This window comes from Nocardiopsis sp. MG754419 (assembly GCF_018207095.1).
GTDB lineage: Bacteria > Actinomycetota > Actinomycetes > Streptosporangiales > Streptosporangiaceae > Nocardiopsis.
The window spans coordinates 1-57671 of record NZ_QOCZ01000008.1 but is presented as its reverse complement, the minus strand read 5'-3'; the positions used below and the strand labels follow the sequence as shown (position 1 = coordinate 57671).

The window sequence follows — 57671 nt, the reverse complement described above, 5'->3', positions numbered from 1 at the left end:
ACCGCCGGCGAGCGCAGCACCGGGAACCCGGCGTACGAGGTGGGTCCGCGGCCGGGCGCGAGCACCACGGCCCGGTGGCCTTCGGCGGCCAGGTGCTCGGTCACCCGGCACACGGAGTTGGTCACCCCGTTGATCTGGGGCAGGAACGACTCGGTCACGACGGCCACCCGAAGGGGACGATCGGGGTCGGTGGTCGGGGGGTGGTGGATGAGCGGAGTGGTGGGGGACATGCGCACGGGCTCCCAACGCCGGATTCTCGCTGCTCCCGACGCTAGGCTCGGAGAATGAACCGGGGCCGCTGCCCGGACGAACCGTCCCCGAAGGGTGGGCGTGTGTTCGACGAGCGGGCGGTGACGAGGCGGGTACCGTCGTCTGGCCGCACCATGACCCCGGGATGGCTATGATCGCCGACAGTTTTCGGCACACATGTGAAGGAGTCGAACAGTGACCCTTGTGGAATGGGCGGGGCTGGTGTTCGAGGAGCTCGACCTGTCCGGGAGCGAACCGCTCCAGAAGGCCGACGTCGACCGCATCCTCGATCTGGCACGTGATGCCGCTCACTCCGTCGCACGGCCGGCGGCGCCGCTCACCACCTACCTGTTGGGTGTGGCGGTCGGTAGGGGGGCGGATCCGGTGGAGGCCGCGGCCGTGCTCAGCAGGCTCTCGCTGGCCCACGCCGAAGGTGAGGGTGACACGGCGGGCTGAGGCCCGCTCCGGGCACACCGGAGACGCTCTCGGCACGACGCAACGTTCATGACGAATGCACGTGATTCGTTCGTTACGCGTCAGTGCCATTCTTTGCCGATATCGCAGTGAGCCCATCTGTGCCAACGCGATTCCGAGGGCATCAGTTCCCCCGTTCCGTCACCGGTTCCCTCGACCCCACACCTTCACCGAAAGGGAGTCCCCCGTGGACCAACTCCTTGACATGGCCGGTGTGCTCAGCGACATCATCTGGGGGCCGTTGGTCCTCATCCCGTTGTTGCTGCTCACCGGTGTCTTCCTGACCATCCGGCTGAACCTGCTCCAGTTCACGAAACTCGGACACGCGCTCTGGCTCGCCTTCGTGCGCCGCAAGGAGTCGGACGACCAGGCCGAGGGCGACATCTCGCACTACCAGGCGCTCAGCACCGCCCTCGCCGCCACCGTCGGCGTCGGCAACATCGCCGGTGTCGGTCTCGCCATCGGCATCGGCGGCCCCGGCGCGCTGTTCTGGATGTGGGTCACCGCCCTGTTCGGCATGGCCACCAAGTACAGCGAGGCTCTCCTCGGTGTGAAGTACCGGATCAAGGACGAGAAGGGCGAGCAGGCCGGCGGCCCGATGTACTACCTGCGCAACGGCCTTCCCGGCGGCCTGGGCGTGTTCCTCGGCGGCGCCTTCGCGGTGTTCGGCGCCATCGCCGCCTTCGGTATCGGTAACGGCACGCAGGCCGAGGCCGTCACCAGCGCCGTCAACGACGTCACCGGCATCGACCGCTGGATCATCGGCGCGGTCCTGATGGTCCTGGTCGCCATCGTCATCCTCGGCGGTATCAAGAGCATCGGCCGCTTCGCCTCGGCGATCGTGCCGTTCATGATCATCGGGTTCATCTTCATGAACCTGCTGGTCCTGATGATCAACTGGGAGCAGCTGCTCCCCGCCTTCCAGCTGGTCTTCAGCGACGCCTTCACCGGCACCTCCGCCGCCGGCGGTTTCGCGGGCGCCACGCTCATGATGGTCATCCGCACCGGTGTGGCCCGCGGCATCTTCTCCAACGAGTCCGGCCTGGGCACCGGTGCCATCGCCGCTGCTGCGGCCAAGACCACCCAGCCGGTCCGTCAGGCCATGGTGTCGATGACCCAGACCTTCATCGACACCATCATCATGGTCACCCTGACCGCGATGATGATCATCACCTCCGGCCTGTGGAACGCCGACGAGGCCGCCGGGTACGACCCGGACCAGAAGGGCGTCCTGCTCACCTCGGGTTCCATGGAACAGTCGCTGTCCCAGATCAGCCCGGCTCTCGGCTCCTTCGGTGTCATCTTCATCGCCGGCGCCGTGGCGATCTTCGCCTACACGACCATCCTCGGCTGGTCCTACTACGGCGAACGCTGCATGGTGTACCTGGCCAAGGGCAAGCGTTTCCTGGTCCTGCCCTACCGTCTGGTGTTCATCGCCGTCGTGTTCGTCGGCGCGACCGCCAGCATCGACGCGGTCTGGCTGTTCAGCGACATCGCCAACGGTCTGATGGCCCTGCCGAACCTGGTGGGTCTGCTCCTGCTGTCCCCGGTCATCGTCGCCGAGACCCGCAAGTTCTTCGGCTACCCGAACTGGAAGGACCCGGACGCCGTCATGGAGGACGTCCGGAAGTGACGGGGGAGGGCGCCTGAGGGGCCCGACCTCGCGCGAGGCACAGAGGAAGGGGGCCCGGTCCGCACGGACCGGCCCCCTTTTTCGTGTTCATGAGGGCCGTGCCGCCCACCCTCGGTGGCGGCCCCGTCCCGATGAGCCGGCCCGGAGGGCGCGGGGCCTCGGCGGCGGTGGTCCCGGGAGCGCTGGTGCGCAGGCGGGGTAGGGCCGGCGGGGATCTCCCAGCCCTACCTCTACCGCCTCTACCCGAACAAGGAGGCGCTGTTCGCGGCGGCGGTCGACCACGTCTCGGACGTGATGGCGCGGACGTTGTCGCGCTTCGCGTGGGACTCCGAACGGGCGGAGAGGACACCGGAGGAGACGCTCCAGGTGGCGCGCGAGGCTCTCGCCGTGTTGGTCGCCCATCGCACGATCCTCGGGTTCCTCGCGCACGCCAACCGCGCGGCGGGCGAGCCGCTCGTCCGTGAGGCGATCCGTCGCTGCTACGCCACGCAGGTGGACATCGTCCAGGCGATGGTCGACGGTGACGCGGAGGCGGCCCGCGGCTGGTTCGGGGCGAGCATGATCGACAACATGGCTGCCATGTTGGACCTGGACGAGGTCGACGAACCCTGGGCGCACGTCCTCGGCGGGCGTTTTTCCTGAGCCATCGTACCGGCCGCCCCATGGTGAGCCCTGGCCGGACGGCCGGTGGCCGGCCCGGGGTTCCTACTCCGGGGCCGAGGGGTTCTTGGCGCCGTAACGCAACCCGTCGAGGAGCAGCGCCACCATCCTGTAGACCCGCGGGCCGTCGTCCTCGACCGGTGAGGGCACGCAGAGTTTGGACACCGCGCCCAACAGATCCAGCGGGTCCACGTCCTCCCGCGCTACCCCGGCCGCCACACCGTCATCGAGCAGACGTCCGAGCGCCGGTCCGAGATTCTCGTGGAAGTAACCCGGCAGGGAGTTGTACGCGGGGTCGCCCGAGTGGAGCGCGGCGGCGAGTCCGTGCTTGGTCGCCACGAACCGTGTGTAGCGCTCCAACCAGAGACGCAGAGCCTCGTCGGGTGCGTGCGTGGCGGCGAGGCGCTCCGCGTCGGCCGCGCACGCGTCGATCTCACGGCGGAACACCGCCGCGATCAGGTCGGAGCGGAGCGGGAAGTGCCGGTAGAGCGTCGCCGTCCCCACCCCCGCCCGTGCGGCGATCGCGCGCACGCTCACATCGACCCCCTGTCGGGCGAACTCCTCCTTCGCCGCGGAGAGCAGCGCGTCGATGTTGCGTTGCGCGTCAGCGCGGGGCATACGGATCTCCTTGCTAAGTGGGACACTGTCCCGTATATTCCGAGAACGGGACAGTGTCCCGCTTGGCCGAAGTCTACGACACCGCTCGGTGTCGAGAGGAGACCCGATGAAGTACCGTCCGCTCGGTCGCACCGGTATTCAGGTCAGTCCGTACGCGCTGGGCGCCATGATGTTCGGCGCGATCGGCAACCCGGATCACACCGACGCGATCCGCATCGTCCACAAGGCGCTCGACGCCGGTATCAACCTCATCGACACGGCCGACGTGTACTCTCACGGCGAGTCCGAGGAGATCGTGGGCCAGGCCCTGAAGGGCCGGCGCGACCACGTCGTGCTGGCCACCAAGGTGCACGGGTCCATGGGCGACGACCGCAATCAGCGTGGTCTGTCGCGCAGATGGATCGTCACGGAGGTCGAGAATTCCCTCCGTCGGTTGCGGACCGACCACATCGACCTCTACCAGATCCACCGTCCCGACCCGAGCGTCGACATCGAGGAGACCCTCTCCGCTCTGACCGATCTGGTCCGCGCGGGGAAGGTCCGCGCCATCGGCTCCTCGACGATGCCGGCCTCCGACATGGTCGAGGCCCAGTGGGTGTCCGAACGCCGTGGCCTGGAGCGGTTCCGGGCCGAACAACCGAACTACTCGATCCTCGACCGGGGGATCGAGGCCGAGGTCCTCCCGGTCGCCCTGCGCTACGGGATGGGCGTCCTGGTCTGGAGTCCGCTGGCGCAGGGCCTGCTCACCGGTCGGGGCCGCAAGGGCCGGCCGAGCGACCTGCGGCGCACGAACGTCTTCCGGCACATGACCGACGAGCGCCGACTCGACACGGTCGAACGGCTCGTCCCCGTCGCCGAGCAGGCCGGGATCCCGCTCACACACCTGGCCATGGCCTTCGCCATCGCCCACCCGGGGGTCACGTCGGCGATCGCGGGTCCTCGCACGATGGAACAGCTCGACGATCTCCTGGCCGGAGCGACGGTCCGACTCTCCGATGACGTGCTGGAGCGGATCGACGCCCTCGTCCCACCGGGGACCGGTGTCGGGCGGATGGACATGGCCTACACGCCGCCCGCGATCGAGCACACGCATCTGCGCAGGCGTCCGCCGGACGAGCGGTCGGCCGCGTGAAGGACCGGCGGGCCGACCGTGTCACCGAGGAAGGCGGCGCCCTCGTCGTGCCGGTGGCCCGGTCGGGGGTCGGAGGTGGGTGCGTGGGGCCCGGTGTGACGCAGACGGGTCCCGGGCTCTTCGGGGTGGCCTCTTCGCGTCCACCGGTGTGAGCCGGATGCCGCCGGCCCGTCGTCGCGGCGCCCCCGCGGGACAGGCCCTGCGTGACGTGGACGCGGGGCGCACACGGGCTCCGGCGGGGTCCGGGGGCGTTCGCCCCGGTGAGGTCGCTGCGCGCCTTCGCGGTCCGTGCCCGGACCGAGGTCCCCTGACCGTCGGACGGTCTCGTCCTACCACCAGAGGTGGAAGTGGTGCACCGGGCCCTGACCGCCGCCGGCGTCGATCTCGTCGGCCCGGTGCAGGGCCTCGGTCAGCCAGGTCTTGGCGTCGGACACGGCGATCGCCACGCCCGGGCTCTGCGGGAGGAGGGCGGCGATCGCGGAGGACAGCGTGCAGCCGGTGCCGTGGGTGTTGCGGGTCGCCACGCGCGGGGCGCGCAGTTCCAGCGGCTCCGACACCCCGTCCACCAGCAGGTCGACACTCTCGTCGCCCGGCAGGTGACCGCCCTTGATGAGGACCCGACGCGGCCCCAGCGCGAGGAGCCGTTCCGCCTGGGCCCGCATGGTGTCCAGGTCGGTGGCCTCCTTCTCGTCGAGCAGGTCGGCCGCCTCCGGCAGGTTCGGCGTGATGAGGTCGGCACGGGGCAGCAGCTCCGTGCGCAACGCCTCCATCGCCGCGCGCTCCAGCAGCCGGTCCCCGCTCTTGGCGACCATCACCGGATCCACGACCACGTTCGGCAGGGCGTGTCGGTCGATCGCCGCCGCCACCGCCTCGGTCACCTCGGCGGTGCCTAGCATGCCCACCTTGACCGCGTGCACGGTCGCGTCCTCGAACAGCGTGTCCATCTGGGCGGTGACGAACGACGCGGGGACACCGTGTACTCCGGTGACCCCGCGCGTGGACTGGGCGGTCAACGCCGTCACCACGCTCATCCCGAAGACCCCGTGGGCGGAGAACGACTTCAGGTCGGCCTGGATGCCGGCGCCCCCGCTGGGGTCGCTGCCGGCGATGGACACGACGTTGTACACGCTCATGGGCGTTCCTTCGCTAGTACTAACTAGGGCAGGTTCGACGGGTGTGCTCTCAGCCGGTGGAATCACCGGCACCCCGCGCCGTCGGGGCCGGGGCGCTGTGACGCGCCCACGGGCCCCGACCCGATATGTGGTTGTTCGGTCCGACTCTACGGGTCAGACGGACACGTTCTGGTGGCCGGCCTCGTGTTCGATCCGGGCCCGCTTGCGGTGCTCCCAGACGAGCGCGGCGGCGACCACGACGAAGCCCAGCACGAGGAAGGACACCGTCGCCGGCACGTCGGTGGGCGGCTGGATGTCGCGCGACTCGTCCTGCCAGGGCCACAGGGCCCGGAGCGAACCCGCCATGACACCGGTGAGCACGACCAGGGTGATCTGGCGCTTGTGGTCGAGCAGGTACTGGAGGATCTTCACGAACAGGGCCAGACCGGTGATCGCGCCCGCCGCGAAGGTGAGGATGTAGCCCATGTCGACGGTGCGGACCGCCTGCAGGGTCGGCTCGTAGAGGCCGACGGTCAGCAGGATGAACGAACCCGACATCCCGGGCAGGACCAGGGCGCAGATCGCCACCGCCGCGGCGAAGAACACCACCACCGGGTGGGCGGGCAGGTTGGCCGCGGGCAGGCTGGTGAGGAAGAACGCCGCCGCGGCGACGCCGAGGGCGATCAGGTAGTGGTGCGGCCTCCACGGCAGACCGGCCCCGCTGAAGGGGATCCACACGCTGGCCAGCACCAGACCGAAGAACAGCGCGTAGGCGTACTGCTCGTAGTCGTGCAGCAGGGGCTCGATGGTGAGCAGCGCGATGAGCAGGAACACCACCATGCCGGCCAGGGCCGGCAGGAGGACGTGCCAGTCCGCCTCACCGTACTTTTCCTTGGCCCGGCTCATGCCCTGACCACGCAGACCGTCGGTCACGGTCAGCTTGATCCCGCTGACCACGTGGCCGGCGCCACCGATCAGCTTCTCGTAGAGACCGACGATGAGCGCGACCGTGCCGCCGCTGATGCCCGGCAGGGCCTCGGACGTGCCCACGGCTCCGCCGCGCACGAAGTTGAAGATGTAGGAGCCTGCTGACTTGGCCATGTTGTCGGGCGCAACCCCGGAAGGGTTCCGGGAAGGGGGCGCCGTCCTCCGTCCTGATGGTGCCGCCGGTCCCGTTCCCACGGTAAACCGGCCGGTCAAAGGGGTGCATGGTCGGCGCGGTCCGTCGTGAGTCCACGGGAGGGGTGAGATCCCCTGTCACGCGCCGAGATTCGTCGTCCCGGCCACACGTTGGGGGAGGGGGACCGTGTGCCTCGGGCCGGGCGAGGACATTCTAGCGTCGACGGGGAGGTCGGGGGAGCTTGAGAGCGCCCGAAAGGCCGGTTTCGGCTGAAGGAGTTCGTATCGGCTTAGAGACCGAAAAACGGGTGTCCGCGAGGTGCGCCGTGGATCACCGCAACGGGGCGTTGCGGGCGCCGTCGCCGGCCACCGAGGCGGCCCACCGGTAGTCCTGCTTGCCCACCGCCGTGCGCCGCACCCGGTCCACGAAGTGCACCGTCCGCGGCACCTTGAACCCCGCCAACCGCACCCGACAGTGGCTGCGCAGCGCCCTCTCGTCCGGGGAGTTGCCGGGGGCGAGCGACACCAACGCCGTGACCCGCTGACCGAGCGCCTCGTCCGGCGCGGGCACCACGATCACGTCGTCCACCGACGGGTGCGCCTTGAGCACGGCCTCCACCTCTTCGGGGTACACCTTCTCCCCGGCGGTGTTGATCACCACGCTGCCCCGGCCCAACAGGACGATCGAACCGTCCTCGCCCCGGGTGCCGTAGTCGCCGGACAGCGCCCAGCGCCGCCCCTCGGCGTCCGTGGGGAAGGTGCGGGCGGTGGCGAGGGGATCGTTGTAGTAGCCCAACGGGATCCGCCCGGTGCGGGCGATCCGGCCGACCTCGGGCGAACCCGGTGCCAGCGGTCGCAGGGCGTCGTCGAGCACCGCGATGCTGCCGCCCATCGTGAAGCTGCGCCGCTCGGTGGTGTCGGCCACCGTGGCCGCCTCGTCCGGGGCGGTCGCCGAACCGCACACACCCGTCTCCGAACCCCCGTAGGAGTCGGCCAGGGCCACGTCCGCGCGCCAGGCGCGCCACAGGTTGCGCACCCCCGGGGTCAACGGGGTGCCGCCGGAGCGGACCGAGGTCAGGTCGGGGCAGAGGCCGGGTTCGGTGAGCAGGTGCCGTGCCAACGGGCGCGCCATGGCGTCGCCCACCAGTTGGAGCGAGTGCACACCCTCGCGGTGCGCCAGCTCCAGCACGCGGTCGGGGCGGAAGCTGCGGTCGGTCGACAGCACCACGCGTTTGCCGCACAGCAGCATGCTCAACGCGTTCCACTGCCCGGCGGCGTGCATGAGCGGGCCGAGGACCATCATGCGCTGCGGGAAGCAGAGCGCGGCGCGTTCGGCCACGTCGTGCGGGGTGCGGGCGCGGGGTGTGCCGGGGGAGCGGCGCTCGATCGCGGCGCGGAAGATGTCGGCCTGGCGCCAGAGCACACCCTTGGGATAGCCCGTGGTGCCGCCGGTGTAGAGCAGGTAGTGGTCGTCACCGCCGGTCTCGGGCAGAGCGCTCGCGGGCGTGCCGCCCTCCTCGCTCTGCGCGGCCAGGGCGGTCTCGTAGTCCGTCCCGTCGGCGACGCGCTCGGTACCGTCCTCCAACAGCAGCACGTGCCGCAGTCGGGGCAGGTCGGGCAGTACGGCCGTGACCGTCGCGGCCAGCGAGTCCTCCGCGATGAGCGCCACCGCGTGGGCGTCGGACAGGACGTGCCGCAGCTCGCCCGCCACGTACCGGTAGTTGACGTTGACCGGTACCGCGCCGGCGCGCATCACGCCGAGGAACGACTCCACCCACTCGGCCCGGTTGAACGACAGGATCGCCACGTTCTCGCCGGGCCGCACCCCACTTCCGACCAGGTGCCGCGCCAACCGGGTGGAACGCTCGTGCAACGCGCGGTAGGTCAGCCGTCGGGGACCGGCGACGAGGGCGAGCCGGTCGGGCACCGCCTCGCTCACCGTCGCCACGAGGTGGGCGAGGGAGAAGGGGCTGTCCGGGGATGCGTATGGCACGGCTGTTCCTCCCTGACGTCGTGTGACGGCCGTCCCCGGCGAAGGCGCTCGCGGCGGCTGTGACTGTAGGGCGACCGTACCCGCCGGCGACCTGGCTCATCGGCGTGAGCGCTGTGGACCGCGTCACCTGCACGGGCGTGCCCCGTCACCCCCTCGTGACCTGCTGCGGAACACTCCCGCTCAGGCGGTGTGCCGCCGTTCCGCGCGCGGGGGTTTCGGGCCGGGGCGCCCGAAGGTGATGTCCGCCACCTCTTGTGTGCTCACAGGATCATCTGCTCAACTTTTGGGGATCCCGCCGCGGGGGCTCTACCCGGCCCCCCGGTGGGTATCTACTGTCTGACATCGGTCAATGGTGATCGGAGCGGTGAGATGACCACCCAGAACCTGGGACAGCAGGACTCCGTCGGAAACCCCGACGGACAGGCACTCTCCAGCGCGGACCACATCGAACTCGCACGGGCGAGATCCGCGCACAACTACGCACCCCTGCCCGTCGTGATCTCCGAGGGCCGTGGCGCTTGGGTGACCGATGTGGAGGGCAAGCGCTACCTCGACTGTCTGGCCGGGTACTCGGCCATGAACTTCGGCCACCACAACCCCGAGTTGCTGGCCACCGCGCACGCCCAACTCGACCGGGTGACGCTGACCAGCAGGGCCTTCCACAACGATCAATTCGGGCCGTGGGTCGCCGACCTCGCCGACATGGTCGGCAAACAGAAGGTCCTGCCGATGAACACCGGTGCCGAGGCGGTGGAGACCGGCATCAAGGTGGCCCGCAAATGGGGCTACGAGGTCAAGGGCGTACCCGAGAACCAGGCCACCATCGTCGTGGCGGGCGCCAACTTCCACGGGCGCACCACCACCATCATCTCCTTCTCCTCCGACCCCGAGGCGCGCACGGGTTTCGGTCCCTACACGCCGGGCTTCCGCTCCGTGCCCTACGGGGACGCCGCCGCCATCGAGGAGGCCATCGACCACACCACCGTCGCGGTGCTCATCGAACCGGTGCAGGGCGAGGCCGGGGTGATCGTGCCGCCCGCCGACTACCTGCCGCGGGTGCGCGAACTCTGCGACGACCACCACGTGCTGTTCATCGCCGACGAGGTACAGGCCGGGCTGGGACGCACCGGCACGATCCGGGCCTGTGAGCACACCGGAGTGGTCCCCGACGCCTACCTGTTCGGCAAGGCGCTGGGCGGCGGCGTCCTTCCGGTGTCGGCCATGGTGGCCGACGAGGACGTCCTCGGCGTCATCCAGCCCGGACAACACGGCAGCACCTTCGGGGGCAACCCGTTCGCCGGCGCCGTGGGGCGGACGGTCGTGCGGATGCTCACGGAGGGGCCCTACCTGGAGAACGCCCGCAAACTCGGGGAGGTGCTCCGGCGCCGACTCGACGCGTTGGTCGGCGAGGGCGTGGTGTCGGCCCGCAGCATCGGTTTGTGGGCGGGCGTGGACGTCGACCCGGCACTGGCCTCGGGCAAGGAGCTGTGCAGGCGGCTGGCCGAACACGGCGTCCTGGTCAAGGACACGCACGGTTCGACCGTGCGGATGTCACCGCCGTTGGTGATCAGCGAGGACGACCTCAACTGGGGTCTGGACCGCTTCGCCGAGGTCCTCGCCGAACTCCGGGACGAGAAGAACTAGGCGCCGCTCGATCGACCCCCGGGGGGGGGGCCGCGGCGTCGCCGACACGCCGTTCCCCCGCGTCCGCACGCGCGGCGCGGGGGGGCGGTGCCCCGGGCCCTCGCCCGTCGGGGGTCCACGGCGCCGACGGCCCGGTCCGGTCTCAGGACCCGGCCTCGGCGGCCTCCTCCTCGCCCCGCGCCTCGTCGGGTTCGTCACCCGCCTCGTCGTGGGCCTCCTCGTGCACCGGGTCCAGCGGCCCACCGAGTTCGCGGGTGAGCTGCTCCGCCGAGACCGCCTCCAGGCGGTCCCGGGACTGGTACAGGACCCGTTCGGGTCCCTCCACGATCTGTAGGCGCACCCGCTCGGCGATCGACCGTTGCCCCTCGGCGGTGGGGTGGAAGCTCGCGCGGTCCACCCGGAGCCCCTCGCCCAGCTCACCGAGCACGATCCCGTTCAGCCAGGCGTTCTCCTCGCTGACCTCGTGGCCGCTCAGTGCGCTGAAAACGTTCACGTACTCGACGCTGCCGACCTGGCGCGACCCGTAGACCTCGCCGTCCACGCTGAAGGCGGTGTCCCGGATCCGTTCGTTGAACCGCTGCGCCACCGTGTTCAGCCACAGCTGGTCACCCGTGGAGAGTGTGTAGTACATGCCGGGCGGCTCCTCCGGGAAGAGCCGTGGGTAGCCCAGGACCAGGACGCGGGCGTCCGGCGCGCGGTCGCGGATCTCGGTGAGCACCTCGGTGAGGGTGTCCTCGAACTCGTCCATCTTCTCGGTGACCTCGTCCTCCTGATCGGTGCAGGCGCTCCGCTCCAGGAGGGGCATGCGCACGATGCAGGTGCGCAGGACCGGGATGAACCCGAGGTCGTTGCCGCCGATGCCGACCGTCACCAACGAGGTGTTCTCGGTGACGCGTTCGAGCTGCGACTCGGGGGTGCCGATCTGGTCGAGCATCTGCGCGCCCCGGTGGCTGCTGCACGCGTAGAAGGCCAGAGCGCCCTCGAAGTCGAACTCCTGCTCGATCAGCTTGGGATAGGCGTTCTCCGAGCGCCAGCACTCGCCGGGTTCGGCGGTCTCGGGGTCGTAGTCACCCGCGCCGTCCCCCGAGGAGTAGGAGTCGCCCAGGGACACGTAGTTCCCCCACAGCGCCGCCTCCTCGGGTTCCACGCGCACGCGCCAGTCGATCTCCTCGTCCTCGGTGATCGGTGGCAGCGGATCGCCGGGACAGACCCCGCCTGTGGCGTCGCACCAGAGGTCGAGGAGCCCGTTGCGGGTGGTGGGCACGGCCACCAGGACGACCATGAGCAGGGCCAGGGTCGCGGCGGCGACCAGTGTGATCCTCGTGCGACGGCGACGCCTGGGGGCCGCGGCGTTCTCGACGTCGAAGGCGGTCGCGCCCGCGCCCGGGACCTCGGGGAGGTCGTTGTCCTCCGGAACACCGTCGTCGGCGGGACGGGGGCTCTCCTCGGGCACGTCCGGCCCACCGTCTCGTGATGACACCGCGGCTTGCCTCCGGGTACTCGGGCGTCAGGTCCAGCAGTCAGACTACCCGGGACGATTCGCGTGGATCACCCGCACGGCACGCCGTAGGTCGGCCTCGTCCAGGCCCGCGTGGGCGGTGAGTCGGAGCCGGGGGCGACCGTCCGGCACCGACGAGGGGAGCGGGCACCCCACCCGGACCCCCTGGTCGAGACAGCCGGCGCGCCAGGCCGTCGCCTCCGCGGGCGAGTCGGCCCGCACCGACACCACAGCGGCGTCGGGAACGCTCGCGTCCAGACCATGGGAGCGCAGTCCCTCGGACAGCTCCGCGGCACGGGAGCGCGCCGCCGCGGACCGCTCGGGTTCGGCCTCCAGGACCCGGAGCGCCGCCAGTGCCGCTCCGGTGGCCGCGGGTGCCAGGGTGGTGGCGAACACGAACGTGCGAGCCGTCTCCGCCAGGTGCCGGATGACCCGGCGCGATCCGAGCACCGCCCCGCCCTGGGACCCGAGCGCCTTGGACAGGGACACCGCCGTCACGACGTCGTCGGCGCCCCGCAGCGTCGAACCGCCCACGGCTCCGCGACCGCCGGGGCCGACCACGCCCAGCCCGTGCGCGTCGTCCACCAGCGACACCGCGCCGTGGGCGCGGGCCACCGCGGCGATCCGGGACGGCTCGACGAGGTCACCGTCGACGGAGAACACCGTGTCGCTGAGTATCGCCCGCCGGCCCCGACCGGAGCCCAGGAGCGCGGCGGCCGCGTCGAGGTCGCCGTGCGGATACACCTCGACCCGGGTGCCGGAGGCCTGCGCCAGGCGGGCGGCGTCGACGAGCGAGGCGTGGTTGTTCCGGTCGCACACCACCACCGGCGGTTCCCCGTCCTCGGCCGTGGGGGCGATCAGCGCGGTGACCATCGCCAGGCCGGCGGCGTAGCCGGAGGAGAACACGAGGGCGTCCTCGGCCCCGTGGAAGCGGGCCAGGGCACGTTCGAGCTCCGCGTGCAGTGCGGTGGCGCCGGTGCCCGGGCGCGCGCCGCCGGCGCCCCATGTCCGGGCGGCGTCGGTGGCGGCGGCCACGACGGCCGGGTGCCGGGCCAGCCCCAGGTAGTCGTTGCCCGTGAGGTCCAGCAGCAGGTCCGAGCGCGGGCACGGCGGGGTGCGGCGCGCCAGTCCCGCGCGGGCTCGGTGCGCGGCGGCCGCGTCCAGCCAGGCCAGGGGGTGCGAGCCGGGCAGGGGGCGGCCGGCGCCGGTCGTTCCGGAGGCGCGCAGCGTCCATGGGCGACGCGGGGCGCATGTGCCGGGGTCGAGGCGTTCCAAGCGGGCTCCTGGATCATCGAGCGCGGATCGTGCCGCGGGCCGTGTCGGATGCGGGCGCGGGTCACGGGTCGACGGGGCGGACACCGGATCAGGGGTGGGCCGTCCCAGCGGCGGCCAAGCCCACTGGGGCGACCCGGCCCGTGCCAGGGGGAGCACCTCCGACTCTGCCGTCCCGGGGGTCCCCCGGTCACCCGTGGAAGGCCACAAAGAATCGGCGCCGATTCCTGGCTCCCTCGTCCCCGGTGCGCACGGGTCGACCCGCGGGACGTGCGACCACGGCCCACCAGGAGTCCCCGTCGACCCCCTCACCAAAGACGAGGTCGGAATCTTTGTCGGCTTCCACGGCTGACGACCCGTCGGTACGCCGGTACGTTTCCACTGCCAGCCACCGAACCGCCAAGGGGACCCCTTGAACCTGCTCATCACCGGTATCACCACCCAGTCCTCCATCGCGTACGCGATCGCGGAGGAGGCCCTGCTCCAGGGCCACGACGTCATCCTGACCAACCCGCCCGGCCGCGCCTTCTCCATCTGCGAGCGCATCGCCAAGCGGTTGCCCAAGGAGCCCGTCGCGGTGCTGCCGATGGACGTCACCGACCCCGAGCAGGTCGCCGCGACCGTCGAGGCCGTCGGTGAGCACTGGGACCACGTGGACGGGCTGCTGCACGCCATCGCCTACGCCCCCGAGTCCGCTCTGGGCGGCAACTTCCTCAACACGGACTGGGAGGACGTGGCCAAGGCGATCCACATCTCCGGCTACTCGCTGGCGGCGTTGACCGTGGGCCTGCGGGACCTGCTCGCCAAGGCCCCCGCCGGCGCCGGTGTCGTGTCGCTGACCTTCGACGCCAGCGTCGCCTGGCCGGTCTACGACTGGATGGGCTCCGCCAAGGCCGTCCTGGAGAACTCGGCCCGCTACCTCGCCCGTGACCTGGGCCCGGAGGGCATCCGCGTGAACACGATCTCCGCGGGCCCGATCAAGTCCCTCGCGGGCGGTTCCATCCCGGGCTTCTCACAGATCGCGGACTCCTGGGGGGACAACGCCCCGCTGGGTTGGGACACCAAGGACACCTCCGTGGTCGCCGGTCCGGCCCTGTTCCTCATGTCGCCGGCCGCCCGCGCCATCACCGGCACGGTCATGCACGTCGACGGTGGTTACCACGCCATGGGGGCGCCACTGGCCCCCTCCCAGGAGTCCTGACCCGGGGAACGCGGTGTCCCCGGTCCACCGGGGACACGCCCTTCCTCCGGCCCGCGCCCCCGCCGTTCGCGGCGGCGTGTGCGAGCGTGCCATGCCACGGAGGGGCCGGTGAACGGTCCGGGAACGCTCGACTAGGCCGCGTGCGTGCCGCGCCCCACCGGCACCGGTGAGGCCAGGGTGAACGCCCGCGGCCCGGGGCCGTGCTCGCGCAGGAACGCCAGACGCGTGGTCGCCTCGTGTTCAGTGACCTCGCCCCCGACGGTGCTCCACCACAGAGCGCGTTCGACGGTGGGGAAGTCCCCGGTGGACCGACGGTAGGCGAGCAGGTCCGCGTGGGCCTCCTCCACGAAGGCGCGCAGAGCGGTGGGGCCGCGCCAGAGGTGGACCAGGTGCAGGCGGTCCCCCTCATGGTGGAAGTGGACCTCTCCGAGGTGACCCGAGTGGTCCTCGGCCCGGCTCCGGAGCGCGCGGGCGAGTGCGGTCAGCCGGGCGCGGTCGCCCCGGATCACGAGGGCCTCCGCCAGCGCCGGCCGCCGGTCCGACGTGTGCGGGACGCCGTGCTGGGCTGAGTGGTGGCGCTGGTGAGAGCGGCCGGCGTGTCGGCTGCGAAGCAGGGTGCGCATGAGTGGACTCCTTTGATTGGACCCCGTGTCAGGGTCCATTCGGGCTCTGGTGGATCGTGCTCGGTCATGCCAGTATCGGAAACCCGGCCGAGACCCACGAGAGCCAATGGAGCGGAAAATGGACCTTGTTCGCACGACCGACGAACTCGTGGGTCTCCTCGGCGCCTGGACCGGGGGTTCGGGCCCGCTCTACCGTCGGCTGGCGGGCGCTCTGCGGCAGCTCATCGACCTGGGTTCCCTGGCCCCGGGGGAGCGTCTGCCGTCCGAACGCGCGCTGGCCGCCGCGCTCCGCGTCAGCCGCACCACGGTGGTCGCCGCCTACGACCACCTCCGTCAGGAGGGTGTCCTGGAGAGTCGCCAGGGCAGCGGCACACGGGTCGACAGTGCCCGGGCCCCGGTCCGGGCGGACGGGTGGACCCCCGGTGGCAGCGGAAACCCCGTGTACGGCACGCTCCTACGCACCGACGACTCGGTCATCTCCGCGTCCTGTCTGCTCACCCCCGCTCTCGACGGGGTCGAACGCGCCGTCCGCGAGGTCGTCGCCCAGGACCTGCCGGCGCTCATGGCCGAGAGCACGTACCACCCCCGGGGCCTGCCCGCTCTCCGCGAGGCCATCTGCCGCTACTACGAGCGCCGAGGGCTGCCCACGCACCCGGACCAGATCGTGGTCACCACCGGGGGCCATCAGGCGGTGTCCCTGGTCGCGCAGTTGTACCTGAACCGTGGGTCGACCGTGGTGGCGGAGGAGCCGAGCTTCGCCGGCTGCCTGGACCTCATGCGCGACCGTGACGCGGAGATCGTCCCGGTCCCCCTCGACGAGCAGGGCATCGACCCGATGGGCGTGCGCCGCGCGATCGCCGAGCACCACCCGCACCTGATCTTCGTCATGCCCTCGTACCACAACCCCACGGGCACGATGATGTCCGCGGCCCGCCGCCGCGAACTGGGAGAACTGTCCGCTCGACACGGTGTGCCCATCCTGGAGGACAGCGCCTACACGGGGATCCGGGCCGAGGACGAACCCGCGCCGTTGGCGGCCTACGCCCCCCGCGGCGCGGAGATCATCACCGTCGACTCGCTGACCAAGGTGGCCTGGGCGGGCCTGCGGGTGGGATGGTTGCGCGCCCCCGCGGAGATGGCGCTGCGGCTCAGCCGGCGCAAGGTCCTCGCCGACCTGGCGAGCCCTCTGCTGAACCAGGCGATCGCGGTGCGCCTGCTGGACGACTACGAGGCGCTGGCCGACGAGCGTTCGCGGGAGCTGCGTGAGGCCATGGCGCACATGGAGGGCATGCTCCGACGGGACCTGCCCGAGTGGGAGTGGCGGACCCCCGACGGGGGTGCGGCTCTGTGGGTGCGCCTGCCCGGGGTGGATGCCCGTTCGTTCGCGCAGGTGGCCATGTGCCACGACGTGGAGTTGGTGCCCGGATCGTTCATGTCCGCCACGGACGGTGGGGGATACGACTCCCACTTCCGACTCCCGGTGTCGTTCGACCACGGCACCCGGGAGGAACTGGTCTGGCGGCTGGCCCGCGCCTGGCGCGAGCTGCGTCGACACGGTCCGGTGGACGTCACGCTCCCGGACCGGCTCGTGGTCTGAACGGGGGGCGACCCCGAACAGCGGTGGGGGCGGCACCGAGAGGTGCCGCCCCCACCGTTCGTCGGGAACACCCGAACCCGCGTGGATCAGACCAGTCGGGTCTTGCGCGCCTCGGCGAAGCGCTCCTGGACGTCCGCCCAGTTGACGACGTTCCAGAACGCCTTGACGTAGTCGCCCTTGACGTTCTTGTACTGGAGGTAGAAGGCGTGCTCCCACATGTCCAGCATGAGCAGCGGCTGCGTGCCGATGGCGATGTTGCCCTGCTGGTCGAACAGCTGCTCGATGACCAGACGCTGACCCAGGGCGTCCCAGGCCAGGATCGCCCAGCCGGAGCCCTGGATGCCCAGCGCCGCGGCGTTGAAGTGCCCGCGGAAGGCGTCGAAGGAACCGAACTGGTCGTCGATGGCGGCACCCAGCTCGCCCTCGGGCTTGTCGCCACCCTCCGGGGACAGGTTCTTCCAGAACACGGAGTGGTTGACGTGGCCGCCCAGGTTGAACGCCAGGTTCTTCTGGAGCTGGTTCACGGTCCCGAAGTCGCCGGACTCGCGGGCCTCCGCCATCTTCTCCAGGGTGGTGTTGGCGCCCGCGACGTAGTTGGCGTGGTGCTTGTCGTGGTGCAGCTCCATGATCTGACCGGAGATCCACGGCTCAAGCGCGGCGTAGTCGTAGGGCAGCTCGGGGAGCGAATATGGCGCAGACATCTCTGACGCACCTTTCCAATGACGCGATTTCGTCGTGCTTACCAGCGATGGGATCGCTAACCAGCAAGCTATCAGCCGAGTACGCGAACGTCCGATGTCAGGCTGTCGACACCGGTGGTCGGGAATAAAATCCGACCCGTCGCCGACCCCTCTCGGACCCGGGCGACCCCATGCTCCCCTCCACCCTGCCCGTCGCCCGCGCCCATCGAACACCACGAAACCTACGAAATCTCTCGGGATCTTCGGGGAGGCCCCGTCGATCCCGTCCGCTTTGGCGGAAACCCTCCCGGCTTCCGCCTCACCCGGCGTCCTCGCGCGGCCTCGTTACCCTGTCCCGCGTGTCCCCGACCCGCGGGGGAACGTTGCCCCTCCGTTCGTCCGACATTCACCGCGGTGGCATCGGGGGAGGGGAGAATTCAGCACCGAATTCGTATGGCGATTCCCGCTCAGCCTCGTTCGGCGAAAGACGTTTCCTATTATGCCGAGGCCGCCCGCGAACATGAGCGACACCACCACCGGGCTCCCCGCCCCCCACACCCCCGGCGTCACGTCGGTCACCGACACGACGCGCTCCGGTCCGATCGGAGGCGGCTTCCGGCCCGAGATCGAGGGCCTGCGCGCCGTCGCCGTGCTCCTGGTCGCCGTCTACCACATCTGGTTCGGCCGGGTCTCCGGCGGCGTCGACGTGTTCCTGCTGCTCACCGGCTTCCTCATCACGGGATCCCTGGTGCGGGCCGTCGAACGGGACGGCCGCGTCCGGTTCGGAGCCTTCTGGGCCCGTCTGGCCCGCAGGTTGGTCCCGCCGGTCGCGGTGGTCCTGGTCGCGACCATGGTCGCGATGTACGTGTGGCTGCCCCGCTCGCGCTGGGCGGACCTCCTCGCCGAGATCCGTGCCGCCGCCCTGTACCACGAGAACTGGACCCTGGCCCACAACGCCGTCGACTACCTGGCCCGCGAGGCGGCGGCCAGCCCGCTCCAACACTTCTGGTCGCTGTCCATCCAGGGGCAGTTCTACCTGTTGTGGCCGCTTCTGGTCACCGCGGGCGCGGTCCTGGCCTCACGGGTCCGCTGGCCGCTCCGGCGGGCCGTGCTGGTGCTGTCCACGGTGGTGTTCGCCGTGTCCCTGGCCTACTCCGTGCACATCACCGACCGGGACCAGGCCTGGGCGTACTTCGACACGGGCGCCCGCCTCTGGGAGCTCGCCCTCGGGGCGATCCTCGCCCTGGTGATCACGGAGCTGCGTCTCCCCGCCCGACTGCGGGTGTTCCTCGGCTGGTTCGGGCTGGTCGCGCTGGTCTCCTGCGGGGTTCTCCTCCAGGTCTCCACGCTCTTTCCCGGGTACGTCGCCCTCTGGCCGACCGGGGCGGCGCTCCTGGTCATCGTCGCCGGGGCCACCGGCAGCCGCTACGGCGTCGACCGTCTGCTCACGTGGTCGCCGCTGATGGCGGTGGGGCGACTGTCCTACGGGTTGTACCTGTGGCACTGGCCGCTTCTGGTCTGCTACCTGGAGGTGACCGGACGGTCGACCGCCACCGTGGCGGGCGGACTGGTCATCCTGGTCGGGTCGTTCGCCCTCGCCTGGATCACCCACCGCGTGGTCGAGGGCGGCGTGGAGAGGTTCACCCGGCCGGCGGTGCGGCGCACACCCGGTTGGTCGGTCACGGTCGCCGCGGTCTTCCTGGTCCCGGTCCTGGCCGTCACGCACGTGTGGTCGGAGCGGTTGGAGGAGGAACGCGACCGACGCGTGCAGGAGCTCGCCGCCCCCGAGAGCTACCCCGGCGCGCGTGTGGTCGCCGATCCCGACCTGCTGTCGGTGCTGCCCCGGGTGCCGGTGCGTCCGGACCCGGCCGACGCGCAACGGGACCTGTCCTCCCACCACGAGGAGGGCTGTCACGTCAACCTCGGCTCCGAGGAGCTGGTGGTGTGCGACCGGGGTCCCGCCGACGCCGAGCACACGTTGGCGCTGGTGGGCGCCTCGCGCACCGCCCACTGGTATCCGGCGGTGGAGAGGGTCGCCGCCGAACACGGATGGCGCCTGGTGTCCTTCACCAAGAGCGGCTGCCCCTTCGCCCTGGCGCCGGCCACCCGTGACGGCGGACCGTTCCCGGAGTGCGAGGTGTGGAAGGACAAGGCGCTGGCCGAGTTGGAGGAGCTGAACCCCGACGCGGTGCTGCTGTCCTCCACCCGCGCCTTCACCCACGAAGAGGTGATCCAGGAGGGCTACACGGAACTCTGGTGGCACCTGAACGACCTGGGTATCGACGTCATCGGCCTGCGCGACCTGCCCCGGCTGCCCTACCGCGGCGCCGAGTGCCTGGAGGCCACGGACGCGGCCGAGTGCACCAGCCCGGCGTCGCTCAGTCAGCAGGAGGTCGACCCGGCCACGTTGGTGGAGGACGTGCCGCCCAACGTCACCCTGCTGGACCTGACCGAACACGTGTGTCCGGCCGGCGACTGCGACGCGGTGGTCGGTAACGTGCTGGTGTACTGGGACCACTCCCACATCACGGCGACGTACGCGGACACGCTGACACCCGTGGTCGAGGACGCCCTGGTGGAGGCCACGGGTTGGTGACGCGTCCCCGACGCGGGCTCCGGCCCGAGGTCACCCGAGGGTGGCACGGGCGCGGGCCGACCGGCCGCGGGGGATATCCTCCGCGGCCCGGGAATCCCTTTTCGGAGCGCCCCGGACACCCCTTCATGATCGTTGGGTGATGCGTGGGTGAACGCCGGGAGAATTGCGAAGATCGCAGGTTTCGAAAAGGTGGACCCCGCTCCCTCGACCTCTTTTCAGGCGTTAATGTCGAAACCGTACGGTGCCATTCCCGCTTGTTCCCGACCGGCCCGCCGGAGGATTCCGTGCGTCGGTCGCCGCATCCCTTCCGCGGAGGTAACCCCCATGAGCTCCCTCAGAAAAAGGATCCGCCGTCTGCTGCCCGTGGCCGGGCTGTTCGGCCTGGCGGCGCTCGCGACCCCGGTCGTGCTCGGCGGGCTCGGCCTGGTCACCTGGGGTGAGACGGTCCTGGCGCTCGCGGTCCTGGCACTGGGCGGTCTGGTGTGCGCCCTCGGTGCCGCGGTGTGGCTGCTCCGCCGGACGGTGCTGGAACTGTCCACGTCGGTCCGCACCCAGACCCGCCAGGTCACGGAGCTCTTCGGTCAGGACCGTCTGGAACTGGCCCGTTCCCTGGACGGCGTGCGCACCGAGGTCAGGGAACTCCGGGACACGGCGCTGCCCCGGGCGGTCCAGACCCTCGACCGTTCCGGCGCCCGCCGCGGACGCCACGACTACGAGCAGCACGTCGCCTGGACCGAACTGCGCGCGCACCTGGACGTGGCCCCGTTCATGCCGCCGCTGCGCGGCTGGGCGGCCTCCCCGGACGTGCTCCGCGTGCTGGTCCGGATCATCGACCGCGACCGCCCCGAGCTGGTGGTGGAGTGCGGCAGTGGGGCCTCCAGCGTGTGGATCGGCTACGCGCTGCGCAAGGCGGGGGTCGGTCGGCTGGTCGCGATCGAACACGACGCCCGTTACGCGGAGCTGAGCCGGGCCCTGGTCGCCGCCCACGCCCTGGACGACGTCGTCGAGGTCCGACACGCGCCGCTGGTCCCGGTGCCCGCCGAGATCGCCGACGGGGTCTCCGCGAACGTCCCCTGGTACGACACCGACGCCCTGAGCGACCTCAAGGGCATCGGTCTGGTCTTCGTGGACGGCCCTCCCCAGGCCACGGGCCCCGAGGCCCGTCACCCGGCCGTTCCCGCCCTGCTGCCGGCCTGCGTGGAGCGGGCCGTCTTCGTCCTGGACGACGCCGACCGCACCGACGAACGTTCCCTGGGCGACCGTTGGCTGGCCGCCCACCCGGAACTGGTCCGTACCGAGGAGCCCACGGAGAAGGGCGCGCACGTCTTCACCCGCAACCCCTGACCGGTCCCCGCCGTCCTCGGGCCCGGTTCCGGCACCCCCGCCCCGGGCCCGAAGGCCCCGCGTCGCCGCCTCCCCGTCCCCGCTGTGATCCGCAGCAGAACCGAGAAGGTCACCGATGATCACCACCGTCCTCCGGCAGGCCCTGCGTGCCCGTGGCGACGAACCCGCCGTGCTCTGTCACAGCGGGGCCGACACCCTGCGGGAGGTGTCCGGGGCGCCTCGGCGACCCGGGGACCTGCTCGTGGACCTGGGCGCCCACCCCCTGGGCGTGCCGCTCTCGCTCGGCGGCGCGGAAGGCGACGAGGAGGAGCCCGTCGCCGGGCTGGTGGCCCTGGTGGCCGCCACCCCGACCGACCTCAACAGGGCCCTGACCGCCGCCGTGCACCTGCCCCGCGCCGTCCACGTGCTCGTGGCGCTCATGGACACGCCCGGTCACCAGGATCCGCCGGTCCCCGCGGGCCCCGGCATGGGTCAGTGGCGTGACCTCCAGGAGTTGCGGGTCCGTCGGATGGGCGCGCGCGGCTGGGTGTGCGAGGTGTTCTTCCCCAACCCCGTGGAGTCCGGCCCGGTCCTCGACGCCGTGCTGCACGGCACCCGGGGACGCCGTCGCGGTCCGGCCGTGGCACCCCTGACCGCTCTCAGCGGGCCGGAGGCCGCGTTGTGGCGCCCGGGCGACACCGGTGCCCACGGGATCGACGCCGCCGGGCCGGTCCCGTTGCGTCGGGTCACCCCCGTGGCCGACCTTGCCCTGCGCGTGCGGGAGACGGAGGCCGCACCGGCGTGGAACGAGCCGACCGTGCCCGTGCTGGACCGGGCCACCACCACGGCCGACTCCTGGGAACGGCTCACCGGGCCCGAGGGCCGCGCCCTGGCCGAGGGCGTCGTCACCCCCCGGCACACCGCCACCGGCGCTCCGGTCGATCCGAGCGCCCTCGTGGCGCCGATCGACGAGACCACCGTCAACCCCACCGGGTTCGGCAAGGCCGAGAAGGGGCCCCTCGGGCACCTCACCGTGCAGGGTGACCGCGCGGTCGTCCGCGAGGGCGCCAAGGACCTGGTCGTGGTGGCGGCCGACGGCACCGTCACCGACGTCGACCTGACGCGGCTGCGCCACCTGCGCGGGGTGCACGTCGACTGGTCCGGGCACACCGGCCCCGCCGCGGCGGTACGCGCGGTGGCCTCCCTGGCCGCCGGTGGAGTGCCCCTGACCGCCGATCCGGTGCCCGCCTGGGCGTCCGGTCTGGGCGCAGCGCTCACCACGCTCCTCGCCGACGCCACCGACGCCGACCTCACCGACCGCCTGGCCCGTGAGGAGCACAGCGTCCGGCTGCGCCGGGCCGCCCTGTACACCCACGGTCTGCGATCCCGATGGCGGTCGCTGGCCACCGCGGTCGATCTCCCCGTTCCACCGGCGCCCCGGGTGTCGGTCATCCTGTGCACCCGCCGTCCGGACATGGTCGGGTTCGCCCTGGCCCAGATCGCCCGCCAACGCGGCGTCGACCTGGAGACGGTCCTGACCCTGCACGGGTTCGCGGCCGACCGGCCCGAGGTGGCGGCGGCGATCGACGCGTACCGGGCCACCGGTCTGCCGATCACCGTGTACGAGGCGCCGGCCGACCGGATCTTCGGGGCTGTGCTCAACGACTCCGTGGCCCGCGCCTCGGGCGATCTCGTCGCCAAGTGGGACGACGACGACTGGTACGGACCCGAACACCTCGCCGACCTGGTGCTGGCCCGGACCTACTCCGGGGCCGAACTCGTGGGCACCGGCCAGGACTTCATCTACCTCCAGGAGGTGGACCTCATGGTGTGGCGCAGCCGCGAGTCCGAGACCGCCACCCGGTTCATCGCCGGCGGCACCATCCTCACCGACCGTGTGGTCCTGGAGGAGACCGGCGGCTTCCGTCCGCTGCCCCGCGCCATCGACACCCAACTGCTCATCGCCGTGTCCCGGGGCGGGGGACGTATCCACCGCACCCACGGACTCGGGTACGTGCTGCGCCGCACCGGCGGCGGACACACCTGGTCCGAGGACATGGCCTATTTCCTGCACAACTACGCACGACAGTGGACCGGCTGGCGGCCCAGCGTCCTGCTCGAAGGCGCGCCTCGCCCCTTCGGCGACGCCGGAGCACAGGGCGGACCGACCGCGGTCCACGAGGAGCCGGTCATGGCCACGACGCACCCCGGGGGACACCCTTGACCAGTACAGAAGAGCACACCGTCGTCCCGACCACGGAGACGGCCCCGACACCGGCCGGCGCGGTCTCGCCGCTGCCCCGCGGGCAGGTGGACTTCTCCGAACAACCCCGGATCCACCGCAACGACCACTCCGTGCTCACCCTGCCGCGCTCGGGGGAGTGGACGCCGACGTTGTCGGTGAGCGTGGTCATCCCGGCGCACGGAGGGGCGGACAAACTCGCTCTGGTGTTGGCGTCGCTGGCGGCGCAGAGCTATCCGGCGCACCTCACGGAGGTGATCGTCGTGGACGACGCCAGTCCGGAGCCGCTCACCCTTCCTCCGGTGCGTCCGGAGAACACCCGGATCATCCCGTCGGCACCCGGGGGTTGGGGTTCGGCGCACGCGGTGAACACCGGGGTCGCGGTCTCCTCGGGTCAGGTGATCCTGCGGTTGGACGCCGACATGCTCGTCTACCGCGAGCACGTCGAGTCGCAGATGCGCCTGCACCACCTCATCGACTACGGGGTCTCCCTCGGCCACAAGCTGTTCGTCGACTTCGACCCCGCCGCGATGACCCCCGAGTACGTGCGCGACGAGGTCGCCGGGGGTCGGTCCGACACGCTCTTCGACCGGGACACGGCCGACCCGCACTGGGTGGAACGCCTGATCAACCGGCACGACCGGCTGCGCACCGCGGGACGCCTGGCCTACAAGGTGTTCATCGGCGCCACCGGATCGCTGCACCGTGACCTGTACGACGCCGCGGGCGGGCTCGACCCGGCGCTGGTCCTGGGCGGCGACACCGAGTTCGCCTACCGGGTCGGCCAGCGCGGTGCCGTGTTCGTGCCCGACCTGGACACCAGTAGCTGGCACCTGGGCCGCTCCCAGATGCAGACCCGTCGCGACGCCGGGACCCGCTACCGGATGCCGTACGTGTCCAACCGCGTGCCCGACTTCCACCTTCGCCGCAAGCGTCCGGACCGCCAGTGGGAGGTCCCCTTCGCCGACGTGGTCCTGGACACCACCGACCACACCCTGGAGGAGGTCGACGCCACCGCCTCGGCGCTGCTCTGCGGCTCCACCCCGGACCTGCGGCTGTGGCTGGTGGGCCCGTGGTCGCGCCTGAACGACGAGCGTCGTGCGCCGCTGGACGACGCACTGCTCGAACCCCGTCTGACCCACGAGACCTTCCGGGGCGACCCGCGGGTGCGGTTCGTGGAGTCGGCGCCGGAGACCGACCCGCGCGTCCCGTTCCGTCTCCACCTGAACGCGGGACCCACCCCGACCGACACGGCCGTGGTCGACCTGGTCAAGGAGATCGACAAGCAGGGCGTCGGGCTGCTGTGCGCGCCGCTGCCCGGCGCCACGCGGGCGGGGGAGGGGCTGCTGCGTCTGGAGCGCGTCGCCGCCTACGTCCGCGCCCGCCACCTGGACCCCGGGGTCGAGGGCACGGACCTGGACCGGGTGGTGGAGCAGACCCACGGCACGCACTGGATGCCCGGAGAGCGGTTCGTCGCGACCGGTGAGGTCGAGGACGAGACCGCCCCGCGCCCGGAGGTGCTCCAACAGCGCCTGGACAAGGCGCTCACCGAGGCCGACCGGATGCGGGCTCGTGCCCGGCGGGCCGAGCGCAAGCTGCGCTGGTTCACCCCCGGACTGGGGCGCAGGGTGCTGCGCCGCATCGCGCGCTGAACCCGGACAGGGCGGGCACGCCGGCCGTGCCCGCCCTGGTGAGCGGCGACACACCCGCTCACGAAAGTTACTTAAAGTGATCATTGTGGGACGCTGGGTAGGACGCTTCGTTGCGGTTTCCACCCGCCCACCACGCCCAAGGTTGCCCGATGATCACCTCAGTCGTACGTCAGGCCCTCCGTATCCGCGGTGACGAACCCGCCGTCCTGTGCCACACCGGAGACCCGGTGACGACCAGGCGCGAACTGGCCGCGTTGCGACTGCGCCCCGGCGACCGCCTGATCGATCTGGACGCCCACCGGTCGGGTGACCCGGTGCTGGTGGAGGGCGCCGACGACGTCGGGCACGAGACGGAGACGGGGACCGCGACCGCCGGGCTGGTCGCGGTGGTGGCCGCCAGCGTCACCGACCTGCACCGGGTGCTGACCACCGCCACCGCCCTGCCGAACACCGTGCACCTGCTCGTCGCGGTCGTCGACACCCCGGGCCACCAGGGGCCTCTCCTGCCGTCGCCTCCCGGTATCGACGAGTGGAACGACCTCCTCGAGGCCCGTGTGCGCCGGATGGGCCAACGCGGCTGGGTGTGCGAACTCTTCTTCCCCAACTCGGTCGAGACGGCCCAGGCCCTGGACTGCGTTCTGTACGGCGTACGCGGGGGACGTCGTGGCCGTCGCCCCGTGCCCCTGGTCGGTCTCCACGGGCACGAAGGCGCATTGTGGCGTCCCGGTGACGTCGCCTCGACCGGTGTGAGCGCCACCGGTCCCGTCCCGCTGCGCCGGGTCTCGCCCGTGGCCGACCTCACCCTGCGCACCGACGACGTCGGTCTCCCCTCGTGGGAGGACCCCGTCGTCCCCCACCTGGACACCCCCACCACCACGGCCCGCTCCTGGTCCTCGCTGTCCCGCACCGTCCCACCACGACACGGTGAGGCCGACCCCCATCGGGTGCCGCCCATCGACGAGTACACCGTCAACCCCATCGGGTTCACCAAGAAGGCCGTCGGGCCCATGGGCGACCTCACCGCCCACGGTGAGCGGGCCGTCATCCTCGAGGGGGAGAAGGTCCTGTGCACCCTCCCCGAGGACGGCACCGTCACCGACCTCGACATCGGTCGGATCCGCTACCTGCGCGGGATCCGGGTCGACTGGACCGGACACTCCGGGCCGCTCGCCGCGGTGCGCGCGGTGGCCGCCCTGGCCGCCGCCGGCGTTCCCCTGGTCGGCGGCCCCGTTCCGGTGTGGGCGGCCGACCTCGGTGAGAGGCTCGTCGCCCTGCTCACCGCGGTGGAGGAGCGGGACCTCGCCGACCCGCTCACGCGGGAGGAGCACAGCGTCCGGCTGCGCCGCGCCGCGTTCGGTACCCACGCCCAGTCGGTCCGGTGGCGCGCCCTGGCCACCCGCGCCGGTGTGCCGTTGCCGCCCGACCCCCTGGTCACGGTCATGCTCTGTACCCGTCGCCCGGAACTGGTGGGGTTCGCCCTGGCCCAGATCGCCCGTCAGCGCGGCGTCCGCTTCGAGCTGGTCCTGGCACTGCACGGGTTCGGCGCCGACCTGCCCGAGGTGCGGGCGGCCCTGCGCGACTTCGCCGTGACGGGGGTCCCGGTCACCGTCCACGAGGCCCCCGGTGACCAGGTGTTCGGCGCGGTCCTCAACGACGCCGCCGACCGCGCCTCGGGCACCGTGATCGCCAAGTGGGACGACGACGACTGGTACGGCCCCGACCACCTCGCCGACATGATCATGGCCCGCCACTACTCTTCGGCCGATCTGGTCGGCATCACCCAGGATCTGGTCTACCTCCAGGAGCTGGACGTGACCGTGTGGCGGAGCTACCAGACCGAGAAGCCGTCGCCGGACGTGGTGGGCAGCACGATCGTCATCGACCGGTCGGTGTTCACCGCGGTCGGTGGGTTCCGTCCGCTGCCCCGTGCGATCGACAGCCAACTGCTGCTCGCCGTGCGGCGCAACGGGGGACGCATCTACCGCACCCACGGCCTCGGCTACCTGCTGCGACGGGCGGGACAGGGCCACACCTGGGGTGCCGACATGGGCTACTTCCTGCGCCGCAACAGCAGGCAGTGGTCCGGATGGCGACCCAGTGCCCTCCTGGAGGGCTCCCCGGAGCCTCTGGGCGGCGGCGCCGATCCCACGGAAGGCGCCCGAACCGCCACACCGCTCGACGCCACGGGACCGATGCGCACCCGTGTCGAGGGCGCGCCCGACCCGACGACGTCATCGACCACCACGGGAGGCCACCGTTGACCACCGCAGACAACACCTCCGCGCACGACGACGCCCAAAGGGCCACGGTGGCCGGGGACGCCCCACCACGCCCCGGGTCCCCCGAGCAGCCGCGGATCCACCGCAACGACTACACCGCGCTGCGCGTCCCCGACCTGGGGGAGTGGACGCCGACGTTGTCGGTGAGCGTGGTCATCCCGGCGCACGAAGGCGCGGACAAGCTGGCCCTGGTGTTGGCGTCGCTGGCGGCGCAGAGTTACCCGGCGCACCTCACGGAGGTGATCGTCGTGGACGACGGCAGTCCCGAGCCGCTCACCCTGCCGCGAGTCCGTCCGGAGAACACGCGGATCGTTCCGTCCGCCGAGGGCGGTTGGGGCTCGGCGCACGCCGTGAACACCGGTGTCGCGGTCTCCTCGGGGCAGGTCGTCTTCCGGTTGGACGCCGACATGCTCGTCCACCGCGAGCACGTCGAGTCGCAGATGCGCTGGCACCACCAGGCCGACTACGCGGTCGTGCTGGGCCACAAGCTGTTCGTCGACTTCGACCCCGCCGCCATGGTCCCCGAGTACGTGTACGAGGAGGTCGCCGGGGGGCGGGCCGACACGCTGTTCGACCGGGACTCCGCCGATCCGCACTGGGTCGAACGGTTCATCGACCGCACCGACCTGCTGCGTGCGGCGGGACACGAGGGTTTCAAGGTCTACGTGGGCGCCACCGGGTCATTGCACCGCGGTCTGTACGACGCGGCCGGCGGCATGGACCCTGAGTTGGTCCTGGGCGGTGACAGCGAGTTCGGGCACCGGCTGGCGCAACGCGGCGCGGTGTTCGTGCCCGACCTGGACACCAGCAGTTGGCACCTGGGTCGCTCGCAGATGCAGGAACAGCGGGACGTCGGCACGCGCTACCGGATGCCGTTCGTCGCCAACCGGGTGCCCGACTTCCACCTGCGTCGCAAGCGTCCGGAGCGTCAGTGGGAGGTCCCCCTGGTCGACGTCGTGCTGGACGTGGCCGAACGCACCCTGGAGGAGGTCGACGCCACCGCGGGGGCGCTGCTCTGCGGCTCCACCCCGGACCTGCGGCTGTGGATGGTGGGCCCGTGGTCGCGCCTGCACAACGACCGTCGACCGCCCCTGGAGGAGGAGTACCTCGACCTGCGCCTGTCGCACGAGACCTTCCGGGGCGATCCGCGGGTGCGGTTCGTGGAGTCGGTGCCGGAGACCGACCCGCGGGTCCCGTTCCGCCTGTACATGGAGGCGGGCCCGCCGCCCACGCCGGACGCGCTCGCCGCGTTGGTCCGGGCCTGCGACGATTCCGGTGCCGGTCTGCTGTGCGCGCCGCTGCCCGGTGCGCTCACGGCGGGTGAGGGCGTGCTCCGACTGGAGCGGGTCGCCGCCTTCGAGCGTGCGCGACGGCTGGACCCGCAGGCCCGGGACCAGGAGCTGGACCGGCTGGTCGAGGAGGTGTTCGGGATCCACTGGACCCCCGCGACCGGCATCGTCGCCTCGCTCGGGCCGGAGGAGGCCGAACTGGAGGGGCGGACCGGGGTCAACGGCCAGGAGGAGTCGGTGGAGCGGCTCCGCAGCCGGCTGGAGCAGGCCACCGCGCGCAGTGACCGGATGCGCCGGAGGGCCGAACGCGCCGAACGCAAGCTGCGCTGGTTCACCCCGAGCCTGGCCCGCCGGGTGCTGCGGCGCTTCGCGCGCTGAACCGGGGTCAGGGCACCCAGAGGCCCAGACTCTCGGCGACCAGTGCGGGGCGCTCCGTGCCCTCGATCTCCACCGTGTGCCGGGTGGAGACGAGGTGGCCCTTGGGGGTCGTGTCGACCTTCAGGAGTTCCACGGCGTCCCGCACACGCGAGCCGACGACGACGGGCTGCAGGAAGCGGACCTTGTTGAGCCCGTAGTTGATGGACATCCGGGGCTTCTCGGTGAGCCTGAAGGTCTGTTGGGAGAAGTGCGCCAGGAGGGACAGCGAGAGGAAGCCGTGCGCGATGGTGGCGCCGAAGGGGCCCTCGGCGGCCCGTTCCGCGTCCAGGTGGATCCACTGGTGGTCCTCGGTCGCGTCGGCGAACCGGTCGATGCGGCTCTGGTCGATGGTGACCCAGTCGGTGCGGCCCAGTCGTTCTCCCTGGGCGGCGATGACCTCGTCGATGTCGGCGAAAACGCGCACCACGCCTCCACGTTCCGTGCGGGGCCGGACCCGTCCGCCGGATCCCCTGTGGTGTGCGCCACTCTACCTAACGGCGTTCGGTTAAAGTCGTTCGGGGCGCCCCGCGTTCAGTGACCGCCCGGGCCGGTCGTGCGCGGAGCGTCCAGCAGCAGCGTCCGCGCGGTCGAGCCCGGCAGGGCCGTCGGATCCGGTTCGTGCCCCAGCCCGCTCTCGGTCAACGGCACCGGGACCACACCATCGTGCGCACGCACCGGCGGGACGACCAGATCACGTCCGCGCGCACCCGCGCCGGGCATCTCCACCGGCAGGGTCGCGCCGGCCAGTGACGCCAGCGCCACCGTCGCCGCCCGGCCCACGCCGGTGCGTGCCGAGGAGCCGCACCACACCTGCCAACCCGCGTCCACCGCCAGGTCCACCGCGCGTCGCGCCGCCGTGAGTCCGCCCAACCGGGACGGGTCGATGTTCACCGCGCCCGCGGCCTCGGCCCGGATCGCCTCCCCGAGGTCCTCCAACGAGGTGAGCGACCGGTGCAGGGCCACCGGGGTGCGCAGTTCGGAGGTCAAACGGGCGTACGCGCCCAGGTCATCGGGGGCGAACGGATCCTCGATGGCCACCAGGCCGGTGGCGTCCAGGGCCCGAAGCGCGTCGAGATCCTCGGGGGACTCGGAGTACCGGCCTCCCGCGTCGACCTGGAGCACCAGGAAGGGGAAACTGCCCTGCACCGCGCGGACCACGTCGGAGTCCCAGCCCGGTTCGACCTCCAGCCGGATGCGTCGGAACCCCGCACCCACCTGACGGTTCACCTCGGTCACCACCGACTCCAGCGTCACCTGCCGGGCCAGGGTCACACCCGCGGTGAGCGCGGTGCGCGATCCGCCCAGGGCGTGCGCCAACGGGGTCGAGCGCTGCCGGCTCCACAGGTCCCAGCAGGCGGTGTCCAGCGCTCCCACCAGGGCCGGGTCCCAGGGGAGATCGGCGAAGGCGTCGACCACCTCGGTCGGCCGGCGCCAGGAGTGCCCGAGCAGGGCGGGGGCGAAGACCTCCGCCAGGGCGTCCCAGCGGTCCGGGGTGACACTCGGGATCTCTCCCCAACCGCTCACCTCGCCGTCGCAGACCCGGACCAGGACCGGGGCGGCGCCGCCCGCGCCCCGCCCCGCCAGTGACGGCCGCAGACGCACCAGTTCGAGTTCGACGATGCGGGTCAGGGCCACCGCTCCGGCGTGCGTCACTACAGTCCACCTCTGTTCGGGCCACGGGCAACGGGTCCGTCGCCGGGACCCACTTTCGACGGTACCCGTGCCCGACCCGCCCGACCACCCCGTGCGGTCCTCCGCCTGGGGGACACCGTCCCTGGTGGAACGGGCTTTGTGCGGGTCGGAGCCGGTTCGTCCGGCGAGGACGGGCCCAGGGTCGCGTCCCTCACGTCGTCGGCGCGGCGATGACACGGCCGTACGAACGCGCCCTCGCACACCGAAGGGGGCCGTCCGAAACGGACGGCCCCCGTGGAACCCGGTCCGACCCCGTGGGTCGAAACGGAGGACGCGTGCTCTGGTCCGGGCGCCGACGCGGGCCCCGGAACACCCCGGGTCAGCTCGCGAGGACGTCCACGAGTTCGCGGTGCTTGAGGCCGTGGGCCTCGGCCACCGGCGAGTAGACCACGTCGCCGTCGAACGTGTTCAGACCACCCGCGAGGGACGCGTCGTCGCGCAGGGCCTGCTTCCACCCCTTGTCGGCGAGCGCCACCACGTAGCGCAGCGTGTCCTTGGTGAGGGCGTGCGTGGAGGTGTTGGGGACCGCGCCGGGCATGTTCGCGACGCAGTAGAACACGGTGTCGTGCACGGTGAAGGTGGGATCGTCGTGGGTGGTGGGGCGGGAGTCCTCGAAGCAGCCTCCCTGGTCGATCGCGATGTCCACCAGGACCGCGCCCGGGCGCATGCGGGAGACCAGTTCGTTGGAGATGAGCTTGGGCGCCTTGGCGCCGGGGACCAGCACCGCGCCGATCACCATGTCCGACTCCAGGACCGACAGCTCCAGCTCGAAGGCGTTGGAGACCACGGTCTTGACCTGGCCCCGGTACACCGCGTCGATGTGCCGCAGCTTGTTGACGTTCAGGTCCAGCACCGTGACGTCGGCGCCCATGCCCACGGCGATCTGGGTGGCGTTGAGCCCGGACACACCCGCGCCGACCACGGTGACGCGGGCCGGTCGCACCCCCGGGACCCCGCCCATGAGGACCCCGCGACCACCGTTGGGCCGCTGCAGGGTCACCGAGCCCACCTGCGGCGCCAGTCGACCGGCCACCTCCGACATGGGGGCGAGCAACGGCAGCGAACCGTCCGGCAGCTGCACGGTCTCGTAGGCGATGCCGGTCACCCCGCGCTCGGTCAGGGCGTCCGTGCACTCCCGGGACGCGGCCAGGTGCAGGTAGGTGAAGAGGGTCTGCCCCGCCCGCATCCGGTGGTACTCGGACGGGATCGGCTCCTTCACCTTGAGGATGAGGTCGCCGGTGGCCCACACCTCGTCGGCCGTGTCCAGGATGGTGGCTCCGGCCACCCGGTATTCCTCGTCGGTGATGGAGGAACCCAGGCCGGCGTCGTGTTCGACGAAGACCTCGTGACCCCGACGGGTCAGTTCGTGGACCCCGGCCGGGGTGATCGCCACTCGGTACTCGTGGTTCTTGATCTCACGGGGCACGCCGATGCGCACGGTTCCTCCCACTGGTATCGCCATCGATACCTCCCACTGTGAACTGCGAGGGCGCCTGAGCGCCATCGCCAATGTGCATAGCCCTGTGCGGCCATGTTGACAGGGTGTAAGGCTCACGTGTGGTGTGTGACACGGGTCTACGGCTGTGCTTTTCGGCCCGCCACCCACACCTGCTCGACCCGGCCGGTCAGTCGCATCCCCGCGTACGGTCCCGGGTCACTCAGGGGCACCGGGCCGGTGGCCTCGTCGTCGAAGGCCACCAGGTCCGCCTCGAACCCCGGTCGGATCCGCCCGCGGGCCAATCCCAGAAGGTCGGCCGGGGCCTGGGCTGTCCATCGGGCGAGATGGTTCAGCGTGAGTTTGCGCCGACGCGCGGCGGTCCACAGTGCCGACAGGCTCCACTGCAGGGTGTACAGACCGAGTGCCGGCAGGTGGCCGGAGCCGATGGTGTTGAGCGCCGAGCCGGGTTCCAGGAGGGCGCTCCACAGCGCCTTGCGGTTGGCGTCCGAGCGCAGCGGCGGCCGACAGGAACGCGCCGGGGAGTCCGGGCTCGGCAACTCCTCGGGCAGACAGAGGTAGTGCGGACAGGTGTGCGCCCCCATCTCCACCCCGGCGGCGCCGGCGGCCGAGAGCAGCGCCGCGCACTCGGCGGCGGTGAAGGGGGTGATGTGGGTGCGCGCCCCCACGACCCGGGCGGCGGAGATCACCCGTTCCAGACCCCGGCGCTCGGCCCGGGGCGGACGCTGTTCGGCGCTCACCGGCGGGGTGCCGAGTTCGGCGGCGTCCTCGGCGTGCACCAGCAGAAGCGAGTCCAGGGCGGCGATCTCCACCATGGCCTTGCGCAGCCGGGAGTCGCCCAGCGCCGCCATGTCCGGGGCGCCTCCGTCGGACAGCGACGCCTGGAAGGCCACCACGCCCCCGGCCTGGAGATCGGCCAGGTCCAGGGGGCCGGTGCCCTGGTGCACACCCCCCAGGAAGGCGAGGGAGACCCGGCAGCCGGCGGCGGCGCGTTGATGGACCTGGAGGGAGTCGGCGCAGGTGACGGCGGGCCGGGCGGGTGCGGGGGAGACGACCAGACACGTGACCCCACCGCGCAGGGCCGCGGATCCGACCCGTCGGTAGGAGTCGCTCAGGTCCTCTCCGGGAGCGTGCACCCCCGTGCCGAGGTCGACCGCCCCGGGCAACAGGGCCCGGTCGCCCAGGTCGACGATCTCGGGGGCGGAGCCGGTCCGCTCGTCCGGTGGGTCGGACACGGAACGGTACGGCAGCACCGCCTCGATCCGCCCTTCGCGGACCACCACGTCCGCCGCCTCGATCCCGTCAGGGGTCACCACTCGTGTCGAACGGATGGCGGTGTCGAAATCGGGCATCGCTTCCCCTTCATGCGCCGGGCTGAGGTGAACGTGCGAGGGGGCGGGGTGGGGAACTCGCGGGAGGGTCGAGCGTATCGCGTGGGCCTCCTCCGTATGGGGGAAACGTCACCAACGGGCGCGGTTTCCCGCCTTACGGGGGTGGTCGACCGGGACCGAGTCCGACACTGTGTAGTAAACGGTCTAACCTTGGTCGAGGTGTTCCTCCGTGCACGGCCCCTGCCGGACCCGATCGTCACAGCAGCGCGGTGGCCATCACGGCCGAGGGCGCTGACCTGCTGTTGACCGAACTCGACGACGGAGTGGCGCGTGCCTCCTCCCGCACAGAACGACAATTCCCCACTCAAGGAACACCCGACCGACACCGACCGGGCCCCCGGCACGGGTGTCGTCCCGCTCTTCGCCCTCATCGCCGCCCTGGTGTGCGCCCTGGCCCTGGGCGCCGCCCTCGTGCTGGGCGGCTCGGTCTTCGCCCAGGTCATCCCCGGGCTGCCCGACGCCGGTGAGGCCGTGCGCTGGGGCATGCCCATCGCCAAGACCGTCATGGACACCGGCGCCGTCCTCACCATCGGACTGCTCCTCATGGCGGTCCTGCTGCTGCCCTCCTACAAGGGCCACCTGTCCGACCAGGCCGTCGGCTACGTGCGCGCCGCCACCTGGGCGTCGCTGGCCTGGACCCTGGCCGCCGTGGCCACCCTGTACTTCCAGGCCTCGGAGTTCCTCGCCAAGCCCATGGGTCAGGTGAGCGTCGACGAGGTCACCGCCTACGCCGGATCGGTCTCCGGCGGTATCGCCCTGATGTTCGTCATCCTCATCACGACGGGCATCGCGCTGTTCGGGCGCACGGCCACCGGGGCCACGTCCGGCCTGTGGTTGCTCATCGCCGCCCTGGTGGCGGTCACCCCGCCGGCCCTGACCGGGCACTCCGCCTCCTCGGGCGCCCACGAACTCGCCGTCACCGGTTTGGCCCTGCACCTCATCTCCATCTGTGTGTGGGTGGGCGGCCTGGCCGCGGTCGCCTTCCACGCCGTGCGCACCGACGGCGAGGCCCCGGCCACCGCCGCGCACCGGTTCAGCCGCATGGCCCTGTGGGCCTACATCGGTGTCGCCATCAGCGGCGCCGCCAGCGGACTGGCCCGCCTCTACTCGCTGGAGGACCTGTTCGGCACCGACTACGGGCGACTCATGATCGCCAAGATCGTGCTGTTCGCCGTCCTCGGCGTCTTCGGCTACGCCCATCGCCGGTGGGCCGTGGCACGGATCTCCGACGCGCCCGCGGGCGCGGACGGCCGCGCCTTCCGCCGCGGTGCCTTCCTGCGCCTGGCCGGGGTCGAGATCCTCATCATGGCCGCGGTCATCGGGATCTCCGTGGCCCTGGGGCGCACCGCCCCGCCCCCGCCCCTGGAGAGCACGGTGGACCCGGCCGCCGCGATCCTGGGCTTTCCCGTCCCGCCGGAGATGAGCCTCGAGAACCTGCTCACCCTGTGGCGCCCGGACCTGTTCTTCATCATGCTCGTGGTGATCGCCGGTGGGCTCTACCTGGGCGGTGTCCAACGGTTGGTCCGTCGCGGCGACCACTGGCCGGTCGGCCGGACGGTCGCCTTCGTCGCCGGTCTGCTGACCATCGTCGCCGTCCAGCTCAGCGGTTTCGCGACCTACGCCATGATCATGTTCTCCACGCACATGATCCAGCACATGGTGCTGGCCATGGTCACCCCGATCCTGCTGGTCCTGGGCGCCCCGATCACGCTGGCCCTGCGGGCGCTGCGTCCCGCGGAGCAGCGGGGCGACCGGGGGCCGCGCGAGTGGCTCAACGCGTTCCTCAACAGCCGGTTCTCGCAGCTCGTCACCCACCCGGCGGTGGCGGCGCCGCTGTTCGTGTTCAGCCCCTACGCGCTGTACTTCACGCCGCTGTTCCCCACGCTCATGAACGACCACCTCGGTCACCTGTTCATGGGTGTGCACTTCCTGCTCACGGGGTTCCTCTTCTACTGGGTGATCGTGGGCGTGGACCCCGCCCCACGGAAGGTCCCGTTCCTGCTGCGCATTCTGTTGCTGCTGGTGGCGATGGGGTTCCACGCGTTCTTCGGGATCGCCATCATGGAGCAGTCCGCCCCGATGGCCATGGAGTACTACGGCCAGTTCACGATCCCGTGGATGGACGACCCGATCGACGACCAGTACGCGGGGGGCGGTATCGCCTGGGCGCTGGGCGAGATCCCCACGGTGATGGTGATGCTGGCGCTGGTCGTGCAGTGGTCGCGCGACGACGAGCGTCAGGAGCGTCGCCGGGAGCGTCACAGCCGCCGCGGCGGCTCCGACGACGCGGACATGGACGACTACAACGCCTACCTCGCCGAGCTCGACCGCCGCTCGCGCGGGCAGTAGGGCCGACCACGGTGGACCCCGCCTCCCCACGGGGTGGCGGGGTCCACTGATGCCGGACATCGGGAGGCCTCCGGTGTCGGGGGTCGGGGCAAGCGACCCCTCCGGTTCGGCGTCCACCCTCCCCAGACCGGCGTCGACCCCTGGGCCTCGGCCGCCGAGGCCCAGGGGTACGGCCTCCTCACGGCCCCCGACCACACGGGTGCGGCCGCACCGTTCTCCCTGATCACGGTGGCCGTCGCCGTCACCACACGCCTGCGCCTGGGCGCCTCCACCCTCCACGACGAGTTCGAGAACCCGGCGTGGGTCTCCGCGGACTTCGCCGGGCGGATGGGCGCGGAACGTCTTCCGCGGGACGATTCCCGGGCGGAGTGTCCCTCCGCGCTCGTCGCGACATCGGAGCCGACGGCCGACACACTGATGGCGCGGCCCGAGCCGTACGGGTTCGGTGACGTCCTCACCCCTGGGCCCTGTACGGAGGCCCGGGCACGGGTCATCTCCTGGTGCGCGCCGCCGAGGAGCGGGCGACCGATCACCGTTCCGGTGAGGCGGTGATGAGGGCCCGTGCCGTCAGGACCGCCGTCTGGCAGGCGTCGTCCGCACTGACCTGGACGAACAGGCTGTGCTCGTCGGAGAGCGCCACGTCCAGGTTGCAGGAGTCGGGAAAGGTCTCGGTGTGGCCGGGGTAGCCCTCCACCGTCACGTACTCATGGCCGGCGCCGCCCTCGAAGGCCGCCGCGAGCGTCCGTACGACCGGCGCCCCGTCCTCCTCGGTGTCGGGGTCATAGGTCTCCACCCACACGTCCACACTGGAGTCGACCGCGTTGGTGAAGAAGCAGTTGGCGTCCGACTGCCGGCTGCCGGAGCCGCCCTCCTCCAGCAGGCCGAGGTCGACCGCGGTCGCGTCGGGCAGCAGGTCACAGGGGTGCTGCGCGGTGGGGTCCAACGCGGGCACGTCGAACTGGTCGATGGAGTCACGGTCGGCCGGCTCGATCTCGCCGCCACAACCCCCGACCAACACGGCCGTCACCGCCACAGCGACCCCTCGCCACGCGCGCATGCCCGACTCCGTTCGCTCCGCCCACACAGGTGCCGGGGCTCCCCGATGGGGAACCCCGGCACGAAGCTACAGAGGACGGGCGCCCTGGGTGCCGTCCTGACCGGAAACGGTCACGGGGAGGGACACCCCGCTCAGGAGAGGACGGCCGCCACTCCGGTCACGAACAGGGCCATGGCCAGACAGATCACCAGGCCACCGGCCAGCACCGCAGGGGTGGGCCTGATCCCGGACAGTCCGGACCGGCCGCTCACCAGGGCCTGGCGGCGGACGACCAGGGGCAGGAGCGCGGCGTTCACCGCGTACATCACGATCGCCACCGCGCTCGCACCGGCGAAGGCCACCCAGAACCCGGCGCCGACGGACATCGCGTTCAGGGCGGCCAACGCCGGCAGCACCACCCACAGCACGATCGAGGCCACCCCGAAGGCGGTGAGCATCCGGGGCGAGGCCCCACGGGAGCTCCCCGACAGCACGAGTAGCAGACCGAGCAGGGCCGCCACCAGGATGGCGCCCCCGATTCCGAACACGGCGATGTTGACCAGCGAATTCACGCTGGTCATTGTCCCACCGTCGCGCGGTGCTCCCTCGCCGGGGTGCTCTTGCGGGACCGTCACCGTCCCTGGGCGGGGCCGGGGGCGGGGGAGGCCGTGGTCGGTGCCGTGCCGGGCGCCAGAGGAAGCAGGACGTCGGGGGAGCGTGGTCTGCGCCAGGCGGTGTTGTGCCTGTTCAGAGGCTGTGCGCAGGACACGCACCAGTCGGCGGAGGTCGGTTCCCCGCCACAGCCGGTGCAGTGGACGCGCAGTGCCGGGCCGGACGTCTCGGCGTGCGCGTCCCCCCAACGGGCCAGGGCGTGCAGCACCGGAAGGGTGTCCTCGCCGCTCGCGGTGAGGACGTACTCCCGTCGGGTGCGCCCCTGGTCCCGATAAGGGCGCCGTTCGAGCAGGCCGTGTTCCACCATGCGGGCCAGCCGGCGGCTGAGCACGGTGTCGGCGATCCCCAGGGTGTCGCGGAGACCGTCGAAACGGCCGTTGCCCGTGAACACCTCGCGCAGGATCACCAGGACCCACGGGTCGCCCAGGACGTCCAGGCCGCGCGCGATGGGGCACGGCTTGTCCGACCAGTCGGAGCGCAGTGGCACGTGGCATCTCTCCCGGAAGGGCGGCGTGAGGGGTGTGCGGTCCCCATGCTAGCCTCGGCCGTCCAACTTCTCTTAAGATAGCCAGCAGGGAGCCCCCGTGCGATCGACCCCCGGTTCCCGCGTGCTCCACCCCGCGTGGATCATCGCCGCCATCGCCTTCCTGGCCCTCGTCGCCGCCGCGGGTTTCCGGGCCGCACCCGGGGCGCTCATGCTGCCCCTGGAGGAGGAGTTCGGCTGGTCACGCGGCGACGTCTCCGCCGCCATCACCGTCAACCTGCTGCTGTACGGACTGACCGCGCCCTTCGCCGCCGCGCTCATGTCCCGGTTCGGCATGCGGATCGTCGCCGCCGGCGGGCTGCTGTTGGTCGCCGCCGGAGCCGGGCTGAGCATCCTCGCCACGGCCCCGTGGCTTCTCGTCGCCACGTGGGGACTGCTCATCGGCCTCGGCACCGGGTCCATGGCCCTGGTCTTCGCCGCCACCGTCGTCGATCGCTGGTTCGTGCGCTCCCGGGGGCTCGTCGTCGGCGTGCTCACCGCGGGCGGGGCCGCCGGGCAGCTCGTCTTCCTCCCGCCGGTGGCCTGGTTCGCCGGTGCGTACGGGTGGCGCACCGCCACCCTGCTCGTGGCCGGTGCCGCGCTGCTCGTGGTGCCCCTGGTGTTGCTGTTCCTGCGCGACCGCCCCGAGGACCAGGGCACCACCCCCTACGGAGCTCCGGCGGGCTGGACCCCGCCGCCGGTCGCCGTCGGCAACCCCGCCCGCGCAGCCCTGGCCACACTCGGCCGGGTGTCCCGCAGCCGCACCTTCTGGGCGCTGGCCCTCGGGTTCGCCATCTGCGGGGCCACCACCAACGGTCTGGTCGGTGTCCACTTCATCCCCGGAGCCCACGACCACGGCATGGCCCAGACCACCGCCGCCGGGCTGCTCGCCCTGGTGGGCATCTTCGACATCGTCGGCACCGTCGCCTCCGGCTGGCTCACCGACCGGGTCGACCCGCGGATCCTCCTGGCCGTCTACTACGCCGGTCGCGGGGTGGGGCTGGCCGCGCTGCCGTTCCTGTTGTCGGACACCGTCCACATCTCCATGGTGGTGTTCATCGTGCTCTACGGACTGGACTGGGTGGCGACCGTGCCGCCCACGGTGGCGCTGTGCCGCGAGGTCTTCGGCCCCGACGGTCCAATCGTGTTCGGGTGGGTGTTCGCCGCCCACCAGATCGGCGCCGCCGTCGCCGCCTCCGTCGCCGGGCTCATCCGCGACACCACCGGCGAGTACACCCTGGCCTGGTTCGGCGCCGCCGGGCTGTGCGCCGTGGCGGCGCTCCTGTCCTGGGCCATCGCCACCCGCACCACCGAACGCCAGGGGGCCGCCCAGAACGGGCCGGGAGGGGCCGTGTGACCGGCCGCCCCGGGGCGATCAGCCGTGGTGCTCGATGCGGGAGCCGGCCGAGCTCTTGCGCACGGTCAGCCGGGTGGTCACCCGCTGGCGCAGGTCCGCCACGTGGCTCACCACGCCCACGGCCCGGCCACCGTCGCGCAACCGGTCCAACACGTCCAGGACCTCCTCCAGGGTGTCCTCGTCCAGGGTGCCGAACCCCTCGTCCACGAACAGGGTGTCGATCTCCGCGCCGCCGGCCTCGGCGGTGGCCACGTCGCCCAGTCCCAGGGCCAAGGCCAGGGAACTGAAGAAGGTCTCACCGCCCGACAGCGTCGCGGGGTCGCGTTCCACCCCGGTCCAGGAGTCCACCACGCGCATGCCCAGCCCGCCGGCGGAACGCGCGCGCCCGTCCCCGGCGGCCTTGTCCACCGTGTACCGCAACTCGTAGCGGCCGTCCGACATGGTCGACAACCGGTCGTTGGCGGCCGCCACGACCTGCTCCAGGCGGGCCGCCAACACGTAGGCGGACAGCCGCACGCTGTCGGTGTTGTCCGGGGACGTCCCGGCGGTCAGGGTGCTCATCCCCTGGGCGATGGCGTACCGGCGCAGGACGGGTTCGGAGCCGGCCATGCGCGTGTCCAGTTCCGCGCGCAGGTCGGCCAACCGACGGGCCCGGTCGGCGAGCGCGGCCCGCCAGGTCAGCGCACGTTCGGCGACCCGCTCCGCGGCGGCCGCCGCGGCCTCCGCCGCGATCAGGTCCGGAGGATCCTGCTCTCCCGCCGCCACCAACTCGGGGTCGGACAGGCGGGCCTGGGCGGCCGCCCACTGGTCGTCGAAGTCCCGTGTGCGCCGACGCGACTCCCGGCGTTCCCGCTCGTCCAGGGCGGCCGCCAGGACCGCCGCCTCGTCCGCGAACCCCGCTTCGGCGCGCGCCTCCTCGGCCTCGGCCGCCGCCGCGCGCAGTTCCTCGACGGCCCGGTCCCGCACGTCCATCGCCTCGACGGTGCCGCGCAGCAGATCCGCCTCACCCGTCAGTCGGGCGATGCGTTCGGCGAGCCCCGCGTCCTCACCACGGGCCCGGTCCACCACCGCCGTGAGACGACGGTGCTCGGTCGACGTGCTCTCGTGGCGGGCGAGGAGCTCGCCCTCCTGCCGGCCCAGGACGCCGACCCGCTCCTCGGCGTGGCGCAGTTCCTCGCGGAGCTGGTGCAGCTCCTGCTCCAGGCGCGTGCGCTCACCCGCGGCGGCCCGGGCCTCGGCCAGACGCGCCCGCTCGGCCTGGACCTCCGTGTCGGCCCCGGCCACGGTGCGCTCCTCGGCGACCCGGGCCTCGGTCTCCTGACGCCCGCGCAACCGGACCACCATGCTCTCGGCCGCCGAACGCTCCGTGGCCGTACGGTCGGCGGCGCCCTGGGCCGCCCTCTCCTGTTCCGCCGAGACCAGACCCTCCTCGTTGGGCACGGCGGGGGAGGGGTGATCGGTCGACCCGCACACCGCGCACGCCGCACCGTCGGCCAGGTCGGCCGCGAGCTCGGCCGCCATCTGCCGGATCCGGCGTTCCCGAAGATCCTGTGCGTGGTCGCGGGCCCGTTGCGCGGCGTCCACGGCGGCGCGCCGCGACTCCTCCGCCCGCTCCACCTCGGCCGTGAGCCGCTCGTGCTCCACGGCGGCCCGTCGCCGTTTCTCCGCCAGCGTCAGCGCGTCCTGGGCGGCCTCCACCAGCCCGGCGCGCTCGCGCACCTGCTCCAGCTCCCGCTCGACCGTGGCCACACGGGCCGGCAGCGTCTCGGTACGCCCACGCGCCCGCTCGGACTCGGCGCGGACCCCCGCGATCCGCCGGTCCAGTTCGGCCACATCCCGATGGAGCGTGCGCCGACGTTCGGCGTCCTCGCGGAGCAGGTCCAGGCGGGCGAGCTCGTCGAGGCGCCCCCGCTCGGCGACGCGCAGCCCCTCCACCCCCGCCGGCGCGGGCACGTCCAGGTCCGGGAGTCCGCCCACCAGGGACAACCGGTCGGTGACGGCCAGTTCGGCCTTGTCCGACTCGGTGCGTCGTTGGTCCCGGGCCCGCAGGAAGGGCAGCACCGCGTCGGTGCGCTCGGCCGCGGCCAGGTGTTCCTCGGACCGGTCCCGCCAGGGACGATGCTCCGCCAACCGGGCGACGCTCTCCCGGGTCTCGTCCAGGCGGGTCCGCCGTTCGCGCAGCGCGCGGGCCTCCTCCAGCGCCCGTCGGGCCCGGTCCCGGTCGTGGGTGGACGCACCGGAGAGGGCGTCGGCGTCACGGGCGGTCGCGGCGGTGACCACGGTCAGCTCGGCGGCCCAGGCCCGCAGGTCGGTGGGGTCGGGGTCCGTCGGCGCCGTGCCGCCCGCCACCTCGGCGATCCGGCCGGTGACCTCGCGCACGCGCTCCTCCGCCGAACGCACCTCGCGTTCGAGGCGGCGGGTGTGCCCGCCCAGCCACTCCTCCACGTCGCGGAAGACCCGGGTGTTGAAAATCCGTTCCAGGGACTTGCGACGGTCATCGGACTTGGCCCGCAGGAACTGCGCGAAGTCGCCCTGGGGCAGCATGACGATCTGGCAGAACTGGGTCAGGGTCAGACCCACGAGGTCGCCCACGAACTGCCCGGCCTCGTCCGGACGGGTGGTCACGCCCTGCCAGGAGCCGTCGATCCGTTCGGTGACGACCACCTTCTGGTTCTGGGTGACCGTGCCGGTGCCGCGCTTCTTGGGCCGCTCCCACCGCGGCCTGCGCGTCACCCGCACCCGGCGGCCCTGGACGGTGAACTCCAGCGTCACCTCAGGCTCCAGGTCCGGTGGCGCGTGGTCGCTCCTGGGGGAGCGGTCCTTGCTGCGGGCCCCGGGGACACTGCCGTACAACGCGAAGCAGACCGCGTCCAGCACGGAGGTCTTGCCCGCTCCCGTGGGTCCGTGGATGAGGAAGAGCCCGCCCTGACCGAGCCGGTCGAAGTCCACCGTCTCGGTCCCGGCGAAGGGGCCGAAGGCGGTCATGGAGAGGGTGTGCAGGCGCATCAGCGGATCCCTTCCTGGAGACGGATCTCCTCGACGGCCCGGTCCACGAGTGCCCGCTCGTCCGAGGTGGGCGGCGCCCCGCGCGCCCACTCGACGAAGTCGGCGACCACGTCGCGTTCGGGGCGTTGGGCGACCGCCCCGGTGACGGGTCGGCGTTCCGGGGCACCGCCCTCCGGGGCGAACTCCAGGAGCAGGGCGTGCGGGAACCGTTCGCGCAGCCGCTCCATGGGCCGGGCGGGCCGACGGGGGTCGGTGAGGGTGATCTGGAGCCAGTGGTCGGTGTAGCGCTCCCACTCGGCCCCCGAGAGCAGGGCGTCGATGCGACCGCGGATCCGGGCCAGGGGGCGCGGTACCGGCGCGTCCACGAACTCGGCCCCGGCGAACCCCGCCGCGTCCAGCTCCACGACCCAGCAGCCCTTGCGGTGGTGCTCCTCGGAGAAGGAGTAGGCGAGCGGGCTGCCCGGGTAGCGCACCGTGGGGGTGATGGTCTGGCGACCGTGCAGGTGGCCCAGGGCGACGTAGTCCACACCGTCGTAGATCGAGGCGGGGACGTGCGAGGCGCCGCCCACGGAGATGTCCCGTTCGCTGTCGGAGCCCTCGCCGCCGGTGACGAACGCGTGCGAGAGCACCACCGAACGGGTGCCGGGCCGTTCGGCCAGATCCTTGCGGACCAGGTCCATGGCGTGCCCGACCACCGCGGAATGCCCGCGCTCGGACAGGTCCCAGTGGTGGCGGGCGATCTCCGGCTCCAGGTAGGGAACGCCGTAGACGGCGACGGGGCCGTGTTCGTCGTCGACCACCACCGGCGTGCCCACCCCGTCCAACGAGCTGCGCAGGTGCACTCCGGCGGCGTCGATGAGGTCCGTCGCGAAGGCCATGCGGGCCATGGAGTCGTGGTTGCCGCTGATGAGCACCGCACGTGCGCCGGTCGCACGGATCCGGCCCAGTGCCCGGTCGAACAGTCGGACGGCGTCCACCGGGGGCAGGGCACGGTCGTAGAGGTCCCCGGAGACCAGGACCACGTCGATCCGTTCGGCGTGGATGGTGTCGACGAGGTGGTCCAGGAACGCGGCCTGGGCGTCGATGAGGTTCTCCCGGTGGAAGGAGCGACCCAGGTGCCAGTCCGATGTGTGCAGCAGACGCATGGGACTGGACATTACCGAAGTCGCCGGGGCCCGCGCCCGGGAAAGCCGGCGACCCCGTCGACGAACCGGGACCGGACCGCCGGCGGGTGTCAGTTCCGGCGGGCCAGTGTGAGGCCGTCGCCGATCGGCAGCAGGACCTGCGAGACCCGGTCGTCGGCGGCGACACGGTCGTTGAAGTCACGGATGCCCTGCACGTGGGGCGCGGTCTGCGCGGGATCGACCACCCGTCCGTGGGAGAGGGTGTTGTCGGCCAGGAGCAGACCGCCGGGGCGGATCCGCGGGACCAGTTCCTCCCAGTAGTCGACGTAGCCGGTCTTGTCCGCGTCCAGGAACGCCAGGTCGAACCGGGTGTCCTCGGGCAGGGCCCGCAACGAGTCCAGGGCCGGACCGATCCGCAGGTCGATCTTCCCGGCGACCCCGTCGCGCTCCCAGTAGCGGCGGGCCACCGAGGTCCACTCCTCGCTGATGTCCAGCGCCAAGAGCGTCCCGTCCTCGGGCAGCCCGCGCGCGAAACAGATCGAGGAGTATCCGGTGAAGGTGCCGATCTCCACCACGTCGCGCGCCCCGGACAGCCGGGTGAGCAGCGTGGTGAACGCCCCCTGCTCGGGGCCGATCTGCATGCCCTTGTGGTCGGGGAAGAGCCGCGCCGTCTCCTCGGCCAGGTCGGCGAGGACGGGGTCGACCGGTTCGCTGTGGGCGACGATGTAGTCGTGCAGTTCCGGGCTGAGGCCTTCAGTGGTTCGAGTCACGTCCGCCAGCCTAGAAGCCCCGTCCCTTCCGGGCCAGGAACCCGACCGGGGCGCACGTCCCGTGCCGGTGTTCCGCGCTCACGCGGTCGGCGGGGCCGCACCGCCGCGTCCGTCCCGGCGCGATTCCGCGAGCGGGACCGGCGCGCGGACGGGGCGGGGACGCGAGGCGCTCCGTCCCGGGACCTCGGGTCGGGCTCAGTGCTGGGGAAGGATGGTGGGCCAGTCGAAGAGGTAGATCGATCCGACGATGATCCCGACCGTGAGCAACGGGGTGACCACCTTCTTCTCGACGGGACCGTCGGTGGCGAAACCACGACCCTGGCCGATGCGCTTCTTCCAGAAGGGCCAGAAGACCGGTACGCCCATCTTGGTGACCATGTCGCCGAAGAAGTGCAGGATCACACCGAAGGCGACCGCCAGGCCCAGCCAGGTGTAGTTCAGCCCGGCGGCGTACAACCCGAGGGTGATCGCGGCCGTGCCCAAGGCGTTGATGATCCCCGACGCGGTCCGGTTCTTGTCCAGACCGAAACCCAGACCCTGGAGCGCGATACCGATGAGCAGGAACACGAAGACCTGCACCGCGAGTTCCGACCACAGCGCCAGGAGGGTGACGAGCACACCCATCAGGGCGGCGAAGAAGAACGAGTGCGTCCCCATCCGGTGACCACCGAAGGCCCAGCTCATAATGTCACTGAGGATCTCGGTGACCTTCCCGTAGGTCTTGGTCACCGTCGCGCTCTTGTGGTCCAGGTCCGGCAGGAGGGCGGCTCCCGCGCACACCAGGGAACCGGCGACGATCTCTCCCGGACCCAGCTCGAAGCTGAGTCCGAGGAATTCCCTGCCCTGGACCAGCGGAACGACCGCCATCCAACCGACCACGCCGCTGAGTGCGTGAGAGTGCCCCATCATGGCGGGAACCGTAGCGGAGTCCTTCATTCGCCGCGAATCGGCGTCCGGTTTCGGTCGGGCAGGTCACGGCACTTTCGACTCTTCATTCCCGGGAAATACCTCCGTCACCGGTGTAGGAGTCGAATGTGTTGCGATATGACGCCTCACCTCGAAGGTCATTGACGCTCATCGTGACCAGTTGGTAGACAACCAACCACCCCCAGGTGGCCAGCCCACCACCCCACGATCAACCGACAGGGGCCGTCATGGCGCAGCACCATCCTCCCACCGGCACCCTTCTGCGACGGGCGGCGGCCTCCACGGGCGCCCTGCTCCTCATCGGCGGTCTGTCCGCGGTACCCGCGGCGGCCGACGAGACCGACGGCACCGACGGCACCACCCTCACCGTGGCCATCGCCCAGCAGGTGGACTCCTTCAACCCCTTCACCGCCCAGCTCGCGGTGACCACCAACATCCTCAGACACGTCTACGACCGCCTCGTGACGGTCGACCCGGACACGAACGAGCCCGCGGCCTCCCTCGCCGAGAGCTGGGACACCTCCGACGACGGTCTGACCTGGACCTTCCATCTCCGTGACGACGCCACCTTCAGCGACGGCGAGCAGCTGACCGCCGACGACGTCGCCTGGACCTTCACCACCATCATGGAGAACGACGCCGCGGCCATCGCCTCCGGCAACTACGTCTCGGCCTTCGAGGAGGTCACCGCCGAGGACGACCGCACCGTCGTCATCGAACTCGACGAACCCCAGGCCACCATGACGGCGCTCAACGTCCCGATCGTGCCCCGCCACGTCTGGGAGCCGATCCTGGAGGCCGAGGGCGAGGACTTCTCCGACTACGTCGGCGACGACCTCCCCACCGTCGGCAGCGGCCCCTTCGTCCTCACCGAGCACTCCCGCGGCGAGCACATCCGTCTGGAGGCCAACCCCGACCACTGGCGGGGCGCCCCCGGCTTCGACGAACTGTACTTCCGCTACTACTCCGAGAAGGACGCCGCGGTCGAGGCGCTCCGGAGCGGTGAGGTCTCCTTCGTCTACGAGCTCACCGACGCCCAGGCCACCTCCCTGGAGACGGTGGACGACATCGCCGTCAACATCGCCGACGGCAAACGCTTCCAGGCCTTCACCATCAACCCCGGCGCCGAGACCCAGGACGGCGAGGAGTTCGGCGACGGCCACCCCGCGCTCCAGGACCTGACCGTGCGCCAGGCCATCGTCAAGGCCATCGACAACGAGGAGATCGTGCAGCAGGGCGCCAACGGGCAGGCGGTCGCCGCGGGCGGCTACCTTCCCCCGCGCTACGCCGACTTCCACTGGGCGCCCGAGGGCGACGAGGCCATCCTCGACTTCGACCCCGAGGCCGCCAACGCGATGCTCGACGAGGCCGGCTACGACCGGGGCGACGACGGTGTGCGCGTCTCGCCCGACGGCGACCGCCTCGAACTGCGCATGCACGTCCACGCCGACCGTCCGGACAACGTCCAGGCCGGACTGGTCATCGCCGAGCGTCTCGCCGACGTCGGCATCGAGATCGACAACCGGACCGTCGACCCGGGCATCCTCAGCGACGCTCTGTACGACGCCGAATACGACCTCATCTTCACCGGATGGACGGTCAACCCCGACCCCGACTACGTGTTCAGCATCCACACCTGCGACGCGCTGCCCACCGAACCGGGCACCATGCAGGGCGACGCCTACTTCTGCGACGAGGAGTACGACGAGCTCTACCAGGAGCAGCTGGGCGAGTACGACCGGGAGGCGCGCGCCGAGATCATCCACCGGCTGCAGGAGGTCCTGTACCGGGAGGCCGTGGTCAACGTCCTGACCTACCCGAACATCATGGAGGCCTACCGGACCGACCACGTCGAGAGCCTCCAGCTGGAGCCGACCGAGGGCGGCAACATCTGGGGCCAGGACGGGTACTGGGCCTGGTGGTCGGCCACACCCGCGGACGGTTCCTCCGACGTCAACGGCGGACTCTCCACCGGCGTGGCCATCGGCATCGGCGTCGTGGTCCTCGTGTTGGTGGCCGGCGGGGCCTTCCTCTTCTTCCGCAACCGTTCCACCGTGGAGGACCGCGAGTGACGACCACGCCCACCGAGGCGGACGGGCCGACCGGGGCGGGAACGGACGACGTTCCCGCCCCGGCGGCCCCGGGAACGGGGAACCGGGCGTGGCGGGTGGTCACCTACGTGTGCGGTCGCCTGCTGACCGCGGCCGTGTCCCTGTTCGCCGTGATCGTCGCCGGGTTCTTCCTCTTCCGGATCCTGCCCGGCGACCCCGTCCGCGCCATGACCGAGGGACGCGAGGTCACCGCGGAGCAGCGTGAGGAGCTGCGCCGTCAGTTCGGCCTCGACCAGCCCCTGTGGCGGCAGTTCCTCGACTACGCCGAAGGGCTGCTCCGGTTCGACCTGGGCATCTCCTTCCAGTACCGCGAACCGGTCGTCGACCTCATCCTGGAACGCCTGGGGCCCACGATCCTGCTCGCCGGCACCGGCACGGTCATCGCCGCCCTGCTCGGTCTGTTCCTCGGGGCGCGCGCCGGATGGCGGCCGGGCGGACGCGGCGATCGGACCAACACCGCCGTCGCCCTGTTCTTCTGGTCGGTGCCCACGTTCTGGCTCGGTCTCCTGCTCATCGTGCTGTTGGCCTCCGGGCGCGGGTTCATGCCCGGACTTTTCCCGACGGGCGGCATGGTCGACCCCGGCCTGAGCGGACCGCTGGAGCGGGCGTTGAGCACCGCGCAGCACATGGTGCTGCCGGTCACCACGATGGTCGCGGTCATCTACGCCCAGTACCTGATGATCATGCGCTCCTCGCTCATGGACGAGAAGGGGGCGGACTACCTGACCACGGCGCGGGCCAAGGGACTGCGCGACGCGCTCGTCCGGCGCAGGCACGCCGTTCCCAACGCCCTCTTGCCCACCGTGACCCTCATCTTCCTCAACCTCGGACAGGTCGTGTCCGGCGTGATCCTGGTGGAGACGGTCTTCTCCTGGCCCGGCCTCGGCCAGCTCTTCTACTCCGGCCTGCAAGTCCCCGACCTGGGCCTCGTCCAGGGCCTGTTCGTGGTCTTCGCGGCCTCGGTGATCCTCATGAACCTCCTGGCCGACCTGGTGTACCCGCTGCTCGATCCCCGGGTCCGCCCATGAGCGCGCCCACCGGACCCACCGACACCCCGACCACGGACGACGTGGTGCGCTCGCCCCGCGCCCTGGCGCGCGCACGTCGCAGGGAGGCCCTGGGCCGCTTCGCCCGCGCGTACGCGCGCAACCGGGCCGGCATGTTCGGCCTGGCCTCGCTGCTCACCATCGGCGTGCTGGCCCTGACCGCGCCGCTGTTCATCGACCCGGCCCACCTGACCGTCACCGGCGCGCCCGGTGGCAGCCTCGAACCGCCCAGCGCGGAGTTCCCCCTGGGCACCGACAACTTCGGCCGTTCGGTGCTGGACCTCATCATCTGGGGAGCCCGGGTCTCCCTGACGGTCGGACTCCTGGCCACGTTCGTCTCGGTGACCCTGGGGACCCTGGCCGGCATCACCGCCGGACACTTCGGGTCCTCCGGCGGGTTGGCGGGCCGTCTCGTCTCCTCGGTCATCATGCGCGTCACCGACTGGTTCCTGGTGCTGCCCACCCTGGTCCTGGCGGTGGCCCTGGCCGCAGTGCTGCCGCGCGGCACCGGCACCATCATCCTCGCCATCGGGCTCACCGTGTGGCCGCCCACCGCCCGGCTCGTGCGCGCCCAGACACTCGCGGTGGAGGCGCGCCCCTTCGTGGAGCGCGCCCGGGCCCTCGGCGGCGGTCACGCCCACGTGATGGGCTGGCACGTCCTGCCGAACGTGATGCCGGTGGTGCTCGCCCAGACCACGCTGTTGGTCGCCACGTCGATCATCGCCGAGTCCACGCTCGCCTTCCTCGGCATGGGCGACCCCACCACCATCTCCTGGGGCGGCATCCTCCAGGCGGCCCGCACCTCCGGCGCGATCAGCGCCGGCATCTGGTGGTACATCGTCCCGCCCGGTCTGGCCATCGCGGTGGTCGCGCTGTCCTTCACCCTGTGCGGTCGGGCCTTCGAGTCCGTCATGAACCCACGACTGAGGGGAGGATCCGGGTGAGCGGCCTGCTCGACGTCCGGGACCTGCACGTCACCTACGCCGGGAGCGGTGGTGACGTGCCCGCCGTGCGCGGCCTCGACCTGGCCCTGGACCCCGGCGACACCCTCGGTGTGGCGGGGGAGTCCGGCAGTGGGAAGTCCACCGTCGCCCTGGCCCTGCTGCGCCTGTTGCCCGCCACCGCCCGCGTCACCGGACACATCCTGCTGGAGGGCGAGGACGTCCTCGGGATGAAGTGGGGGCGCCTGCGGGCCGTGCGCTGGGTGGGCGCCTCGGTGGTCTTCCAAGGGGCCATGCACTCCCTCAACCCGGTCCAGCGGATCGGCGATCAGATCGCCGAACCCCTGATCCTGCACGGAACCGTGCGGCCGAACCAGGTCGCCTCGCGCGTGGCCGAACTCCTCGAACAGGTGGGCCTGCCGGCCTCCCGGTCCCGTGACCATCCCCACCAGTTGTCCGGGGGACAGCGCCAACGGGTGATGATCGCGATGGCGCTGGCCTGCGAGCCGCGCCTGATCATCGCCGACGAGGCCACCACCGCCCTGGACGTCATGATCCAGGCGCAGATCCTCGCGCTGCTGCGGGGGCTGGTGGAGGAGACCGGTATCGGCATGCTCATGATCAGCCACGACCTGTCCGTGCTGGCCGCCACCTGCGATCGGGTCGCGGTCATGTACGCCGGCCGGATCGTGGAGGAGGGGCCCGCCCGGGACGTCGTGCACCGTCCCGCCCACCCGTACGCGAGCGCGCTCAGCGCCGCCTTCCCCAAGATCGGCGACCCGGCGTCGCGTCTGGCCCCCCGGGGCCTGCCCGGCGATCCACCGGACCCGGCCGACCCGCCGTCGGGATGTGTGTTCCGGCCACGCTGCGCCGTGGCCGCATCGGTGTGCGCCACCGTCGACCCGCCCCTGTGGCCGGTCCACCCGGAGAACGACGGCCGGTCCGATCGGCGCGCCGCCTGCGTGCACGTGGGTCCCGGCGTGGCGGGCGGGGCCGGCGGGGCAGGGGAGATCAGTACAGAGGAGACGAGCCGTTGAGCGCCGACACCGAACCCCGACCGCCCTCGGCCGACCCCGAGACGCCGTTCCTGCGTGCCGAGTCCGTGGAGGTGGCCTTCTCCGCCGGGTTCGCGCCCGGCGGTGGCCGGGGCACCGCCCGCGCCGTGGACGGCGTGCACCTGGACGTCGCCCCCGGGGAGATCGTGGCCCTGGTCGGTGAGTCCGGCTGCGGCAAGACCACCCTCGCCCGCACCCTGCTCGGCCTGGAACGGCCCACCGCGGGCCGGGTCCTCTTCGAGGGCGCGCCGCTGAGCTACCGCTCCCGCGACCTGCGCGCCTACCGACGTCGGGTGCAACTCGTCCAGCAGGACCCCATGGGTTCGCTCAACCCGCGACGGACCGTCTACGAGTCGGTGGTGGAGGGGTTGCGCGTCCACGAGGGCACCACCGTCGACGAACTGGAACGGGTGGAGCGTGCGCTGTCCCGGGCGGGGCTGCGTCCGCCCGAGCGTTTCCTGGCCCGTTATCCGCACGAGCTGTCCGGCGGGCAGCGTCAGCGTGTGGTGATCGCCGGCGCCCTGGTGCTGGACCCCGAGGTGCTGGTGGCCGACGAACCCGTCGCGTCCCTGGACGCCTCCGTGCGCGGGGAGATCCTGCGCCTGATGCTGGAACTGCGCGACCAGCTGGGCCTGTCCGCCCTGGTGGCCACGCACGACCTCGGCCTGGCCTGGAACATCGCCGACCGTGTGGCGGTGATGTACCTGGGCCGTGTGGTGGAGCTGGGCACAGTGGAGGAGGTGCTCTCCGCGCCCGCCCATCCGTACACGCGGGCCCTGTTGTCGGTGCTGCCCGACTCCGGTGTGGAGGAGGGGCCCGTGGTGCTCGGTGGCGAGCCGCCGGACCCCAAACAGGTGCCCCCGGGGTGCCGTTTCCACCCTCGCTGCCCGGTGCTGGCCTCGGGTGAGGCCGAACGGGCGGGTGTGGCGGACCGGTGCGTGAGTGTGGACCCCGCCGTCCTCAGTGGCGGGGCCGAACGTCGCGTGGCGTGCCACTGGGCCGCGGCCGACGAGTCCGGCCGCCTGCCCTCGGCGGACCCGGCGCACCCCTGAGGAGACGGCCGAAGGACGAGGCCCGTGGGCGCGTGTCGCGCGATCGGCGCGCGCCCTGAGCGTGGACGTGTCCACCCCGCGTCGCCGCCGGCTCGGAGCCCCGACCGGTCGCGGCCGCGGTGCCGCCCGACGGGGCGGAACACCCACCCCCCGCTCACCGTTGGCACGGGCATGACGATCTCGGAGCCTTCCGACGAACGCGATCCGGCTGATGGTCCCGGCACCGCCCCACCGCCCGGTCGCGTGTTCACCCACCGCGACTTCTGGCACGGCCCGGACCTGGATCTGGACGCCTACCTGGAGCGCGTGGGCCTGGCCGAGGCGCCGCCGCCCACCGTGGCCGGTCTGACGGCCCTGCACCGCGCCCACCTCGCGGCGATCCCCTTCGAGAACCTCCGGCTCCTGCTGGATCGCCCCGTCGCGCTGGACGTCCCCTCGCTGACGGACACGATGGTCCGGAGCCACCGGGGCGGTTACTGCTACGAACAGAACCTCCTCCTGGCCGCGGTCCTCGATCGGCTCGGGTGCGCGCCCACCGCGTTCTCGGCCCGTGTGCTCCTGGGCGGCGACGGCCGTCCACGTCCCGCCACCCACGCCCTGCTGCGGGTCGTATCGGACGGCGCCGCCTGGCTGATGGACGTCGGGTTCGGAGGCGGTGGCCTGCTGGAGCCGTTCCCCCTCGTCGACGGTCACCAGACCTCCCAGGGCGGATGGGACCTGCGTCTGGACCGCGTCGCCGAGGTGGGGGACGAGGAGTGGTTGCTCCGGTCGTTCGACGGTACGGAGTGGCGCAACCTGTACTCCTTCACCACGGCCGGGGCCCTGCCGCAGGACTACGCCATCTGCAGCCACTACCTCACCACCCACCCCCGCTCACCGTTCCGCCACCGGCTCATGGTCGCCCGGACCCTCGGCTCGACGCGGTACACCCTCACCAACGCCACGCTCACGGTCGAACGCGTCGGCGCGGACCGTCGGCACGCCTCCGGGGCCGGACCGGAGCGCGAGGTGCGGGAGCTGCCGGTGGGCGAGCTGGGAACAGTGTTGCGTGAGGTGTTCGATATCCGCCTTGACCAGCATGAACGCTCTGTGATCGAGGAGAAGGTGCGGGACTTTCTCAATCTGTGACGGTCATCACATACGCTCTCGGTGAGGGACCGATTCCACCGTGTCCCGGCGTGAACCCTGTGGCCGAGGGCGTGTCGCTGCGGCCTCGGCCCAACGGCTCGGTCCACCCTCGCGCGCGTGTGAAGGATTTGGGGTGATCGCACACGTTCGTCCGTGTGAGCCGCGGGGCAGGACCTGGGAGGCGCCACTCCGAGGGAGTCCACTCATGGCCCACATGACCACGGAAGACGTTCACGAGTACATCAACGGGGTCTGCTTCAAGACCGGCCCCCCGGGAAAAGTCGGCATCGAGACCGAATGGCTCGTCACCGACCCGGACCGACCGCACGCACGCGTCACCATCGACCGCCTCGCGGAGCTCATGGAGGACTGTGGTCCTCCGCCCGCGGGAAGCCGGATCACCTTCGAACCCGGCGGCCAGATCGAGCTCAGCTCGGTGGTCCTGCCGGGGCCCGCCCAGGCCCACGAAGCCCTCGCCGCGGACCTGCGGCACATCGGCAAGACCCTCGCGGACGCCGGCCTGCACCTGGCCGAGACCGGGCTCGACCCCGTGCGAGCGCCCGTACGCCTGCTCCGCCTGCCGCGTTACACGGCGATGGAGCGCTTCTTCACCAACCACCGTCACGTCGGCGGGCGCACCATGATGTGCAGCACCGCCTCGATCCAGGTGTGTCTGGACACCGGAGCGGACGCCGCCGACGTGCGCGAGCGCTGGGAGTTCCTGCACCGTCTGGGACCCGTGCTGGTGGCGGCCTTCGCCAACTCCGCGGTCTGGCGCGGCCGCCCCACCGGTTGGAAGTCCACCCGGTGGGCGATCTGGGCGGGCATCGACGCCTCCCGGACCCGTCCGGTCCTGGCACCGGACACCGGGGTGGACCCGGTCACCGCCTGGGCCGAGTACGCCCTGGCGGCCCGCGTGATGGCCGTGCCCGAGGTCCCCGGCGGAGGCGGTCGCTGGACCGCCGACCCCGGAATCACCCTGGCCGACTGGATCGCCGGGCGGGGCCCGCGCCCCCTGACCCTCGCCGACCTGGAGTTTCACCTGAGCACCCTGTTCCCGCCCGTCCGCCCCCGCGGCTGGTGGGAACTGCGCATGATCGACGCCCTGCCCCATCGTTGGTGGCCGGTCCCGGTGGCGCTCGCCGCCGCCCTGACCGACGACCCCCGGGCGCGCTCCGTCGCGGAGGAGGCCACCGCACGGTTGTGCGGCGACGTCGCACCCGCCTCCGAGCTGTGGCTGCGCGCCGCCCGCCGGGGGCTCGACGACGCCGAGCTCGCCGCGTGCGCGCGGACCTGCTTCGACGCCGCCATCGAGGCGCTGCCGCGTGGAGGCTCGGCCGAACTCGCCGCCCTCGTCGACGCGTACGCCGACCACTACGTGCGGCGCGGCCTGTGCCCCGCCGACACCGCCGGTCAGGTGCCCGCGCCGCGCTCCGCCGAGCCGACGTCCGGCGCCCGTGCGCCCCTCACTCACCGTGGAGGTCCGTCGTGAGCCTGGAACAGGAACGCGCCAAGGAACGCATCGCCGCCGAACTCGACATCGGGCGCCGACGCAGCATCGGACTCACCCTGGAGGCGCTCGACGAGTCCGACCTGCTGGCCCAGCACTCACCCCTGATGTCGCCCCTGGTCTGGGACCTGGCGCACATCGGCAACTACGAGGAACAGTGGCTGCTGCGCGCCGCCGGCGGACGCGCGGCGCTGCGCCCCGACATCGACGGGCTCTACGACGCCTTCGAGAACGCGCGCGCCGACCGGGTCGCCCTCCCGCTGCTCCGCCCCGACGAGGCGCGTGCGTACAACGCGCGGGTGCGCCGGGAGGTGCTCGACACGTTGGAGGGCGCCGACCTGTCCGCGCGCCCCACGGTGCCTGCCCAGGGTGGCCCGGCCGAGCGTTCCCTCCTGGACGCGGGCTTCGTCTTCCACATGGTGATCCAGCACGAGCACATGCACGACGAGACGATGCTCGCCACCCACCAGTTGCGCCAGGGAGCACCCGTTCTGTTGGAGGAGGCGCCCGCGCCCGAGACCACCGGTCCGCCGGTGCCCGCGGAGGTGGCGGTCCCGGCCGGCCCGTTCACCCTCGGCACCGACGACGACCCCTGGTCCTTCGACAACGAACGCCCCGGCCGCACCGTCGACCTGCCCGCCTACCTCATCGACACCTTCCCGGTCACCAACGCCGCCTACCGCGAGTTCGTCGACGATGGCGGGTACCGGGACCCCCGCTGGTGGAGCACGGCCGGGTGGGAGTGGAAGAGCGCGCGCAAGGCCGTCGCGCCCGCCTTCTGGTCCGCCGAGAACGGCCACTGGACCCGTCGCCGCTTCGGTCGCCGGGAGGTCGTGCCACCGGACGAACCCGTCCAGCACGTGAGCTTCCACGAGGCCGAGGCCTACGCCCGATGGGCGGGCAAACGCCTGCCCACCGAGGCCGAATGGGAGAAGGCGGCGCGGTACGACCCCGCCACCGGGCGTTCCCACCGCTTTCCCTGGGGCGACGCCGAACCCGAGGCACACCACGCCAACCTCGGCCAGCGTCGGCTCGCACCCGATCCGGTCGGTACCCATCCGGGAGGCGCCTCCCCGCTGGGGGTCCAGCAGCTCATCGGTGACGTGTGGGAGTGGACCTCCACCACCTTCCACGGCTACCCGGGGTTCCACGCCTTCCCCTACCGCGAGTACTCGGAGGTCTTCTTCGACGACGGCTACAAGGTCCTGCGCGGGGGATCGTGGGCCACCCACCCCACCGCGGTGCGGTCCACCTTCCGTAACTGGGACCACCCGATCCGACGGCAGATCTTCAGCGGGTTCCGCTGCGCGCGCGACGCGGACCGCCCCTGATGTGCCGCCATCTCGCCTACCTGGGGCCGCCGCGTACCCTGCACGATCTGCTGTACGCGGCGCCCCACTCGTTGCACGTCCAGTCCTGGGCGCCCCGCCGTCAGCGGTACGGCACCGTCAACGCCGACGGGTTCGGCGTGGGGTGGTACCCGCCGGGCACCGGCTCGGAGACCGCCGCCACCCCGGTGGCCCCCCTGCGTTACCGCAGGGCCATGCCGATCTGGGGCGACGCCTCCTTCGCCGACGCGGCCCGCGCCCTCACCTCAGGATGCGTGGTCGCGGCCGTGCGCGACGCCACCGTCGGCTTCGGCTCCGAGGAGTCCGGCGCCCAACCCTTCCGCGCCGACCACCTGCTGTTCAGCCACAACGGTGCGGCCGAGGACGACGAGGCGCTCGCCCTCGCACTCGGCTCGCCACCGCCGCCGGGCGCGCTGGACGCCCGTGCCCCGGTGGACTCGGCCCCGCTGTTCGCGCACACGCTGCGCCTGTGGCGTGCGTCCGGAGACCTGCCCTCCGCCCTGGCCGCCGTGGTGCGCCGGGCCCGGCGACACTCCCGAGGCCGCTACAACCTGCTGGCCGGCGACGGCGCCACGATCGTCGGCACCACCGCCGGGGACACACTGTTCATCCTGCGCCGACCGGCCGCCGGGCCGGGGGAGGGGGACGAGGTCTTCCTGGCCTCCGAACCCTTCGACGACGGACACGGCTGGCGGGAGATCCCCGACGACTCGGTGGTGGTCGCCACCCCCGAGCACACCGACATCCGGCCCCTCGGCTGAGCGACGGCGCCGACCGCACCCCGAGCACCGACCGACCCGGACGGATCCCGGGCGGACACAGGAGGCAGCATGTTCCGGATCGACCGCAACCTCACCGCCGACGAACTGCACAAGTCCCTGCGCGCCGACGTCGCCGAAGGCCTCACCGCCCGGCCCAAACGGCTCCCGCCCAAGTGGTTCTACGACGAACACGGCAGTTCCCTGTTCGAGGAGATCACCGGGCTGCCCGAGTACTACCCGACCCGAACCGAGCGCGCCATCCTCGAGGAGCGCTCCGACGAGATCGCCCGCGCCGCCGACGCGGTGGCCCTCATCGAGCTCGGATCCGGATCCGGGGTCAAGACCCGGTTGCTGCTCGACGCCCTGGGCCGTCACGGCACCCTGAAACGCTTCGTCCCCGTGGACGTCAGCGGCGACTTCCTCGCCGCCTCCGCGCGCCGGGTCGCCGACGACCATCCCGGCCTGGACGTGCACGCCGTGGTCGGCGACTTCGAACACCACCTCGGGTTGCTCCCGGTGAACGAACACGACGGCCGCGAGATGCTCGCCGTCCTGGGCTCCACCATCGGCAACCAGGCCCCCGCCGCGCGGGGGGTGTTCCTGCGCGCCGTTCACGCGGCGCTCGACCCCGGTGACACGCTTCTGCTCGGCGCCGACCTTGTCAAGGACCCCGAACGTCTGGTCGCCGCCTACGACGACGCCCAGGGTGTCACCGCCGCCTTCGACCGCAACGTCCTCACCGTGATCAACCAGCGCCTGGGCGGCGACTTCGACCCGGGGGCCTTCGACCACGTCGCCGTCTGGGACCCCGAGCGGGAATGGATCGAGATGCGGTTGCGCGCCCGCTCCCACCAACGGGTCCGTGTGGCCGACCTCGACCTGGAGGTCGACTTCGCGGCGGGGGAGGAGATGCGCACCGAGATCTCCGCCAAGTTCCGCCGCGACGGACTCACCGCGGAGTTGGACGCCGCCGGGTTCACCCTCACCCACTGGTGGACCGACCCGGCCGGGGACTTCGCGCTCAGCCTCTCCACCGTCCGCTGAACCACCCCTCCGTGCCCCGGTGTCGATCCCGGCGGGGACCGACGCCGGGATCGACACCGGGGCACGGA

46 protein-coding genes and 1 riboswitch (1 of these 47 running past the window's edge) are annotated in these 57671 nt (G+C 71.9%); of the genes, 26 read left to right on the top strand and 20 right to left on the bottom strand.

Annotated features, from left to right (window positions below; translation table 11 throughout):
- Positions 1 to 230: the start of a glycosyltransferase family 1 protein gene (locus DSY14_RS02985; RefSeq protein ID WP_211714862.1), read on the bottom strand. The gene continues 967 nt to the left of window position 1, outside the view; 230 of the gene's 1197 nt are visible here — the first part of the coding sequence; its start codon is at positions 228 to 230; its stop codon lies beyond the left edge, outside the window.
- Between the two features lie 214 nt (positions 231 to 444).
- Between DSY14_RS02985 and DSY14_RS02980 the strand changes: the two genes are divergently transcribed.
- The 3 genes from DSY14_RS02980 to DSY14_RS02970 all read left to right on the top strand — a co-directional run bounded on the left by DSY14_RS02980 (position 445) and on the right by DSY14_RS02970 (position 2998).
- Entirely contained in the window at positions 445 to 705 is a 261-nt protein-coding gene (locus DSY14_RS02980) for a DUF6457 domain-containing protein (RefSeq protein WP_211714861.1), read from the top strand.
- 205 nt (positions 706 to 910) lie between these two features.
- Positions 911 to 2356: a sodium:alanine symporter family protein gene (locus DSY14_RS02975; protein WP_211714860.1), complete on the top strand. Its 1446-nt coding sequence runs from the start codon at positions 911 to 913 to the stop codon at positions 2354 to 2356.
- A gap of 306 nt (positions 2357 to 2662) precedes the next feature.
- Complete coding sequence (locus DSY14_RS02970) at positions 2663 to 2998, top strand: hypothetical protein (RefSeq protein WP_211714859.1); 336 nt, start codon at positions 2663 to 2665, stop codon at positions 2996 to 2998.
- A 63-nt stretch (positions 2999 to 3061) separates the two neighbouring features.
- Here the strand turns inward: DSY14_RS02970 and DSY14_RS02965 are convergent, their stop codons facing one another.
- The gene (locus DSY14_RS02965; protein WP_211714858.1) at positions 3062 to 3634 is read right to left on the bottom strand and encodes a TetR/AcrR family transcriptional regulator; all 573 of its coding nucleotides are present in this window, start codon (positions 3632 to 3634) and stop codon (positions 3062 to 3064) included.
- Between the two features lie 106 nt (positions 3635 to 3740).
- Between DSY14_RS02965 and DSY14_RS02960 the strand changes: the two genes are divergently transcribed.
- On the top strand, positions 3741 to 4766 hold the full coding sequence (locus DSY14_RS02960; protein WP_211714857.1) for an aldo/keto reductase: 1026 nt from the start codon (positions 3741 to 3743) through the stop codon (positions 4764 to 4766).
- 329 nt (positions 4767 to 5095) lie between these two features.
- Here DSY14_RS02960 and thiD read toward each other — a convergent pair whose 3' ends face one another.
- The 3 genes from thiD to DSY14_RS02945 all read right to left on the bottom strand — a co-directional run bounded on the left by thiD (position 5096) and on the right by DSY14_RS02945 (position 8990).
- Positions 5096 to 5899 (bottom strand): bifunctional hydroxymethylpyrimidine kinase/phosphomethylpyrimidine kinase, encoded by an 804-nt coding sequence (gene thiD / locus DSY14_RS02955; RefSeq protein ID WP_211714856.1) that lies wholly within the window; start codon positions 5897 to 5899, stop codon positions 5096 to 5098.
- A riboswitch (TPP riboswitch) is annotated at positions 5888 to 5985 on the bottom strand. (Overlaps the previous gene by 12 nt.)
- A 67-nt stretch (positions 5986 to 6052) precedes the next feature.
- Positions 6053 to 6979: a DUF368 domain-containing protein gene (locus DSY14_RS02950; protein ID WP_211714855.1), complete on the bottom strand. Its 927-nt coding sequence runs from the start codon at positions 6977 to 6979 to the stop codon at positions 6053 to 6055.
- Between the two features lie 349 nt (positions 6980 to 7328).
- Positions 7329 to 8990 carry an acyl-CoA synthetase gene (locus DSY14_RS02945; RefSeq protein WP_211714854.1) on the bottom strand — a complete coding sequence of 554 codons (1662 nt, stop codon included), beginning with the start codon at positions 8988 to 8990 and terminating at the stop codon, positions 7329 to 7331.
- Positions 8991 to 9359: 369 nt separating this feature from the next.
- On the opposite strand from DSY14_RS02945, the gene rocD reads away from it, so the two are divergent.
- A complete protein-coding gene (gene rocD / locus DSY14_RS02940) occupies positions 9360 to 10634 on the top strand; it encodes an ornithine--oxo-acid transaminase (RefSeq protein ID WP_211714853.1) in 1275 nt (424 codons plus the stop codon).
- A 142-nt stretch (positions 10635 to 10776) separates the two neighbouring features.
- Here rocD and DSY14_RS02935 read toward each other — a convergent pair whose 3' ends face one another.
- On the bottom strand, positions 10777 to 12114 hold the full coding sequence (locus DSY14_RS02935) for an SGNH/GDSL hydrolase family protein (protein ID WP_211714852.1): 1338 nt from the start codon (positions 12112 to 12114) through the stop codon (positions 10777 to 10779).
- A 45-nt stretch (positions 12115 to 12159) separates the two neighbouring features.
- On the bottom strand, positions 12160 to 13407 hold the full coding sequence (locus tag DSY14_RS02930) for an aminotransferase class I/II-fold pyridoxal phosphate-dependent enzyme (RefSeq protein ID WP_249187234.1): 1248 nt from the start codon (positions 13405 to 13407) through the stop codon (positions 12160 to 12162).
- Positions 13408 to 13816: 409 nt separating this feature from the next.
- On the opposite strand from DSY14_RS02930, the gene fabI reads away from it, so the two are divergent.
- Positions 13817 to 14605 carry an enoyl-ACP reductase FabI gene (gene fabI, locus DSY14_RS02925; protein WP_211714850.1) on the top strand — a complete coding sequence of 263 codons (789 nt, stop codon included), beginning with the start codon at positions 13817 to 13819 and terminating at the stop codon, positions 14603 to 14605.
- 131 nt (positions 14606 to 14736) lie between these two features.
- Here fabI and DSY14_RS02920 read toward each other — a convergent pair whose 3' ends face one another.
- Positions 14737 to 15228 (bottom strand): DUF3291 domain-containing protein, encoded by a 492-nt coding sequence (locus DSY14_RS02920; RefSeq protein ID WP_211714849.1) that lies wholly within the window; start codon positions 15226 to 15228, stop codon positions 14737 to 14739.
- A 118-nt stretch (positions 15229 to 15346) separates the two neighbouring features.
- On the opposite strand from DSY14_RS02920, the gene DSY14_RS02915 reads away from it, so the two are divergent.
- Positions 15347 to 16825, top strand: a complete 1479-nt coding sequence (locus tag DSY14_RS02915) for a PLP-dependent aminotransferase family protein (protein ID WP_211714848.1) — start codon at positions 15347 to 15349, stop codon at positions 16823 to 16825.
- A gap of 86 nt (positions 16826 to 16911) precedes the next feature.
- On the opposite strand, the gene DSY14_RS02910 is transcribed toward DSY14_RS02915, so the two are convergent.
- Positions 16912 to 17526 (bottom strand): superoxide dismutase, encoded by a 615-nt coding sequence (locus DSY14_RS02910; RefSeq protein WP_211714847.1) that lies wholly within the window; start codon positions 17524 to 17526, stop codon positions 16912 to 16914.
- Positions 17527 to 18025: 499 nt separating this feature from the next.
- Between DSY14_RS02910 and DSY14_RS02905 the strand changes: the two genes are divergently transcribed.
- The 6 genes from DSY14_RS02905 to DSY14_RS02880 all read left to right on the top strand — a co-directional run bounded on the left by DSY14_RS02905 (position 18026) and on the right by DSY14_RS02880 (position 29264).
- Positions 18026 to 20101, top strand: a complete 2076-nt coding sequence (locus DSY14_RS02905) for an acyltransferase family protein (RefSeq protein ID WP_211714846.1) — start codon at positions 18026 to 18028, stop codon at positions 20099 to 20101.
- A gap of 324 nt (positions 20102 to 20425) precedes the next feature.
- Positions 20426 to 21445, top strand: a complete 1020-nt coding sequence (locus DSY14_RS02900) for a class I SAM-dependent methyltransferase (protein ID WP_211714845.1) — start codon at positions 20426 to 20428, stop codon at positions 21443 to 21445.
- A gap of 115 nt (positions 21446 to 21560) precedes the next feature.
- Positions 21561 to 23648 (top strand): glycosyltransferase family 2 protein, encoded by a 2088-nt coding sequence (locus DSY14_RS02895; protein ID WP_211714844.1) that lies wholly within the window; start codon positions 21561 to 21563, stop codon positions 23646 to 23648.
- Entirely contained in the window at positions 23645 to 25318 is a 1674-nt protein-coding gene (locus DSY14_RS02890; RefSeq protein ID WP_211714843.1) for a glycosyltransferase, read from the top strand. Before DSY14_RS02895 ends, DSY14_RS02890 begins: the two co-directional genes overlap by 4 nt.
- Positions 25319 to 25467: 149 nt before the next feature.
- A complete protein-coding gene (locus DSY14_RS02885) occupies positions 25468 to 27579 on the top strand; it encodes a glycosyltransferase family 2 protein (protein ID WP_249187233.1) in 2112 nt (703 codons plus the stop codon).
- A gap of 47 nt (positions 27580 to 27626) precedes the next feature.
- A complete protein-coding gene (locus DSY14_RS02880) occupies positions 27627 to 29264 on the top strand; it encodes a glycosyltransferase (RefSeq protein ID WP_307851110.1) in 1638 nt (545 codons plus the stop codon).
- Between the two features lie 7 nt (positions 29265 to 29271).
- Here the strand turns inward: DSY14_RS02880 and DSY14_RS02875 are convergent, their stop codons facing one another.
- The 4 genes from DSY14_RS02875 to DSY14_RS02860 all read right to left on the bottom strand — a co-directional run bounded on the left by DSY14_RS02875 (position 29272) and on the right by DSY14_RS02860 (position 33803).
- Positions 29272 to 29727 (bottom strand): MaoC family dehydratase, encoded by a 456-nt coding sequence (locus DSY14_RS02875; protein WP_211714871.1) that lies wholly within the window; start codon positions 29725 to 29727, stop codon positions 29272 to 29274.
- Between the two features lie 107 nt (positions 29728 to 29834).
- Entirely contained in the window at positions 29835 to 30956 is a 1122-nt protein-coding gene (locus tag DSY14_RS02870; protein WP_307851109.1) for an enolase C-terminal domain-like protein, read from the bottom strand.
- 358 nt (positions 30957 to 31314) lie between these two features.
- Positions 31315 to 32433, bottom strand: coding sequence for an alanine dehydrogenase (ald, locus tag DSY14_RS02865; protein ID WP_211714869.1), 1119 nt, complete (start codon positions 32431 to 32433; stop codon positions 31315 to 31317).
- Positions 32434 to 32570: 137 nt separating this feature from the next.
- Complete coding sequence (locus DSY14_RS02860) at positions 32571 to 33803, bottom strand: amidohydrolase family protein (RefSeq protein ID WP_211714841.1); 1233 nt, start codon at positions 33801 to 33803, stop codon at positions 32571 to 32573.
- A gap of 309 nt (positions 33804 to 34112) precedes the next feature.
- Between DSY14_RS02860 and DSY14_RS02855 the strand changes: the two genes are divergently transcribed.
- Both DSY14_RS02855 and DSY14_RS02850 read left to right on the top strand, forming a co-directional pair.
- The gene (locus DSY14_RS02855) at positions 34113 to 36191 is read left to right on the top strand and encodes a cytochrome c oxidase assembly protein (RefSeq protein ID WP_211714840.1); all 2079 of its coding nucleotides are present in this window, start codon (positions 34113 to 34115) and stop codon (positions 36189 to 36191) included.
- A 33-nt stretch (positions 36192 to 36224) separates the two neighbouring features.
- Positions 36225 to 36743: an LLM class flavin-dependent oxidoreductase gene (locus DSY14_RS02850; protein ID WP_211714839.1), complete on the top strand. Its 519-nt coding sequence runs from the start codon at positions 36225 to 36227 to the stop codon at positions 36741 to 36743.
- Here the strand turns inward: DSY14_RS02850 and DSY14_RS02845 are convergent.
- The 3 genes from DSY14_RS02845 to DSY14_RS02835 all read right to left on the bottom strand — a co-directional run bounded on the left by DSY14_RS02845 (position 36721) and on the right by DSY14_RS02835 (position 38386).
- Positions 36721 to 37248 (bottom strand): DUF3558 family protein, encoded by a 528-nt coding sequence (locus DSY14_RS02845; protein WP_211714838.1) that lies wholly within the window; start codon positions 37246 to 37248, stop codon positions 36721 to 36723. The genes DSY14_RS02850 and DSY14_RS02845 overlap by 23 nt on opposite strands.
- A 131-nt stretch (positions 37249 to 37379) precedes the next feature.
- Complete coding sequence (locus DSY14_RS02840; RefSeq protein WP_211714837.1) at positions 37380 to 37808, bottom strand: hypothetical protein; 429 nt, start codon at positions 37806 to 37808, stop codon at positions 37380 to 37382.
- A 50-nt stretch (positions 37809 to 37858) separates the two neighbouring features.
- A complete protein-coding gene (locus DSY14_RS02835) occupies positions 37859 to 38386 on the bottom strand; it encodes a helix-turn-helix domain-containing protein (protein WP_211714836.1) in 528 nt (175 codons plus the stop codon).
- 97 nt (positions 38387 to 38483) lie between these two features.
- Between DSY14_RS02835 and DSY14_RS02830 the strand changes: the two genes are divergently transcribed.
- Positions 38484 to 39779, top strand: a complete 1296-nt coding sequence (locus DSY14_RS02830; protein WP_211714835.1) for an MFS transporter — start codon at positions 38484 to 38486, stop codon at positions 39777 to 39779.
- Positions 39780 to 39797: 18 nt separating this feature from the next.
- Here the strand turns inward: DSY14_RS02830 and DSY14_RS02825 are convergent, their stop codons facing one another.
- From DSY14_RS02825 to DSY14_RS02810, 4 genes are all read right to left on the bottom strand, one after another.
- The gene (locus DSY14_RS02825) at positions 39798 to 42785 is read right to left on the bottom strand and encodes an AAA family ATPase (protein ID WP_211714834.1); all 2988 of its coding nucleotides are present in this window, start codon (positions 42783 to 42785) and stop codon (positions 39798 to 39800) included.
- Complete coding sequence (locus tag DSY14_RS02820; RefSeq protein ID WP_211714833.1) at positions 42785 to 43942, bottom strand: exonuclease SbcCD subunit D; 1158 nt, start codon at positions 43940 to 43942, stop codon at positions 42785 to 42787. The genes DSY14_RS02825 and DSY14_RS02820 overlap by 1 nt, the downstream gene beginning before the upstream one ends.
- 77 nt (positions 43943 to 44019) lie before the next feature.
- Positions 44020 to 44679, bottom strand: a complete 660-nt coding sequence (locus tag DSY14_RS02815) for a class I SAM-dependent methyltransferase (protein WP_211714832.1) — start codon at positions 44677 to 44679, stop codon at positions 44020 to 44022.
- Between the two features lie 195 nt (positions 44680 to 44874).
- Entirely contained in the window at positions 44875 to 45588 is a 714-nt protein-coding gene (locus tag DSY14_RS02810) for a metal-dependent hydrolase (RefSeq protein WP_211714831.1), read from the bottom strand.
- A 245-nt stretch (positions 45589 to 45833) separates the two neighbouring features.
- Here DSY14_RS02810 and DSY14_RS02805 point away from each other — a divergent pair, with 245 nt between their 5' ends.
- The 10 genes from DSY14_RS02805 to egtD all read left to right on the top strand — a co-directional run bounded on the left by DSY14_RS02805 (position 45834) and on the right by egtD (position 57603).
- Positions 45834 to 47678 carry an ABC transporter substrate-binding protein gene (locus DSY14_RS02805; RefSeq protein WP_211714830.1) on the top strand — a complete coding sequence of 615 codons (1845 nt, stop codon included), beginning with the start codon at positions 45834 to 45836 and terminating at the stop codon, positions 47676 to 47678.
- Positions 47675 to 48745, top strand: coding sequence for an ABC transporter permease (locus DSY14_RS02800; protein WP_211714829.1), 1071 nt, complete (start codon positions 47675 to 47677; stop codon positions 48743 to 48745). Before DSY14_RS02805 ends, DSY14_RS02800 begins: the two co-directional genes overlap by 4 nt.
- Positions 48742 to 49707: an ABC transporter permease gene (locus DSY14_RS02795; protein WP_211714828.1), complete on the top strand. Its 966-nt coding sequence runs from the start codon at positions 48742 to 48744 to the stop codon at positions 49705 to 49707. Before DSY14_RS02800 ends, DSY14_RS02795 begins: the two co-directional genes overlap by 4 nt.
- Entirely contained in the window at positions 49704 to 50741 is a 1038-nt protein-coding gene (locus tag DSY14_RS02790; RefSeq protein ID WP_211714827.1) for an ABC transporter ATP-binding protein, read from the top strand. Before DSY14_RS02795 ends, DSY14_RS02790 begins: the two co-directional genes overlap by 4 nt.
- Positions 50738 to 51811: an ABC transporter ATP-binding protein gene (locus DSY14_RS02785; RefSeq protein WP_211714826.1), complete on the top strand. Its 1074-nt coding sequence runs from the start codon at positions 50738 to 50740 to the stop codon at positions 51809 to 51811. Before DSY14_RS02790 ends, DSY14_RS02785 begins: the two co-directional genes overlap by 4 nt.
- A 171-nt stretch (positions 51812 to 51982) precedes the next feature.
- Entirely contained in the window at positions 51983 to 52939 is a 957-nt protein-coding gene (locus tag DSY14_RS02780) for an arylamine N-acetyltransferase (protein WP_211714825.1), read from the top strand.
- 205 nt (positions 52940 to 53144) lie between these two features.
- Entirely contained in the window at positions 53145 to 54431 is a 1287-nt protein-coding gene (gene egtA, locus DSY14_RS02775) for an ergothioneine biosynthesis glutamate--cysteine ligase EgtA (protein WP_211714824.1), read from the top strand.
- Positions 54428 to 55780: an ergothioneine biosynthesis protein EgtB gene (gene egtB / locus DSY14_RS02770; RefSeq protein ID WP_211714823.1), complete on the top strand. Its 1353-nt coding sequence runs from the start codon at positions 54428 to 54430 to the stop codon at positions 55778 to 55780. The genes egtA and egtB overlap by 4 nt, the downstream gene beginning before the upstream one ends.
- Complete coding sequence (egtC, locus tag DSY14_RS02765) at positions 55780 to 56559, top strand: ergothioneine biosynthesis protein EgtC (RefSeq protein WP_211714822.1); 780 nt, start codon at positions 55780 to 55782, stop codon at positions 56557 to 56559. The genes egtB and egtC overlap by 1 nt, the downstream gene beginning before the upstream one ends.
- 69 nt (positions 56560 to 56628) lie before the next feature.
- Positions 56629 to 57603, top strand: coding sequence for an L-histidine N(alpha)-methyltransferase (egtD, locus tag DSY14_RS02760; RefSeq protein WP_211714821.1), 975 nt, complete (start codon positions 56629 to 56631; stop codon positions 57601 to 57603).
- Positions 57604 to 57671 lie beyond the last annotated feature (68 nt).

What these genes read in the sequence shown, in the direction of transcription:
- DSY14_RS02965 (WP_211714858.1), bottom strand. Translation starts at nt 3,634, where the DNA reads ATGCCCCGCGCTGACGCGCAACGCAACATCGACGCGCTGCTCTCCGCG.
- thiD (WP_211714856.1), bottom strand. Translation starts at nt 5,899, where the DNA reads ATGAGCGTGTACAACGTCGTGTCCATCGCCGGCAGCGACCCCAGCGGG.
- DSY14_RS02900 (WP_211714845.1), top strand. Translation starts at nt 20,426, where the DNA reads ATGAGCTCCCTCAGAAAAAGGATCCGCCGTCTGCTGCCCGTGGCCGGG.
- DSY14_RS02825 (WP_211714834.1), bottom strand. Translation starts at nt 42,785, where the DNA reads ATGCGCCTGCACACCCTCTCCATGACCGCCTTCGGCCCCTTCGCCGGG.
- DSY14_RS02905 (WP_211714846.1), top strand. Translation starts at nt 18,026, where the DNA reads ATGAGCGACACCACCACCGGGCTCCCCGCCCCCCACACCCCCGGCGTC.
- egtD (WP_211714821.1), top strand. Translation starts at nt 56,629, where the DNA reads ATGTTCCGGATCGACCGCAACCTCACCGCCGACGAACTGCACAAGTCC.
- DSY14_RS02845 (WP_211714838.1), bottom strand. Translation starts at nt 37,248, where the DNA reads ATGCGCGCGTGGCGAGGGGTCGCTGTGGCGGTGACGGCCGTGTTGGTC.
- DSY14_RS02910 (WP_211714847.1), bottom strand. Translation starts at nt 17,526, where the DNA reads ATGTCTGCGCCATATTCGCTCCCCGAGCTGCCCTACGACTACGCCGCG.
- egtA (WP_211714824.1), top strand. Translation starts at nt 53,145, where the DNA reads ATGGCCCACATGACCACGGAAGACGTTCACGAGTACATCAACGGGGTC.
- DSY14_RS02840 (WP_211714837.1), bottom strand. Translation starts at nt 37,808, where the DNA reads ATGACCAGCGTGAATTCGCTGGTCAACATCGCCGTGTTCGGAATCGGG.
- DSY14_RS02885 (WP_249187233.1), top strand. Translation starts at nt 25,468, where the DNA reads ATGATCACCTCAGTCGTACGTCAGGCCCTCCGTATCCGCGGTGACGAA.
- DSY14_RS02795 (WP_211714828.1), top strand. Translation starts at nt 48,742, where the DNA reads ATGAGCGCGCCCACCGGACCCACCGACACCCCGACCACGGACGACGTG.
- DSY14_RS02960 (WP_211714857.1), top strand. Translation starts at nt 3,741, where the DNA reads ATGAAGTACCGTCCGCTCGGTCGCACCGGTATTCAGGTCAGTCCGTAC.
- DSY14_RS02820 (WP_211714833.1), bottom strand. Translation starts at nt 43,942, where the DNA reads ATGTCCAGTCCCATGCGTCTGCTGCACACATCGGACTGGCACCTGGGT.
- DSY14_RS02950 (WP_211714855.1), bottom strand. Translation starts at nt 6,979, where the DNA reads ATGGCCAAGTCAGCAGGCTCCTACATCTTCAACTTCGTGCGCGGCGGA.
- DSY14_RS02895 (WP_211714844.1), top strand. Translation starts at nt 21,561, where the DNA reads ATGATCACCACCGTCCTCCGGCAGGCCCTGCGTGCCCGTGGCGACGAA.
- DSY14_RS02920 (WP_211714849.1), bottom strand. Translation starts at nt 15,228, where the DNA reads ATGCGCACCCTGCTTCGCAGCCGACACGCCGGCCGCTCTCACCAGCGC.
- DSY14_RS02810 (WP_211714831.1), bottom strand. Translation starts at nt 45,588, where the DNA reads ATGATGGGGCACTCTCACGCACTCAGCGGCGTGGTCGGTTGGATGGCG.
- DSY14_RS02805 (WP_211714830.1), top strand. Translation starts at nt 45,834, where the DNA reads ATGGCGCAGCACCATCCTCCCACCGGCACCCTTCTGCGACGGGCGGCG.
- DSY14_RS02915 (WP_211714848.1), top strand. Translation starts at nt 15,347, where the DNA reads ATGGACCTTGTTCGCACGACCGACGAACTCGTGGGTCTCCTCGGCGCC.
- DSY14_RS02860 (WP_211714841.1), bottom strand. Translation starts at nt 33,803, where the DNA reads ATGCCCGATTTCGACACCGCCATCCGTTCGACACGAGTGGTGACCCCT.
- DSY14_RS02780 (WP_211714825.1), top strand. Translation starts at nt 51,983, where the DNA reads ATGACGATCTCGGAGCCTTCCGACGAACGCGATCCGGCTGATGGTCCC.
- egtC (WP_211714822.1), top strand. Translation starts at nt 55,780, where the DNA reads ATGTGCCGCCATCTCGCCTACCTGGGGCCGCCGCGTACCCTGCACGAT.
- rocD (WP_211714853.1), top strand. Translation starts at nt 9,360, where the DNA reads ATGACCACCCAGAACCTGGGACAGCAGGACTCCGTCGGAAACCCCGAC.